Consider the following 57671-nt stretch of genomic DNA (forward strand, 5'->3'; position numbering starts at 1 on the left):
CGGCTCGGGCATGCCGGGCAATTCAGCCTCATCGAGGATTTCATAAGGTTCCACGGCCTCCGGGGCGTGAATCCGTGCCAGAACCGCGCTGTCCAGGGCCTGGTTCCACAGGCGGATATCGTCGATCCGTCCCACGAACATCAGATTCTTCTGATCCCCCACGGAAATCTTCCCCCCGGCGTCCACGGTGCCGCTGACCCCGGTTGCCGTTTCGATCAACCGGCCGTCCACGTAAAGGCTGATCGTGTTGTCCTGGGCGTTTCTCACCCCGGTGACCTGATGCCAGGCGCCGTCGGTGATGGGCGCGGCGATGGAAACGGTCTGACCCTCCTGGTTTCGCAGGCGAAAGGCCATCCGGTTCGCATCGATCAGATTGAAGGCCCAGAAGGACGGCGAGGAAGAGCGTTCGTTTGAGACCAGGCCCTTCATCCCCCCGTCCCTGTCCTGGGTTTTCACCCAGAACGACACGGTGAAGCTGCCGTTTGTAAAGGTGTTGGCCAACGTTCGGGGAATATCGATGCGATGGGAGCGCCCATAGAAAATATAGGCCGAATCGGGCCGTCCGTAACGATCTTCGGTGAGGACGGCATCGAAAACAATCGCCGTATTGCCCTCGGGCGACGTGTCGGCAGGACCGCCTGAGAACAGATATTCCCCGACAGGATCGGGAATGGCCACGAGGGGCAACCCGGGATTGACCAGGGACACGGCGGCCGGAGGGACAAACTGGACATCGCTTGATTTCCTGTCCACGGCCGTCATTTTTTCGCGGCCGCCCTTCATCTGCTCAAATTCCCGTTTCTGAGATTGTTTTTCCTTCAAAAAACCGTCCATGTCCGACTCGGCTCCGACACCAAGTGAAACCGACACCATTACCAGAACCAGCACCGCCGCCAATGTTTTCATAGTCGCTCCCTGATCAGATGGTTAAGTGGGTAAGACAAACGGACTCACGATACACCCGGACCGTTGTAAAGGCAATGAAACGGATCACACCCCGGACGCCCGCAGATCGTTAGGGTCATACGACCCACCGGACGGCCCTGTGAAAACACACTATCGAGTCCACCTCATTTCCGCAAGGGTTTCATACGGTTGGCCGACCACCGCCGGGAAAATACCTTGACGGATCCTTTGTGCGTGGCGTATCCTTATTTCGTTGTCCCATGATTCACATGTTCGATTCCTTAATCTCATGTTCACGCACATCGACGGCTTTGTTTTTTTTCCGTGGTTCCGGACGCAAGAACCTCGATGACCCTTCACGTCGGAAAAGACGAAACACAAGGATTTCGTGATGCCCCTATTCAGACGATCGGGACTGTGGGTCCTGATGGCGGTCGTCTTGCTGACCGGACCGAACACCCTTCCTGCCCGGGAAACCCGGTACCTTGAGCCCCAGGGGTTCCAGCGCGTTCTGATTCTGTATTCCTACAATCACAATCAGACCGCCCAGCAGCAGATCGCCGACGCCCTTGAATCCGCCCGCAAACTATCCCATCTTCCGTCGGACAGTTACGTCCATGAGTTTCTGGACGTCACCTTCACGAAAGATAAGGCCCAGCTCCTGATGCTGCGGGATTACCTCGCGGCCAAATACAAACACAAAACCTTTGATCTGATCATCACGGTGTTCGACGCCGCACTGAGGTTCCTGATCGACCACGGCGAGGCGATCGCACCGGACAGCCCCTGCCTAGCCCTTTACAATCAACACCGGCCCGGCCTGACCCGGGGCGGAAAAAAAGTCATCCAAAGCCCCCTTCATGTCGAAACCAAAGGCACCATGGCCCTGGCCCTGGAGCTTTTCCCGCGGGCCCAAAGGGTGGTGTTCGTCACCGGCAGCGGGAAACTGGACAGGGAGTTCGAGGCCCGGGCCCGTGAGGCCTTCGCGCCGTGGGAAAAAACCCTCACCGTCACCTATACCGGAGATTTGCCCTTAGACGACCTGTTAAACACCATCGCCCAACTCACCCCGGAGGATCTGGTGATTTACGGGCGATACACCTCAGACGTCACCGGAAAAAATTTCAACCCCCGAACCATGGCCATCCTGATTTCCCAAGTGTCCCCCCGGCCGGTATTCTGCCTGGCCACCTCCCATCTTGACACCGGGGGCATCGGGGGGGTGATGGTCGATGTCACGGCACTCGGGGTCATGCTCGGACGGGCTCTGACCGCCATGACCACAGGTGAGCCGACCGAGCTCGAACCGGTGTCCCGGTTCGTGCGTCCCATGTTCAACTGGGAACAGGTCAGGCGATGGGACATCAATCCCCGCCGACTGCCCGCAGACAGCGTGTTCATCAACCGTCCCCAGACGATCTGGAGCCAATACAGATCCACCGTGATCGGTACGCTTGCCCTCATCGTCATTCTGATCGGATTTATCATCAGCCTTATCATCCAGGGCCACCGGCGCAAGCTGGCGGAACAGGCGGCCCGGGAAAGCGAAGAACGCTATCGCCTGCTGTTTGACAACATGCTCGACGGATTCGCCGTGGGGGAACTCATGTTTGAAGACGACAAGGCGGTGGACTTTAAGTACATCGACGCCAATCCCGCCCACGACACCCTGACCGGCATCCGCCATAAAAAAGGCCGGACCATCCGTGAGCTTGTTCCGGGCATCTTTGAGAAAAATCCTGAATTACCGGGCCTCTTCGAACGGGTGTCGCAAACCGGTTCTCCCGAACGGTTCGAAACCTTTGTCCACGCCATCAACGCCTGGCTGGCCCTGTCGGTCTACAGCGTCAAACCGGGGTACATCGCCGTTCTTTTCGATAACATCACCTCACGCAAGAAAGCCGAAGAAAGCCTTCGCCTGTTCAAGGCCCTGGTCGACCGATCCACCGACGCCATCGGCATCTCAAATCCCGAAGGCCGTCATTACTATCAGAACAGGGCCTTTGACGATCTGTTCGGAGATATCGGCCCCAACCCGGTGAGCACGCTTTATACCGACGAAACGGTGGGCGATACCGTGTTCAATGCCATCATGAAAGGCGGCAGCTGGCAGGGTGAAATCGAGGCCTATGCCGGGGACGGCCGGATTCTGAATATATTTCTGCGGGCCTATGCCATCAAGGACCATGACGGACGCATCCTCGGCCTGGCGGGCCTTCACAACGACATCACGGCCCAAAAACAGTCCGACCAGGACAAAGCGCGTCTCCAGCAGCAGCTTTACCAGTCCCAAAAAATGGAATATGTGGGTCGTCTGGCCGGGGGCGTGGCCCACGATTTCAACAATATGCTGGGCGTCATCCTCGGCCACCTGGACCTGATCATGGACGGTATGGATCAGGCCGCCCCCCTGTTCGCCGAGCTCATGGAAATCAAAAAAGCCGGCGAACGGTCCGCCGACCTGACCCGGCAGCTCCTGGCCTTTGCCCGCAAGCAGACCGCCTTGCCGAAAGTGATCGATCTGAACGAAACGGTGGAAGGCCTTCTGAAAATGATCCGGAGACTGATTGGCGAGGACATCGACCTGATCTGGTCGCCGGGTAAACACTTAAGTCCGGTGAAGATCGACCCCGGCCAGATCGACCAGATGATGGTGAATCTCTGCCTGAACGCCCGGGACGCCATTGGGGGCGTGGGCACCGTCACCATCGAAAGCGGCACAGCGAGCCTCGGCCCTGATGACGTGGCCCGGTTCACCGAAGGCGTTCCCGGAGATTATGTCACCCTTGAAATCCGCGACAACGGCTGCGGCATGGATGCCGAAACCCGGGACCGGATTTTCGAGCCGTTCTTCACCACCAAAGTATTGGGAAAAGGCACCGGTCTCGGCCTTTCGACGGTGTACGGCATGGTCAGGCAGAACAAGGGATTTATCGATGTGGTCAGTGAACCGGATCAGGGGACGACCTTTCGGATCTTTCTGCCCCCTCACCAGGGAGGCGAGGTCGAAAAAACCGTGCCTGTTCCGGCAGACGACCCCGTGGGAGGACATGAAACCATTCTTGTGGTCGAAGACGAGGAGGCGATACTGGATATGATCACGTTGATGCTGACGCCGCTGGGGTACACGGTGCTTTCGGCGTCACGGCCGGAAGACGCCGTCACCCTGGCCCGGTCCCACCCCGGGGCCATTGACCTTCTGATCACCGACGTGATCATGCCCGGCATGAACGGCCGGGATCTGGCCGGACATATCGAAAAAGCGGCCCCCGGCCTCAAATGCCTGTTCATGTCGGGTTATACCGCCGATGTGATCGGCCGGCACGGGGTTCTGGACCGAAGGGTTCATTTCATCCAGAAGCCTTTTTCAAAAAAAACGCTGAGCGTCAAGGTCCGGCGAATCCTCGACGGCCCCCGATCCGATCGGAAGCCTCAGCCCATGTAATCGCTTCGGGGGGCCGCGAACGACAGATGGTCCGCCCGGTCCTCATGAATGTCCGACAATTCCGCCAGTGCCTCCCGGATATCCTTGACCCCCTCGGTGGCCACACGATGAACCTGCTCGTACTCCCGGTTCACGCGGCCGATGGAATACCGCCATTTCTGCCTGTCCAGGTAGTCCCTGCAAAGACTCCGGACGGCGGCCCAGTTGTCACGTCTTCGCTGGTTGTCCAGAGGGGTCAGATCGTCAAACCGGGCCATCAGTTTTTTATGGAACCTGTTTTTGAAAAAACGCCGGAAGGCCGTCGCCGTCAGGGCGAACAGAATACCCGCCAGTGATGCCGAGGCGATAAGCAGCATTTCCAGCGGCATGCCCCCCAGAACACCGGCCAGCATCAGAACAAACACCGTCGACGAACCGAGAATCAGGCTGATGCCCAGACCGGAGAGGTTGAATTTGATATCAAACCCCAGCATCTTTTTCTTGTAACTGAGCAGGGCTTCCAGAAAATGGTCCAGATGGTCCGAATGGTTTTCCACAAAGGTGGCCAAATGATCCAGACGGTAATCCGGCGCCCGAAGAATCGTCCGTCTCAACTCCTCCCGCTGGTTCTGAAGGTATTTCAGGTAGTCGAGTTTCTCGGAGAGCTGGGCCGCCCCCGAGGAATAGGTCAGATGGATCTGGGGGATATCCTTGCGACCGGTCATCTGGGACAGGTTCCAGCACAGGGTGCCGTAGACCTGGAGCAGGTCGGTCATGGATTCGCACTCGTCGATGCGGTTCAAAACAAACAGGATGCGTTCTTCAAAGGTGCTGGCCGGAAGGGTTTCCCGGAGGGCCACATAGGTTTCCTGGACCGTGCCGGCCTTGTGGGGGTCGAACAGTACCAGAATCAGATCGGCAATTTTGGCCAGATCCCCGATAACCTCTTGATAATTATAACCCCGGTCCCTCTCGGTCACGCTGTCGAGCATACCCGGGGTATCGATGATGGCCAGTTCCTTGAGAAAGGGGGCGTTGACTTTTTTCAGACGGAAATGGGAGGCGAACCTTCGTCCGTATTTTTTCATTTTTTCGAACGGATAGGCCGGGTCATTGAGCAGGTAGCGACCGTCATGCTCCTCGGTAACACGGATCTCCTTTTCCCCTTCGGCCCGCTCGTCGTAGGTAATCACGGTAAAGGAGTCATCGGTGGGGGCCTGCCCCGTGTCCTGGACATCGGCGCCGATGTATTCGTTGATCAGGGTGGATTTACCCGACGAATAATTGCCCAGAATCAGCACCACCGGCCGCCATTTGATGCTTGCTTCAAGCGGAACCTCGACGTACTTGTACTTGATGGCAACAGGGCTCAGCTTCTGCTCGACCATCTCGATCAGTTCGGTCTGGAGCGAGTGAATATAATTATCACGATACATGTCATTCTCCGAAAAAAAGTTTACGCCGAGGGTCAAACGTTTTCATGGCTATCAGAAGCCCTGTTTCACGTCAACATCTATATAAGTCCTCGCAGGTCCCAAGGGCATGCAACCTCTTCCGCGACGGCTGTCCTACGGCTTGGGTATCGGTAGCGATTCAACGGGCAGCGAACGTTCGATTGACCCGGCTCCGCCCGTCCGTTATATCGGACAGGGAGGCCCCCGTCCTGGAATCCGGACCGGTCACGGCATGGGCGGTCGGCTATCGTTCAATCACAATCATCTGGATTCATATCATATTTACACAAAGCAATCCATACGGCATATTCTTTGCTGTGTATCATGTCAAAAAAGATGCCCGGACGGATCCCCATGGACGGCAAACACGGGCATCCGCTTAAAAAGACAGTCCTTTTTTATTGCGCCCCGGGAATGAATGTGGCAAAGTCCGCTTCGGCATCAGACACGCCCCCAGGGAATCGAGGACACCATGAGCAAGGACATTTACAAAAAAACCGCCCCCGTCTGGATCATCTCCGACGGCCGTCATGCGACCGGCCTTCCGCCATGGAATGAAACCGATGAAACAGACGTATCCACCGGACCGTTCCGGGAATACGCCGTGTCCGAACTGGGACGGTATCTCCTCAATCCCGACCCCATCTCCATCCATGACCGCCTGGTGGGATGCCATATCCGTTTCAAACCGACCAAGGCCCATCGGATCAAACGAGTGCTGCTCCGGGCCCTGCCCGTTTCCCGGTCAAAAAACACGCAGGACGACCTGAGCCGGGAATATCTGTCGTCCATGAACCTTAAAACCCGGCCGTTCAAAGACAGCCGTCTCGAGCAGCATTTCCGCCTCATCAACCGGTCGCTCAGGCCCTATGACAGCCTCCTCCGGATGCTCGAATCCATCAACGTCGGAGCCGTTCTGGATCTGACCGGCGTCTGCGAAGACATCGCCGGGAATCGATATCGTCTGGATCTTCAGGGATCGGTTCAGGAAAAGCTGGACTACATCGTCGGTCACCTTCTGACCCGGGTCAGAATCACCATGCGGCGGGCTTACCTGTCCAACGGCCTGTTCGAACTCCGGGGCTTTTCCTTTGAGCACTTCGATCCGGGCCTGTCCTACCGCCTGATCCGTTTTTTCCGAAACGGGGAGCCTGTTTTCCGTTTGATGGATACGGACGACGGCAGACCCGGATTTGAGGTCGAGGACCCCCGGCTTGTCCACGCCCTCCAGCTGTTCGAGCAGTCCCTTCGCACCAACGTACCGCTCAGGGAATCCATTGCCATGTGTATCAGGGGTGAGGCCCAGCCGTTCAAGCTGTTCTTCACCAAGCAGCTTGAATTTTCATACTCCCAAAATCACCTGCCGGGCCTGTTCCTGAAAAACCATGATATCGCCCGACTGAACCCCGAACACAAAGGGGCCATCGCAGACATCCTCAACAACCGGCAGAGGGTCATTTCCTTCAATTACATTCCCAGGTCCTCATCCGGCGAGGAAAAGATGCACACCCATATCTCGGTGATGCATGACGTCCAGGCGCTGGAACCCCTCAAAGAGCAGTTCCCCAACCTCTTCAGCGAACTGGCCGAGCAGGCCCCCGCCTCCGATGCGGGTCGGTTCTATCTGCTCGACGCCATCAGGGGGGCCCAGGATGACTGATACCTTTACGGAAACCGATTACAGCGAAATCGATGCGCTCCTCGACTATCCCGCCTTTCTTGACCGGCACCTCGAGCACCTGGAGGATACATCCGCCGTCCGGGTGCCGGACGATCCCATCGACAGGGTGATTTTCCAGAACGAGGCAAAAAACGCCATCCGCAGAATCGCCCGGAACAAAGGCCACATCCTGATGGTGGGCCGTCCGGGAACGGGAAAATCCCTGCTGGCGTCCATGTTCAATAAGGTGATCGACGCCTCGCTGGGCGAGTACATCCGGCCCAGGGAAGCCATCGCCGCCTATCCGGGCAAAGACGACAATCATGTCCGCTTTGCCTATGCAAAGCCCGAAATCCTCGAAAAACAGATCGAGGACGTGTTCGACGACATCGAGTTCGCCCGGAACAGCGTGGAGCCCTTCTCCCTCCGGGAGCCGATCCGACGGGCAAACCGGGTCAAGAGACTGCTTCTCCTTCTGGCCCTGTTCAGTGCGGCTGCGGGATTGTTTTTTCCTCCGGCCTTCATCGCCACGGGCATCGCCGGCATCGGCGTTATCTTCATGTTCATGCAGGCAAACAACCACAAGGTCCAGGAAAAAATCCAGCAGGACAATCAGATGGGTCGTCGCAACGACATGAAGCATCTTCAGGACCTGGTCCCGGAAATTTTGTACGACCCCCGGAAAGACACGGATCTGATGATCTGCGTATCCGAACCGGACCCGCGAAACATGAAGGGGGGCTTTCGCCACGACCCCTATCAGTCGGGTAATCTTCAGACGCCGATCCATAAACGGGCCTACCTCGGAGCCCATGCCAAGGCTCCCATCATTTATATAGATGAGCTCAAAACCCTGGTTCGATCCGGCTACATGTCCAGCCTGCTTGAAATCATGCAGAACAAGGAATACATCCTCGAAGGCGGGAAAAGCACGGGCAGCGGGGCGGCGGACCGGGCGGAAAATCCTCTCCGGGCCGATAACATCATCATCGCCTGCTGCAACCACGACACCCTCGCCTTTCTCCAAAACGAAGGCGACGGCGCCTTCTTAAGCCGCATCGAAGACCGGGGCGAGATCATCCAGATGGAGTCCGGCGTTCCGGAAACCCCGGAAACCATCGCCCAGGTGGCCCAGTTCATCAAGCAGGAAATCAATCATTTCGGACAGGAGCTCGAAAATACCTGGGGCAGCGTCATCGATAAAGAGGGGTATGACGGGGTCCGGCGCCGCAATGAAACGATTCTGGGGCGCCCCCTTCCCGCCGATTACATGCTCAAGGAGAGGGAATTTTCGCGGGACGCGATCAAGGAAATCATCAAGGAGCTTCGGTGCCGGGCCTCGGACGGAAAACTCTGCGCCCTGCTCCGCCCCGTCAACGGGCTGATCAAAAGTGCCGAGTATGCGGCCATTCTCGAAAATGCACCGCTGGTGTCGAGCCGCCATGTGAAACAGGCCCTTTCCGAGCACATCAGCCTGGAAGGGTCGCTGTCCCGCGAGGTGACCCGGCACAAAAAGGAACTGAAAAACTACATCAGCTCCATGACCGACGCCATCGGATACGTGGTGGGCCTTTCCGTCATCACATCAAAGGCCGGGGGCCAGATGTACGGCCAGCCTTTGCCCATCCACTGCCAGATCAACCCCGGCGCGGCCGACACCGTGGCCGCCGCAGGCAAAACCGGCGACATCGCCAAAGCCGCGGCCCAGAACGTACGGGCCTCGATCAAGAAAACCTTCCGGAAAATCGGCGCGCCCTATGTGGGCTATGAAATGCACATCGAATATATCCAGGCCCACGGGGGCGTCGAAGGGGACAGCGCCTCCATCGCCATGGACGTGGCCCTGATCAGCGACTACATCAAGACGCCCGTCAACCAAAAGTTCGGCATCACCGGTTCTCTGACCGGCGACATCGTCCTGGCGGTGGGCGGGGTGACGGAAAAAGTCCGGTCGATCATGGATCCCATGCTGAACATGATGGGAGCCATAGTGCCCTGGCAGAACCGCGAAGACATCGAGCCCCTTCTGGTCAACGTCGAGGCGGAACCCATCCGAAACGGAGAGATTCCGGGGATCCGTATCTTTCGGAGCGAGGATCGTCAGGATCCCTTTGACATCTATTTCATCAAGACCAAATACAATGCCTACCGGATTCTGATGGACATTGACCGTGACGAATTCGAAAAGAAAATGGCCCGTCGGTGCCGGATGGATTTCGATGTCATGCAATCCATGAAAACCGGAGGCGGCATCAAAACGACGGAAAAGGATCCGAACGATGACTCAGATACCGGGCCCCTCGCACGATAAGGTCCCGGCCCGTGTTTTTTTTCTTGTCAACGTTCCGGAAGCGACGTATAATCGCCGAAAATTCAGTTCTTTACTTCAAACGACACACTTCTCATGAATTTATAACAATAACGTATTGACATTCTAACACCATACCTGTATTTTACCGGACTTGTTGATTTCAGTTGGCCGCCATGTAATTTCCGCACCATCAGTTGAAGCCCGGAATTCCATGAAACCTGAACGATTCTGTCACCGGTGGGTGTTACCAGCAGGGTGAAAACGGCTTTTGTCATTTTGTATCAATTATTGCACGAAGGATGCATTGCATGAAAAACGATCTATCAAAGGTAAGAAACATCGGAATCAGTGCCCACATCGACTCGGGGAAAACCACCTTGACCGAACGGATTCTTTTCTACACCAAACGAATTCACGCCATCCACGACGTCAAGGGCAAGGACGGCGTCGGTGCCGTCATGGATTCCATGGAGCTTGAAAAGGAGCGGGGCATCACCATCGCCTCCGCCGCGACCTTCTGTGAATGGGGTGATCATGAAATCAATATCATCGACACCCCCGGCCACGTGGATTTCACCATCGAGGTCGAACGGTCCTTAAGGGTTCTCGACGGCGCCATCCTCGTTCTCTGCTCGGTGTCCGGCGTCCAGTCCCAGTCGATCACCGTCGATGCCCAGATGAAACGGTACAAGGTCCCCTGCATCGCCTTTGTCAACAAATGCGACCGGAGCGGAGCGTCACCCTTCCGCGTCCTCAGTCAACTCAAAGATAAACTCGGGCACAACCCGGTGGCCCTCCAGATCCCCATCGGTCTTGAAGACAAGCACCAGGGCGTGGTGGATCTTCTTTCCATGAAAGCCCTTTACTTCGACGGCCCCAACGGGGAAACCATCCGGGTCGAAGACATTCCCGCAGAGCTTGTCGATGAAGCGACCGAGCGCCGGGAAGAACTGATCGACAAGGCCTCCCTCTATTCGGATGAACTGACCGAAGCCATCCTCGAAGAAGGCGAGATTTCTGCCGACCTGATCATCGATGCGGTCCGCAAAGGCACCATCGCCCGTCAGCTGACCCCCGTCCTCATGGGTTCGGCCTACAAAAACAAAGCCATCCAGCCCCTGCTCGACGCGGTGACCCGGTACCTCCCGGCCCCCTACGACATCACCAACGAAGCCCTTGACATGGACAACAACGAGGCCCCGGTGATCCTCGACAGTGATCCCAAGAAAAAAACCGTGGCGCTTGCGTTCAAACTCGAAGACGGCCTCTACGGTCAGCTGACCTACATCCGCGTGTACCAGGGAACCCTGAGAAAAGGCGATACGGTCATCAACGCCAGAAACGGCCGGAAAATCAAAATCGGCCGCCTGGTCCGCATGCATGCCGCAGAAATGGAAGACATCGACATGATTTCATCCGGTTACATTGGTGCCCTGTTCGGCGTGGAATGCTCGTCCGGCGACACCTTTACCGATCCGTCCCTCAACATGTCCATGCTGTCCATGTTCGTGCCCAAGCCGGTTATCTCCCTGGCCATCAAACCCAAGGACAACAAGGCCCAGATCAACATGTCCAAAGCCCTGTCCCGGTTCACCAAGGAAGACCCCACCTTCAAGACCTACGTGGACCCGGAGACCAATGAAACCATCATCGAAGGCATGGGCGAGCTTCACCTTGAAGTTTACGTGGAGCGCATGTTCCGAGAGTACAAGGCCGAAGTGGAAACCGGCAAGCCCCGGGTGGCCTACCGGGAAACCATCACCCAGCGCGGGGATTTCGATTACGTTCACAAAAAACAGACCGGCGGCTCCGGCCAGTATGCCAAGGTCATGGGCTTTATCGAACCGGTGGAAGACGAGGAATTTGTCTTTGAAAACAAGGTGACCGGCGGACGTATCCCCACCAACTACATCCCGGCCTGTGAGAAGGGATTCCATCTGTGCATGGCCAAGGGGCCCAAAATGGAGTTCCCGGTCACCGGCATCAAGGTCACCCTGGTCGACGGCGCCTACCATGCCGTGGACTCCTCGGACATGGCGTTCCAGGCGGCGGCCCGCGGGGCCTTCAACGAAGCCTACCACAAAGCCAAGCCGGTTATCCATGAACCGATCATGAAGGTGGAAATCGAAACGCCCACCGAGTTCCAGGGTAACTGCATGGGCCTGATCAACCAGAGACGGGGCATGATTCTCGGCTCCCAGGACGAGGGAACCATGTGCCGGATCGAAGCCCACGTCCCCCTGTCCGAAATGTTCGGTTTCTCGACGGTGCTCCGTTCCAACACCCAGGGCAAGGCCCAGTACACCATGGAGTTCTGTATGTACAAGCAGGTACCCCAGCAGGTGGCGGAAGAGCTGATCAAAGCGGCCCAGACGGACAAGAAAAAATAATCGCCCTTTGGCACACCCATAAACACGAGGATACGCATTATGTCTGAAAACAGAATTGATCTCGACAACCCCTTGACCCAACTTGGATTCGGGTCGGAAGACATCGTCCCAAAGGGCCAGATGGGCGCCATCTGCGCACGGGCCGGCATCGGCAAAACCTCCTTTCTGGTTCAGGTGGCCATCTACGCCATGGCCCGGGGGGAAAAAGTCCTGCACATCAGCCTCGATGAGCCCGTGACCAAAATCAACCTCTGGTACTCGGAAGTGTTCGCTCCCCTGGCCCTGCGCAACCGCATCGCCATGCCCAATCAGGCCTGGGAAACGATCCTGCCCAACCGACTGATCATGACCCTTCAGCTCGACGGTTTTTCCGTCCCCCGCCTGGAAGAACGCCTGGGCGACCTGATCGAACAGAACATCTTCCGCCCCGACACCCTGGTGATCGACGGATTTCCGTTTAAAACCGAACGGCCCATCCTTGAAGACCTCAAGGCCCTGGCTGAAAAAACGGGCATGAACGTCTGGTTCACCGTGACCACGCATCGTCACGAAGCGCCCCTTTCCGACGGGATGCCCGTTCAACTCGACGGAGTCCAGGACCTGTTCGGCACCGTCATCCAGATGCTGCCCGAACAGAAAGTCGTGACGCTCAACATTCTCAAAGGAGACGCCGAATCCTCATCGTCCGTCTTCGTCGACCCGGTCACCATGCTGATCTCCAAGGCCTGATCTCACGAGCTTCAGCCCGACTCTGAAAAGCCCGCCCCCTTCCGGGCGGGCTTTTTTTATTGCCAAATCCACCACGCATTGCATCCGGACGGTTTTCCTTTGACGTCCTTTGATGACTTTTTTACGAGTTCATCATTATTGGTCACGTTATGACATAAACCCAAACATCGTTAACACCGGTGTTCAGAATGAATTACATAACAATTGACACCTGATCTCGATCGGTGTAAATTTATTCCTAAATTTCATTCGACAATATCTTACCCAATTCACAAGCGCCGACACAGTGCGACGCAAAAGGCCTTCGATCTCCTGATCGCCGGTCAATGTGACAGACACGAACCGAAATGCTTTCATGCAACCCCGAGCCGCCCCGCAAGGTCATTGGGACGGCTTCACTTACAAACCTGGTTTCAGCCTTTACGCCGAAGGAGGACTTCCCATGGCCAAGCGTCTCTCATTTCAGACCGTTCTTTTCGCATCTCTTTTCTTCTTCCTTTCCATCGCCGCCGCCCATGCGGGGGGGACGGCCGAAGAGGCCGAAGCCATCGTTAACAAAGCCCTGGCCTACGTGAAGGCCAACGGCGTGGACAAGGCGGTTGAAACATTCAACCAAAAGGAAAGCGAGTACGTCAGCGGCGACCTTTACGTCTTCATGTTCAGAGTCAGCGAAACACCGGGCGCCCGGGTGGTCACACTGGCCCACCCCGTCAACCCGGGCCTTATCGGCAAGGATCTTTATGATCTCAAAGACCCCAACGGGTATCAGTTCATGGCGGCCATGGCCAAGAAAGCCATGGAAGACAAGGGCGGATGGGTTCATTACAAATGGAGCAACCCCCTGACGCGAAAAATCGGCGAAAAAAGTTCATTCGTCATGCCGGCCGGTCCGGACGTGTTTGTCGGTTGCGGTATTTACAAATAAAACCGTGGGCCACGGCGCCCCAAAAACGGCCTTGACGTTCTTAAACCGGCGACGATCATCGGAACAACGCCTGTCAATCCAGCCCGGGAACTGCCCATGAATCTCGTGAAACGCATGAGCCTGAAAGCGAAGATCGCCTCTCTCCCTTTTCTGGCCATCCTGGTCCTGATCTTTCTGGTGGAAAATTCAAGTTTTGGCTTTTCAAGGATACGGCAACGCGTGGACGACGTGATCCAGTCGTTCACCGTCCGTCAGGATATTTTTTCCCTGCGCCACGCACTGGCATCCGTCAATGGAGAAACCCACCAGTACATCGTCTGGACCAGCGCCGGATACCCGGAGGACAAGAAAAAGGCCCTTGAAGCTTCGATCACGGGCGGCCTCGACAGCATGGGACAGACCATCGAGTCGGCCGAACGGTTCCGGCCCCTGGTCGAACCGTTCGCCCAGTACAGGCAGTGGATCAGCCAGACCCTTGACATGGCCCTGATCGACGCATCGGCAGCCTCCATGTTCGCCGGATCGGTGGATGACGCCTTTCAGTTGATCAATACGGAAATGATCCGGATGGATCAGGATGCAAAGGCTGAAAGCGACGTCAATTATCAGGCGGCCCTGGCAAATCACGGCATCGTGGTCAAACGTTCCCGGCTGATCGGGCTGGGTGCCGCAGCGCTTTTTGTCATTGTCGCCGTCGTCCTGATCCGCAGCATCATCGGCGCCGTCAGCTTCGTCGCGGACGGACTGGGCATAGGGGCCTCGAACGTCAACACGGCCTCCGGCGACGTGTCGGTCCAGAGCCAGGAGCTGGCCCGGGTGGCGACGGAGCAGGCCTCGGCCATTGAACGGACCGCATCCCGCCTGGACGCCGTCTTGTCCGTGATCGCGAAAAGCGCCGAACATGTCGCCAAAGCCGATGCGGTGATGAAAGAAACCGGCGGCGTGGTCAAAAAGGCCTTTGCGTCCATGGACACCCTGACCCAGACCATGGGCCAGATGACCAGCGCCAGTGAGGAAACCCAGAAAATCGTCAAAACCATCGATGAAATCGCCTTCCAGACCAACCTCCTGGCCCTGAACGCCGCCGTGGAGGCGGCCCGGGCGGGGGAATCCGGGGCCGGGTTCGCCGTGGTGGCCGGGGAAGTTCGGAGTCTGGCCTTACGGGCCGCCGAAGCGGCACGCAACACGGCCGGACTCATTGAAGACACCGTTGTAAGAATCAGGGAGGGTGCGGAACTGGTCCACCGGACCAACGGTGCCTTTCGGGATATGACTTCCCGTGTGGATCGTGCCGTTACGCTCGTCGACGACATCGCTCGAAACACGAAAGAGCAGGACCAGGGCATCGAAAGCGTCAAACAGGCCTTGAGCGGCCTGGACAAGGCCACCCGGCAGAACGCGGCCCATGCCGAACAAACCGCCTCGGCCGCAGAAGAACTGAGCCTTGAAGCCCGGAACATGGATACCTTCGCGGGCAAACTTCGCCGACTCGTCGGAGGGCGGAGCAACCGACAGGGCAAACCGGCCGCATTGGCCAAATCATAGCACACCCGTTTCCAATCCCGACGGAGATATTCCCATGATGACCTTCTGGCGAAACCTGAGTCTGAAACACAAGATATCCCTTCTTCCCATCCTTTCGATTGTTGTCCTTCTGTTTATCGAGGTGAGTGTGGGCCTGGGATTTCTGAAACTGAAAACCGGCGTGGACGGCGTGGTGGCCTCGTACACCAAACGGCAGGAAATTGCCGGCCTTCTGGAAAAACTTGCCGCCGTCAACGGAGAAACCCACCAACTGATCGTCTGGACCAGCTCCCTTTATCCCGAAGAGCAACTCAAAGCGCTGGAAACGACCATCCGTGACACCCTCACAACCATGAAGGATACCATCTCCTCGGCGAACGAATACCAGGCTCTGGTTGAACCCTATACGCTTTACGAAGACTGGATCCATCGGACCATCGAGATGGCCGTGATTGACGCTGCGGCGGCATCCATGTTCGTAGGGTCGGTGGAAGAAGCGTTTCAATCCCTCCGTGCCGAGATGCGTCGCATGAACGATGTGGCCGGAAAAGCCAGCGCCCGGCGATACGAGGAGGCCCTTTCCCACCAGCGGAAAATCATGTTGAACAGCCAGATCGTGGGTCTGGCGGCCACCGTTTTGTTCATCGCACTGGCTTACTTTGTGATCAAAAACATCGTCAAGGGACTGTTCAAGGCCAGTCAGGTGGCCCTGGATCTGGCCGAAGGCGAAGGCAACCTGACCCGGCGTATGAACATCGACTCCGGCGATGAAATCGGCATTCTGGGGCAAAACATCGACAAACTGCTGGGCAGCCTGGGTTATATGATCCGTGATATCAAGTCCAACGGCGACGACCTCGGCCAGTCCGGTAAAAGCCTGTCGGACCTTTCGGGCCAGATGTCCGACGCCGTGTCGCGGATCAAGGACAAGGCCGGGGTGGTGGCTGCCGCAGCCGAAGAAATGAGCATCAACATGACCACAGTGGCGTCAACCATTGAACAGGCCGCCGTCAGCATCAGCACGGTGGCCCAGTCCACAACGGCCATCGCCGCCGAAGGGAAAGCCGTTTCGGACAGTACACAAACCGCCAGAAGCATGACCGGAGAAGCGGTCAGCCGCTCTCAGATCTCCTACGACCTGGTCAATGCCCTGGCCGAGGCCGCCGGTGAAATCGGCCAGGTGACCGCAACGATCACGGAAATTTCCGAGCAGACAAACCTTTTGGCCTTAAACGCCACCATCGAAGCCGCCCGGGCCGGAGAATCCGGCAAGGGCTTTGCCGTCGTCGCCAATGAAATCAAGGAACTGGCCCGGCAGACCGCCGGAGCCACCGTGGAAATCAACGACAGGGTCCGGGGGATTCAGGACGCCACCCACAAATCCGTCACGGAAATCAAGGAAATCCTCCGGCTGATCAACGACGTGGACCGGATCGTCGATCGCATCGCCTCGTCGGTGGAAAATCAGAGCACCACCACCGACGAGATCGCCGCCAACATCGGCCAGGCCTCCTCGGGCGTTCAGGATGTGGCCACCAGCGTGGCCCAGATCTCCGGTGTCTCCGGTGAGGTGGCCAAAGACATCGCCGAACTGAACGACGAAGCGGAGGGCCTGACGGCGGACAGCCTGCTTGTCCGCAAAAACGCCGATGACATGAACCGGATGACGGAAGGGTTAAGGGCCGTCACGGACCGTTTTAAAGTCTGACGGCTTCGTAACATTCATCCGGTCTGACTCTGCGGCGGTTCAGGGGTCCAGGGTCTCCAGAAAATCCGCGATGGTTTTGTAGACCCGCCCTGCCCCCTCTCCCAAAAGGATGCCGTGACGGTCGATATGAAAAAGGTGATATTCCTTGACGGCAGACCCCAGAAGATCGTAAATCAGCCGTGACCCCTTGACATTGACCACCGGATCGATGCCGGACTGAAGCACAAAGGCGGGAATGGTGATTCCGGAAAGCCGGTCTTCGAGATCACTCATCAGGCGTTCCAGTTCCCGGACCCCGGCAATGGGATTCCGGGTGTAATTGATATGGGGGTTTTCGGGATGATTCTCGATGAATTCCTTTTTGGCCGATTCGATGTGAAAGGTATCCATCAGCATATTCCACACGGTGACCGCCGGAATGAAACGGGCGGAAAAGTCTTTGAGCTTCATCGGCGCCGAGACGGCAAACACCCCTTTGAGCCCGTTGAGGCGGCTGCTGATATCAAGTGCCAGCCCCGCTCCGGTTGAAAATCCGCCGACCACCACCCCGTCATAACGACAGGCCATCATCACCGTCCCCTCTTCCACCGATTCGATCCACTCCATAAACGAGCGTTCACACAGATCGTCCGGCGAGGTGCCGTGTCCCCGGAGGCGCGGCGCGTAGACCGGGTATCCCAGATTGTTCAGATAATCGGCAAGGCCCCGGACCTCCTGGGGTGCGGCCATGTAACCGTGAACGAGAACGATACCGTTCTTTTCAACCGAACCCTCCAGAAGATAGGGGCGTCCGATGGTCCGGTCCTTGGATTCTCCCTCTCGGTAGTAATCCGAATAATCGCATTCAAAATCCCGAAGCGCTTTTCGATGAAGCTGTTCGTAAACCATCTGTCGAATGGTCTCGGGCCGTTCGCCGGCCAGAAGCTTGATATTGTATTGTAGCAGGGTCAAGGGCTCCACTTCGTTGGCCATGACGATCAGCGGGTTTTCAGCGCGGGCGGTATGGAACTCTTTTTCCTCGTCGAGCAGATCCCTGTTCTTGACGATCGTCGTGCCGTTTTCAACGCTCAAAAGCCCCTTGTCCACGGCAAAGGTGATGAAATTATCGAACTTTTTGTAGCGGTCATCGGTCAGAAGATGAATCTGGTTTTCCAGCACGCTCTGGTGCTTGAAGCATTTCTCGTCGCACAGATCGAGGGTGGCCGCCAGAAAGACCCGGCGTTTCAGATCGTCGATGGCGACCTTCTCCTCGCCCATGCGGTAAAGCATCGAGGCGAACAGATGGTCGTGGTTGACCGTGGTCATGTTGTAAATCGAGGTCATGTACCCGTGCATGATATTCCGGGCCAGATTGCGCAGAAGATCCCGCGAGGCAATGGGATCATCGAAGCCGATGGGGGCGCTGGAATTGATATCCCACTGAACCACCGGGTCCTTCATGTAGGGCCTGATCTTGATGGCTTCACCGAACCTTATGTCCACATCCACCCCGGACAGGATCATGGTCCCCTCGGTCATGATTTCTTCGATCATCCGCTCCGAGGGGTTTTCGATCAGGCTGCCCGCCAGGCGGCTGAGAATGTTCTCCCGGGACCGTATCGGATAATAGGTGATATTGACCGGAACGATGAAGGTACTGCGCTCGAGTACCGGTTCCACCGTCTCAATTTCGAATAGATCGAGCAGCCGCTTCATCTCATCGGGGTCGATTTGAACCAGCCGGCGCAGCCTCTCCCGGTAAAATTCCGTCCGGAGAGCCAGGGTGCCCGCCCCGGTATGTGGTTTTTTGCCGCCGGCGTCGGTCCCCACCATGAACTGCCCCTTGTGAATCAGCTTTTTGTTTTTGACCATCAGGCCTTCGGGGAAAATGATCCAGTTGGCCTCCCCGGTCAGAAGGGAACGGACGATCAGCTTGTCGCGGTCGGGATCCTTTGTGGAAATGGCCCCGGCCCTGCTGATAAATTCTCCGACAAAACCTTTGAACAGACCGGCGTCGGCCAGGGACCAGACGGGCTTGCGGGTGGCTTTCTGGATATGAACGGGAAGAAAAATCGTCTCGATCCGCGTGAAATGATTGACCACGAAGATAATGGACCCCTCGGGAATCTGTTCCACATCATGGAGGTTGATTCGGGTTTTGGCATAATCGTGAATTTTTCTGATCGCAAATTCCGTGGTCAGAAACGCAACCTTGTTCATCCTTTTCCCCCCCGGATCAAAAACGTCTCCAATGCAGGACCTGGGACGGTTTCTTCTCATCAGGCCCTGAAACGGCTAAACATAACGGCTATGTCATTGAATGGTGCATTGCAAAACACACGTTGACTATGAAAACTATAGTCAATGACGGAGATGAAATCAATAGCGGACATGACTGCAAGCCGTCGTTTGACGCGTCGCCTTGCCGGCAGGATGATCGGGCATTTCAAAAAACGGTCCGTCCCCGTGGAGGGGGAATACGAAGACGGACCGTTCATGACGCCGCCTGACACCCGATTGAGGAGGGGTGGGCAATCAGGCGGCCTGCTGTTCATCCGAGGACGCTTCCGCCGTGTTCGTCACGGAGCGACGCCCGTAGGCCACCATGGTGTTTGCTTCATCGAAAACCTCGAACACCGAGTCGTTATAGCGGATTTCGATACGCTGGGGAAACGGCAGCTGGTTGGTGAAATAGACCCGGAAATCACCGAGAGTTTCCCCGAGTTCGTCACACAGAATTTTAATGACGATATTGGCCGTGCACATGCCCTGGAGAAAAACCTTTCCTTTTCTGAAAATGGTCGCCGTGAACACCGATGCATGGGTCACGCTCAACGCGCCGGCCACGGAGCCAAAGCGTCCGGCCAGATCGCCCATGCAGTAATAGGCTTTAAACGGCGCATGCTCATCATCCCGGAAAAGGGATTCCTTGTTGCGAAAACTCTCATGCCGGAACGGAATCTCTTCGTGATCCCAGTTCCCGGCCCGTTGAAGCATTTCCATCTCCTCCGGTTTCATGTTCAGTACCACCGTATAATCCCTGGCCTGATAAAGAATCTGATCGTTTTCATCCGTAATGGTGGTTTCGGTGACCAGAACGATCTTGTTTTTACTGAGGGCGCACAGATCCACCAGACGATTTTTCAAGCGGTTGCGTTTTTCTCGGATCGAAGCAAAATCCGGCATGATCCGGGCTTCATGGCCGAGATGAAGCACGTTCTTCAGACAGATCCCCAGTTCCGGCAGAAGATCTTTCATGGTAAAATCCATCATCCAGGGCCAGTAGTAGGAATATGGCGGTACGCCCTTGATATCGGGTGTTTCCATCATTTCCTTCCATTCCTCGAGATAGCTGTCCGACAGGGTGAATTGATGGTCGGTGGGGATATACACCCCGTTTCGCGGCTCGGGGAGTCTAAAACGCTGTTTTCCGAAAATACAGCTCATAACCTTCCGGTTGAAAATCATCGATGTAAAAAATCTGAATTTATGATCCATGGCGTAGTCTTACTCCTTTTTATCTGATGTGGTTAAAATCGTGATCACGCCGCGTGTGGCGTCAAGACGGATAAGGTCCCCGGTCCGGATAACCGAAAGGGGATCTTTCTCCAGCCGGTCCATCATGGGTATCCCGTTGCTGAGGGCGTTTAAGGCGATGACCGGCTCGGCTTCCCGACAGATCATGCCCACGGGGGCCGTGTTGAACAGCCGGGCGTAATACCCGACCAGTGCTCCGGTGGTGGAGCCCCGTCCCGTAGGAAAAACCAGTATTTTCCCTGCAATGTTCCGGCCCGCCAGCGCATGCCGTTCGTCAACCTGTCCGGTCACGATGTCGAAATCCCCCAGAAAGGAAAACGCCATGTCCGTAACCAGGGCTTCCCCTTCCACCACACCGTCTTGAATGGTATGTCCCTTGATGTTCATCGCTCCTCCCATGTTCCGGTTATCGCGGCACGGATGCACGTCGCCGCATCGCCGTAATACGTTTCCATCACCTTCCCCCCCATGACCTCGCCGGCTCCGCCCCGAAGCATGTAATGGGCGCACCGGGCCGAATTGGTGGCCACCCGCCGCACCGTCTCTTTCATCCGCGCAAAGGGAAAGACCGCCATGCAGGAATCGGTCACCACCCGGGCTCCGGCCCGGTCAAGGATGTTTAGATACCCCATGCGACGGGCCAGATGGTACACCCCTTCGTTGGTGGACAGGACCAGTCGTGTATGGGACGATACCCGTTTCCCTTCAAGCATAAGGGCCGCATCACGGATTTCCCCGATGGTCAGATGGGGGCAGCCCATCAGCACCATATCGACCTCAGGGTCGTGGTAGTCGGCAAGAAGCCGGGCGGCCTCCCGGATGTCCGAGGGACGAATGGTCAGAATGTGCTCGGGCTTCCTGTTCCTGAACGCCGAATCCACATCGGGCGCCTCCGGCGTCACCCCAACGATATGGCAGAGGCTGACGGCGCCGGACACCGGCATGGGCGACAGGAAGTATTTGAGCTTTTCAAAGGGAAGATCGGGCGGCAATCCGTCCACCACAACGTTTTTCGTCTGAGCAAGGGCTCCGATATGGTAGCCGACGGCACCGAGTTCCGCTTCGGAAAGCCGGTCCACGGCCACTTTCTGGAACCGGAAGAGGATCTCGCCGACCCGTCCGTCGTCACGAATTCTTCCGATCTCGGGTGTCCGTCCCGTGATGGCGGACGCGGTCATGGCCAGCCCCGAATCCCTGTTGCCCCGTGCTCCGAAGAGGCTGTTGTTGATAATGATTCCCGAAGATCCGGCCCATGAAAAAACCTGATCCTTCCTGAGAACATTACCCATCAGATACGGGGCGCAGGTCATCGTCATCAGACAGCCCTTGTCCTTATAAATATCCATGGCCCTTACACTGCTCTCGACCACCGGGCCGGTGTCCTCATCGGACAGGCCCAGGGCCTCGGACCAGGGGCCGCCCAGGGGGGACACCGAATGGAGCGAGGTCCGCGTCCGCAAGCCGCTCACCCCGTCCATCAGCTCTTCAAGCATTTCAAGCGGGTCCTGGAGGATATGGGCGCTGTGGACAGGCACCAGCCGGGCGGCATCGAAGGCCTCCCCGTAATCGATCATGAACCCGATAGCCTTCCGGGCTCCCGGTCCATAATGACCGTCACGCATTTTCTTATCGTCGTCGCTGAGTATCATCGTTTAAATTCCCGTTTTTAGTTAACCGGCTTTGCGGAAAGAGTATTCTTCCCGGGGGGATTCATGGGGGACGGGCGTCATGTCGGCGTATCGCACCACATCCTCGTAACGGAGACCCTGACTCGCGGCAAGAGCCCGGACACTGATCGATTTCCCGCCAAAGAAATGGGGGTAATAGGTCTCCACCGACGCGACAAGATCAAGAATCGGCAGATCCGGGTAACTGCCGTAAAAACTGACATACTCCATATGCCGCTCCCCCTTGCGGTTCACCGCCGGGTAAACCGTATCGCGGATCCCGTCGAATTCCGGCGTGATATAGCCCATTTTTTCGCAAAGATCGGAATCCAGAGACGGGGTGGCCTTGACCCAGCGGCCCTCGATGAACAACTCCGCGAATCCGTGGTAAGCGAAAATATTGGTTCGCATCAGTTCATGGAGTTTCCCCGGATTCTGATGATTGATCACGTCGGCGAAGCCCAGGCGCGAGGGAATGCCCACAACCCGCGAAGCTGCAGCCAGAACAAGGGCTTTGGATACGCAGTACCCGCTTTGTTTTTTCAGGATGTAACCGGCTTTCATGTAGTTGAGATTCACTTCAAAGCCGAAAAGATCGTAGCGGATATCATCCCGGATCGCGTAAAAAAGCGCGATCGCCTTTTGCCTGTCGTCCATGAGACCCGTGCAGACCGCCGTTGCATAGTCAATGATGTCGGGGCTGTCACTGTCTACAAAAAAAGTCGGCATCAGGTATCTGTCGTATAGAAACTCTTCCGGTTCACGCATGTCGTCCTCCCCAATTCTTAGGATTGATGGTTGATGAAAATGAAAATCGCTGATCTGATTTAAGCGGCAGTGAGGAAAGATGATGTGTGATCAATCACCGTCACTGCTGTTTTATTTTTATAACGATAATGAAATTGTTTGCTCCCCCGCCCCGATTGCATGAAGAGCCTTGACGTGTGTCATTTTTCAGAAAATGGAGTTGCACATGACGTGCCAGTATGCTGTTTTTATTATAACAGACCCGAATAATTGGCCTTATACCAGCTCAAACGATCAAACCAATACATACGGCATATGGGGAACATCCCCCCTCAAATGTGATGACAAATATTTTAAGATTTTGAAATAACTCAATGAAAATACATATGGGTAAACATTCCTCACATCGAGGAAACATTCCCCATATCATGGGCACGGAATTTTTTCGTTGTTCCAGACCCCTGAGCCTCCGATGGGCAACGTTCAGGATGCCCGTCAACTGAACAACGAGATTATTTTACGTTCAGGACATTGTGTTTAAAAAGGGGGGCACGGCATCCGGAAAAAAACGCGGGAGTCAGGAAGGAATCTGTTCCAGGTCGAGTTTTCTGATTTTGGTTGAAAGGGTCTTTCGATCGATACCGAGGCGTTTGGCGACCCGGCTTTTGTTCCAGTTGCATTCGGAAAGGCAGGCGCCGATAATTTTCTTCTCGTAATCGTTGACCAGGGACGCCAGGGAATCCGATCGTTCATCCGCAGACAGTTCCCGTGTTTCCGTCCTGACGTCAGAAGATCCGAACGGCGCGGGAACGATCCGCCTGAGGGCGATATACTGATTGACGATATTCTGGAGTTCACGCACATTACCGGGAAAATGATACCCGTCGAGATAGGACATCACATCATCCGGAAGACGCGTGACATCGACATTATTGGGGCTTTTCCGCAAAAAATGATCGACAAGGCCGGGAATATCCTCTTTTCGTTCGCGCAGGGGAGGAAGATCGATCCGGATGATGTTGATCCTGTAGAAGAAATCCGCCCGCATCTTTCCCTGCTTCACCAGATCGGCCAGATCCTTGTTCGTCGCAGCGACAATCCGGATATCCGTTTTTTTCAGCTGATTGCTTCCGACCGGCGTGTATCCTCCCCCCTCAATGGCCCGGAGCAGCTTGACCTGCATGTTCAGGCCGATTTCTCCGATTTCGTCGAGAAACAGGGTACCGCCGTCGGCCAGGTCGAGAAACCCTCCGCGATCCTGGACCGCTCCGGTGAAGGCCCCTTTTTTGTAACCGAAAAACTCGCTTTCAATGATGTTCTCGGTAATGGCCCCGCAGTTGACGGGCACAAACCGACCTGCATTCCGATTGCTGAGGGTGTGGACGGCGCGTGCAATCAACTCCTTGCCCGTTCCCGACTCACCGTAGATGATGGTACTCAGGTTGGTGGGGGCCGCCATCAGGAGAAGATCGTACACATCCATCATGGCTTTGCATTTTCCGATGATGCCGCAGAACTGTCCGCACTGATGAATGGATTTTCTCAGATTCAGGTTTTCGAGACTGAGGCTCTTCTCACGTTTTTTCAGTTTTTCCTCTTCTTTCTTCCGGTCGGTGATGTCCCGGCCCACACACTGAATCATCACCACCTCATGGTCCCTGACCACGGGCTTGGCCGTCACCTCCACATAAAAGGGGTCGCCGTCCTTGGATTTGAACAAAAACTCATGATTGGTCGTGGGCTTTCTGCTTCTCAGGATCTCTCCGAAAAGAAACAGGGCCCGCCCATACTCCCGAGGATCGACAAAATAATCTTTCATCGGTTTTCCGATCATTTCTGCGGGATCATAGCCCCCCAGTTCACGGATCACCGGGCTGATGTAGTCGATGGTGGAATCCGGAAGCACCACCAGAACCACATCCCTGATTTCTTCGGTCAGCTGGCGGTACTTGGCTTCACTGGCCTTGAGGGCATCCTCCGCCTGTTTTTTCCGGGTGATGTCCCGGGAGGCGCCGGTGATGCACACGGGCCGCCCTTCCTCATCAAGAATGAACTGGACCAGAGTCTCCACCCATTTCATGGACCCGTTCTTGTGGATGATCTGATACTCGGCCAGAAACGGCTGTCGCACATCGTAGCGGCCCTCCAGCCCCATGCGCACCTTGCGCTTGGCTTTTTCGTAAGAAGCCGGGGCAAAATATTCCCGGGGGGTCAGCAGCTTGAATTCTTCCTGGGTGTATCCGGACATATTGCGCACCGAGGGACTCACATAGGTGATCTGAACATCGAGATTGGCGATAAACACCTGGTCCGTCGTATTCTCGGCCATCAGCCTGAACATCTGGGCCTCGGTGGTTTTTCCGGGCTCGGTCACAGGACGGACCAGTGAATCCCGAAAGGACACCATGGTCCTGCCCGTATGGGGGATCAGAGAGACATCCAGCATGTATTCCCCGATCCTGCCGTCCTTGTGAATCAGCCGGCAGGCATACGTCGCGGGAACGTCTTTGCCGCACGTCCGCCTCTTTGCGTGATAACGGACCATTCGGGGCAAATCCTCGGGGTGGACATAATCGGTAAAGCGCAGGCGTCCTTCCATCTCGAATTTTCGAAATCCGGAGATGCGTTCGAGATTTTCGTTGATCCGAAGAATGGTCATATCCTCATCGATGACCATCACCGCCGCGTCTTCCGTTTCAAAAAACGTTTGATACCCATGGTTTTGATCGTTCACAACCGGCTTCATATCATTCCTGCAAGGCGTTTTTCCATCGTGGCGGTTTATCGGCGTTCATCCGGAAAAGGCGGCGTCGTCCCTGTTTCCGCCACGGGGGCGGTCACGGGTGACTTAACACACACCGGCGTTTTTTTCACCAAAGAAAACAACAAAAAAATGAGCTTAAAAAAAGATTGACATCAGCGAAATATTAGTTAGAATACCTAACTATTAGTTTGGCTATATATTTCATTTTCAATGACGGATCAACCCTTTTTTCAAGGTGACGCGATTTTGAATACCATCCCGCAGGAAACACGGCTCCTCGCCCAGCATATTCTTGAAACGGGCAAACTGATGAGAGACAGGATTTTCAAAGCCCAGTCCCGCTGCATGCGTGAACGGAACATGACCAAACGATACGGCGAACTGACCCAGTCTCAGCTTGAAGCCATCCGAATGGTCAGAAAGAACGGACCATTGGGGATCAACGACCTTGCCGGTCTTCTGGCCATTTCCTCTCCCTCGGCCTCGGTCATGGTCGAACGCCTGGTTGAAAAGGGCATCCTGACGCGCGCATACAACCCCAAGGACCGTCGTAAAGTCATGATCGCGATCTCAGACAAGGCCCAGGAAGACATCAGGGCCATCGAAAACGCCATTCTTACCATGGTCCTGGACCTGATGGAACGGCTCGGCCCCGAAACCTCCCGGGAATGGTTCGACATCCTTGGAAAAGTCCGCCAGGCGCTTTCCGATGACGACCGTGATCCCGAATCCGCCCCGACGGCGTGAATGTCAACCTGCACAGACAATCATGAGGCAATCACGATGAGAAAAGGAAAAGGAATCATTCTCTGCGCACTGGTTCTTCTGTCCGGTTTTATCGGCATGGCGGCCCTGTCTTCAATGAAAAAACCGCCTGACCGGATGACGGCCGACGAGAAACCCCTTGTGGTCGAAACCCTTCCGGTCGAATTGATCGATGCCCCCGTTTTCATCACCGGCTACGGCCAGGCCCGTGCCGTTCGAACCGTCCCCATGGCCTGCGAGGTTCCGGGCAAGGTATCAAGGACCCATCCCAGCCTCCACGACGGGGGTCTTGTGGCCAAAGACGAACTGCTGTTTGAAATCGATTCAACGGATTACGACATCGTTCTCAAAACAGGCCGCGAAAGGTTTGAGATCCAGAGCCGGATCATGTCCATCGCCGAGGAAGAGTACCTGAGGAAAAAGCGTCTGTTCGAACAGGACCAACTGTCCACAAGGTCGGGCATGGACGCCGCTGAAAAAAACTGGCTCATGGCCGCCGAAGAGCTTGGACGACTGGTCCAGGTGATCGACACCGCCGAAATGAACCTTACACGGTGCACCGTCAGGGCCCCCTTCAATGCCAGGGTATCCGAATCACGGGTCGAAGCGGGCCAGTATGTGGTTCCCGGGCAGCCTCTTTTCACCCTGGTGGACGATTCCAGGCTGGAAGTGACGGTATCCCTCGACAGTCGCGATGCGCGCCGGTTTCTGCAGTTCGATCCCGAAAAAAATCCGGTAAAGCCCTGGTTTTCCACGCTCAAAAACGTTCCCTGCGCCGTATCCTGGACGGAAAACCCCGACGGTGGGACATTTATGGGTACGCTGGACCGTGTCATTCGTTTTGACGACACGACCCGGACACTGACCCTCTCAGTCTCGGTCAGTCCCCAGGCGCAAAAAAAAGACCGGGGGGGATTCCCTCTGGTTGACGGCATGTTCTGCAAGGTCATCATACCCGGAAAAACACTTGAGCATGTGGCCCGGGTTCCCCAGTGGACGGTCAGCCCGGAAAACACCGTCTATCTTGCGGTCAACAACCGGCTGAAAACCCAGCCCGTGACTCTGGTTCGCAGCGAGGGAGAGATCTGTTTCATTTCCGGTGATCTTAAAACCGGTGACCGTCTGATTTCGACGCGACTGTTCAGCCCCCTTGAAAACACACGTCTCACCCTCATGCCGCCCGACAAGGACGGAGAAAAGCCATGAAACAGGCTCTCAAAGCGTTTGCGAAAAACACGGTATTTGCCAACATCGTTCTTTTGCTGATCTTTCTCGGAGGGTGGCTGGCCGTAAGGGGCATGATCAAGGAGACCTACCCCGAATTCTCCCTGGACATGATCACCGTTTCCATCGCCTATCCGGGTGCCGACCCGGAAGAGATCGAAGAAGGCATCTGCCGGAAAATCGAGGAGGCTCTGGAAGGTTTGGACGGGGTCGGCCAGTACACCACCACCGCCTCGGAAAACGCGGGGTCGGCCCTGATCGAAGTCCGGGAAAACTACCCGGTCGAAGAGGTGCTCGACAGGGTCCGGACACGGATCGACGCCGTCACCACCTTCCCGGCCGATGCCGAACGTCCGGTCGTCACGGAATTCATCTACAAAGAGCCCGTGCTCACCTTGTATGTGGCCGGTCGCATGTCCGATCTCAGGCTCAAACAGTGGGCCGACGACCTGACGGACGACCTCAGGACTCTGCCCTCGGTGTCCCAGATCGAACTGTTCGACCGCAAGGACTATGAAATCAGCATCGAAGTGTCCGAAGAACGTCTCAAACAGTACAACCTGAGCGTCAGTCAGGTATCCGAAGCCATCCGGCAAAGCAGCCTCAACCTGTCAGGCGGCACCATCCGGACAGGCCGGGAAGACATCCGGGTGAGGACCGTGGGCAGAAAATACACGGGACGGGAGCTGGGCTCCATCGTGGTGCTGGCAAAACCCGAGGGGGGCATGATCACCCTTGACCGCATCGCCGACATCAAGGACGGATTTTCCGAAGACCCCATGGAGGCCACCATCAACGGCGATCCGGCCATGATGATCCAGGTCGGCAAAACGCGCGAAGAAGATGCCCTGGCCATCTCGCAGGAGGTAAGGGATTTTGTCGCCCGGCACCGGCAGCGCCTGCCCGAGGGCGCTCATTTTGATATTCTTTACGACAACACCGACATCCTCCGGGCCCGCATCGACCTTCTGACCCGGAACGGCATCATGGGAATCATCATTGTTTTCGCCCTGCTCTGGGCCTTTCTCGATGTGAGGCTGTCGTTCTGGGCCGGAATGGGCATCCCCGTTTCCGTGGCCGGCGGTCTTCTGGTGCTTTGGGCCATGGGCGGCACCATCAACATGATATCTCTGTTCGGCCTCATCATGGTTCTGGGCATCGTGGTCGACGACGCCATCGTGGTCGGCGAGGCCATTTATGTTCACCGTAAAAACGGAAAACCGGCGCTTGACGCAGCCGTCGACGGCCTTTCCGAGGTGGGCTTCCCCGTTGCGGCGGCGGTGGCCACCACGGTGACGGCCTTTGTTCCCCTTTTATACGTGGGAGGCATTCTCGGAAAATTCATCGCCATTCTTCCGGTGGTGGTCATCGCCTGCCTGGTCGTTTCCCTGGTCGAATGCCTGATCCTGCTGCCGGCCCACCTCGGTCACCTGCCCGGCCCGGAGGAAAGCCGTCTTAAAAAACGTTTTCCTGCCAATGTGAGTGAATGGACCAACCGATCCCTGGAATGGTTCGTGGACAGGATCTACAAACCCTTTCTGGCCAAAACCCTCCGTTACCGTTACCTGTCCCTGTGCGCGGCCCTGTCCCTTCTGCTGCTGACCATGGGCGTGGTCCGGGGCGGCTTTATCAAATTTCGCGTGTTTCCTGAAATCGACGGATTTGTCATCACATCCACGGTAAAATTCCCCGACGGCACACCGGCGGCCATCACCCGGAACGCCACGACAAAAATCGAAGCGGCCCTGCTTCGGATGGCCGAAAAAACACCGACCCGCTCCGGAGCCCCCCTGATCGTCGATCGTCTGGCCCTGGTCGGACGGACCCTTTCCGACATTCCCGATGAGGGCCCCCACGTGGGGGCGGTCCAGGCAGTGCTTACGGATTCGAAACAACGGGGTATTCATGCCAAGGATCTTCTGGTCGCGTGGGAAAAGGAAGTGGGGCCCATCGCCGGGGCTTCGGCCCTGACCTTCGAAGGATTCTCCGCCGGACCGCCGGGCGACCCCATCGAAATCTGGATCCAGGGGCATAATCAGGAGGACATCCTGGCGGCAGGCGAACGCCTGATCAAACGGCTCAAGGAGTACGACGGCGTCTATCAGGTGCGGTCCGACCATGCCGTCGGCAAAAAAGAGGTCCGCCTGTCACTCAAACCCGAGGCCCGAAATCTGGGCGTCAGCCTGGAGGATCTGGCGAGCCAGGTATACGCCGGCTATTTCGGCCACGAGGCGCTTCGGGTCCAGCGAGGCAAAGACGACATCAAGGTCAAGGTTCGATATACCGCAGAAGAACGAAGCCGCCTGTCGGATCTTGAAAACATGATCATCCGGACCCGGAACGGTCGGGAGATTCCTCTGATGTCGGTGGCCGACATCACATCCAGTCCGGGATATTCCACCATCACCCGGACAAACGGCATGCGTCGTATCACGGTCAGCGCCGGTGTCGACATCAAAAAGAACAACCCCTCCGAAATTTTGAGGGATCTGTCCGCGCATCTGATTCCCGAGACGGGTCAAATCTGGCCCAAGCTGCACATCGCCGTTCAGGGTGAACAGAAAAAAGCCCGGGAATCCCTGGGCAGCCTCACCATCAGCTTTCCCCTTTCGGTTATCGGCATTTTTGTGATCATCGCCTCAATGTTCCGCTCGTACCTCCAGCCCCTGATCATTCTTTTCGCCATTCCCTTCGGGTTCATCGGCGCCGTGGCGGGGCATCTTCTCATGGGCTATGACCTGTCGATCATGAGCGTGTTCGGCATGGTGGCCCTCGCCGGCGTGGTGGTGAACGACGCCATCGTACTCATTGAACGGGTCAACGAAAACCTGGCCGGCGGCCTGCCGTTTTTCGAGTCCATTGTCGAGGCGGGCGCACGGCGTTTCCGGGCGATTTTTCTGACCTCGATCAGCACGGTGGGCGGCCTGCTGCCCCTGATTCTCGAAACGGATCTCCAGGCCAAGTTTCTGATTCCCATGGCATTGTCCATGGCCGCCGGGCTGATGTTCGCCACGGTGATCACCCTGATTCTGATTCCCGGTCTTCTGGTCATCCTCAACGACCTGCGTCTGCTGGCCCATGCCTTTATCCACGGGGAACGGCCCGCGCGTGAAACGGTGGAGCCGGCCGGCCATCGGGCGGCGGAACCCGTGTCACACGGCCGGGACAGGCTCAGAATTCAAGGGGGGTTATGGCCGAACCCGGCAGGCCCTCGCTCTGTTTCATCAGGGCCAGAAACGCCTTCCGGGCTTCAGGCGTATCAAAAAGCAGCGGAATGATTCTTGCGGAAAGGTTGGCAAGGTCGGTGAGATGGGCCTGGGCGCGCCGGCCGGCGTTCCACCTTTTGACGGCAAGACGGTGGCGGGCGGCCATATCCCGGGCCTGATCACGCAGGGCTTTATCCTCGATCAACTCCGGATCGGCCCCCGAGGGCAGTAAAACACCCTCCGGAAGATCGGGATTCATGTGAATGAACGGCGGGCTTTTCAACGCCGTGACCGCCAGCGCATTCCACGCCCTGAGAAAAAGAAGCATCAGGGTCATCCGGTTCTCGGGGTCAAAGGCTTTTGATGCCAGATCGAGAAACGTTTCTGCAATACGGGAAAGCCCTTCACTTGAAAGAGCCTCCCCCCGCCCCAGGGCCGAGAGGGCCAGAGCCGACAGTATGACGGCCTGTTCATCGGCACGGGGCAGCATGCGGACCTCCTCGATCATCGAGCCGATCGCCAGGTCGTAATCCGCTGTCTCCCGCTCACGGTAGGCCGTCTCCTCCCGATGCTCGAAATGAACGATCAGATCCTTGACGGCATCACGCATCAGGGTGTCCTCGTCCGACTTGCGCCTTCCTTGGATGTGGTTTCCTCACCGGTCGCCCCGGCCATCACCTGGCGGTGGGTGCCGGTACTGAACGTCCGCGGGGTCCCGGTGGCTCCGGCCCGATATTCCTGGGGAATGGCCCAGACGAAGGTGCCGGCGGCAAAGGTTCCTCCCGAGCCGGGAGGAGTGGTGCCCACCGTATCGATGATCCCGCTGTTGGCGCTGTTCACGGCCAACCAGGACCCCAGAGGATGAGCGATATTGTTCCAGCCGAGAACCGTATTGTAATACCCGGTGGCCGTCGCATTGACGGTCTGTTCCCGGACCTCGATCCGTGAGAAGGACACCGTGGTGGGCATGATCACCACATCGGCCACAAAACCCGACCCCGCCTTCCCTGCGGTGTATGCCCGATCACTGCTCTTGGTCAGCTGACGCGAGGCGGGCCGGATCACCGTCATGGGAACCGATGCGGCCGCGCCCGTGGCCGGGGTGCCTGTGATGGTGCAGGCGGTGGCCGTATCCGGAGCGGTCCAGGTGGCGGTGAGACCGTTTGCGGGGGTAATGGTGCCGGCGGTGGCGGTCCAGGTCACGGCCGCAGAGGCAGTCACGGCGACCTGCTCGTTCACGCCCACGGTGGTCCGGGTGTTGGCCGCCCCGTTGGGAGCCGCAAGAAGGGTCCGGGTGGTCATGGTCACCGGCGGAGCCGGAGGCGCCGGAGCCGTCGGAGCCACAGGCGGCGCAGGGGCCGGAACGGGGGTTTCGCCCTCGGAGACCGGGCCCGGACAATCCTGGGCTTCATAGGATGTGAATGATCCGGCGGCGGCTGTCTCCCGGGCCATCATGGCCCGATTACCGATCATACGGTGCTGACGCAAAAGGTCCGATTCAATGCCCGCATGGGATGCTGCGGCACGGGGGTCTGACGCGCCCGGCCGAACGGCCTGTTTTTTTTCAGTCGCTTGGGCAAACATGATCCGCTCCTTGACGTTCATGGTTTATGAAGACCGGCCTATCTCTTTGAAAAAGCCCGGAAACCCGGCCCGTTTGAAACGCATATGACGAAAACGCATTGATGGAATGACAGAAGAATGGTCATTATGTATCAACATCATGACACCGTGTAAAGAACCTTTTTCAAACCATGTCGTTTCTTATCAGGGAATCACGCAGACACGGTTTCACCCGGGTCGGGATATTGACGCAAGGCCGCCCGGATGATAAAGTGCGACCCTGATTCATTCACCACGTTATCACTGACAATAAGGGAGCTGCCATGGCGTATCTGGCCATCGATCCGGGGTCAACCTCCACCAAACTTGCCGTTTACCGGGACGGCTGCATCCGTAAAGGCGCGGTCGATCACCCCAGGGCCCTCATCGACACCTTCGAGCACATGACGGATCAAAAAGCGATGCGCCGCGATGTCGTCAATCAGTGGCTCCGCGATCAGGGTTTTTCAGACCTCCCCTTCCGGGCCGTCATCGGACGCGGGGGCCTGATCCGACCGGTCCCGGGCGGGGTCTTTGCCGTCAACGGGGCCATGCTCGACGATCTGGCCACGGGCGTCAACGGGCAACACGCCTCCAACCTGGGCGGGCTCCTTGCCCATGACTTCGCCCGCCGTTTTCACTGCCCGGCCCTGATCGCCGATCCCGTGGTCGTCGACGAACTCGCCCCCGTCGCCCGGCTGTCCGGATTGTCCGGCATCGAGCGAAAAAGCATCTTCCACGCCCTCAACCAGAAAGCCGTGGCCCGGATCGTCGCCCAGAAGCTGGGCCGCGCCTACGGGGATCTCAATCTGATTGTGGCCCATCTCGGCGGGGGTATCAGCGTCGGCGCCCACGTCCGGGGACGGGTGACGGATGTCAACGACGCCCTTTCCGGCGACGGCCCCTTTTCTCCCGAACGGACCGGGGGCCTGCCCGTCAGCGGTGTGGCGGCCCTGATCCGATCGGGCGCCATGACGCCCGACGGACTGGAGCGCACCGCCGCCGGCAAAGGCGGCGTTTTCTCCTATCTGGGCATCACCGATGTCCGCGAACTGGTGTCCCGGTCCGAGAGAAACGATGAGCGCGCCTCCCTGGTGCTTTCGGGCATGATCTACCAGATCGCCAAGGAAATCGGCGGACTCGCCGCGGCCATGGACGGCAGGGTCGATGCCGTGGTTCTGACCGGAGGGCTTGCCCACAGCACGCATATCGTTGCGACGCTCACCGCAAAGATCCGATTCATCGCCCCGGTGTTCGTCGAACCGGGAGAACACGAACTCGAAGCGCTGATCGACGCCGCCCGCCGGGTGATCGAACACGGCGAACCGGCCCTGACCTATCCCCCCGATGATTGAACGGCTCACGAGGCTCTTGATTCCCCCCGTCCGTTCTGATACAAACCCCGATTCGATATCGGGGAGGGGGAAAACGCCAATGGGTCAACCGAATAATACAAGCATCACAGGAACGGTCGACATCGACAAGCCATGGACATGGCCCCGGTATAAGAAAGGCATGTGCGACACATGCATGGCGGGATGCTGCACCCTGATTGTGGAAGTGCGGGCCCCGGATCTGATCCGGCTTGGCCTGACCGATGAATGGGAGGTTGCACACTGCCTGAACGATCTGGTCAAGCGCCTGAAAAAACAACACGTCATCCAGCGCTACTGCCCGAAAACCGGCGTCTTCGTGCTCGGCCGGAAACGGGGCAGCGACTGCATCTTCCTTGACAGAAACCGCCGCTGCACCGTCTACGAAAGACGCCCTGCCGTCTGCCGCAGCCACCCGGAGACGGTTGGTCCGAGAATCGGTCACTGCCCGTACATGCCGATCTGAGACGCAATCCGATCGACCGTTGATTTTTATCGGGGATTGGTTTACAGGATTAAGACCACGATGGATATCACAATGAAAGGTCAGCCATGACACTTACCCCCCTGCTCAATGCCGAATCCGTCGCCGTCATCGGAGCGTCCCGGGACAAGACCAAACGGGGCTTCCAGGCGATCAAAACCCTTCTTGACGAAAAGTTCGAGGGCTCCATCTTTCCCGTAAACCCGAAAGAGACCTCGATCCTTGGCCTGAAATGCTATCCCGATATCGCCGCCATTCCCGAACCTGTGGACACGGCCCTGATCGTCACTCCGGCGTCGACCATTCCCGGCATTCTGACAGCCTGCGGTGCAAAGGGCATCCGGGGCGCGGTGATCATCGCCGGGGGATTCCGGGAAACCGGTCAGACGGGCCGGCAGCTGGAAGACTCCCTGGCGGCGGCGGCCAGAGAAGCGGGCGTCCGATTCATCGGCCCCAACACCTCGGGCATGATCAATTTCAAAAACAACCTGAATCTGGTGGGCCTGAAAAACGCCCCCAAAGGGGACATCGCCCTGATCAGCCAGAGCGGCAACATGGCACTGGCTTTGATCACCGAAGCCAGGGTGAAAAGCCTCAAAGGCTTTTCCTACTACATCGGCGTGGGGAACGAAGCCGACGTCCGGTTCCATGAATACCTGGAATTTTTGAGAAACGATCCGGACACCCGGGCCATTCTCATGTACGTCGAAGGCATGCGCGACGGCCGTAAATTTCTCCAGCAGGCCCATCTGACCACCCTGATCAAACCCATCATCTTACTGAAAAGCGGACGCACCGACACCGGCCGGAAGGCCGCCGGATCGCACACCGGCGCCCTGGCGGGTATTTCCGAAGTATCCCGCACCGCCTTCGGCCGGGCGGGCATCGTGGTGATCGAGGATTCGGACAAATTATTCCCTGCGGCGGAAACCCTGTCCAGCCTGCCGCCGATCAAGAACAACGCCGTGGCCATTCTGGCGGACGGAGGCGGCCACGCCACCATCGCGGCGGATCTTCTGACCGATCTGGGCATGTCGATTCCCGAACTGGACCCCAAGACCCAGGCCCGGCTCCGGGCCCTTCTCCCCCCGGCCGCCGCCGTGCACAATCCGGTGGACGTGGCCGGAGGAACCGATGCCGACCCAACCATCTTCGCGGACTGCGTCGATGTGATCCTCAAGGACCCGGCCGTGGGCGGCCTTCTGATTGTCGGCCTGTTCGGGGGCTACGGCATCCGGTTCGAGGAAAGTCTGTCCCTCAAGGAGGAAGACGCCGCCCATCGCATGGGCAAGCTGATCAAAAAACGCAACAAACCAATCATCGTCCACAGCCTGTTCGCCTCGGCCCGGCCCCATTCCCACCATCTTTTAAGGTATTACGCGATTCCGGTTTACGATTCACTGGAAGTGGCCACCAAGTGCATGGGGGTTCTGGCCGAATACGGAGGCTATCTTCAGTCCCACCACGCCAAAACCAATTTCGTCCTCAACTGGAACGCCAAATCCAGGCCCGAGGCACGGAAAATCATCGACGGCGCACGGCGTGAAGGTCGCCGTCTGCTTTTCGAGCACGAAGTCAAACGGATCATCAACCTCCACGCCCGGACCCACAACATCCCCCTGACCGAAGACCGGCTGGTCACCACCGAAGACGACGCTGCGGCGCTGCATCGGACCCTTTCCGTGCCCATGGCAATGAAAATCGTATCGCCAGACATCATGCACAAAAGCGACGCCGGGGGCGTCCGGCTGAACCTGAACAGCGAGGCCGCCGTCCGAGAGGCCTTTCGGGAGATCATGGACAACGCCCGGAAACACCATCCCGACGCCGACATCCGCGGGGTGATCATGGCACCCATGGCGGACGAGGGCGTGGAGGTGATCATCGGCACAAAAATCGACGATCAGTTCGGCCCGGTGATCATGTTCGGCATGGGGGGAATCTTTGTCGAACTCGTCAAGGATGTGGTGTTCCGGGTTCTGCCCATTTCCCATTTTTCAGCGAAAAAGATGGTCGGAGAAATCAAGTCACCGCTGCTCAACGGCCTCCGGGGACGGCCCCCCGGAGACAAACGGGCCGTTCACCGGCTTTTGCTTCTGGTTTCTGAAATGATCGAGGCCTACCCCCGGATTCTCGAAATGGATCTCAACCCGGTGATCGTCCATGAAAAGGGCCTCTCCATCGTGGATGCCCGAATCATCCTGACCCCGGAGGACGCCGCTTTTACGGAATCGGAACAGCGCGCCTCCGACGCCTGACGGGGCACGCACACCCCGTCTTCCCGACACCAAGGAGGGATCCATGCGTTCTTTCGACGAAACCGACGCGTCCGAACAAAAACGGTTATGGTCCCTTTTTCAGGTTGAAAGCGCCTATACCTGCAACCTGTCCTGCATCATGTGCCCCTGGATCTCGGACCGGGCCGGTCTGGGCAAAAAGGGCCTGATGTCCCAGGCGGTCTGGGATGCCGTCGTCCCCCACCTCGCCAACGTTACTACCGTCGATCTTTCCGGCGGCGGCGAACCCCTGCTTCACCCCCGTCTGGCCGAGCGGATCAGGCAGTCCCATGAGGCCGGATGCGTCACCGGACTGTTGACCAACGGCACCCTGCTCGATGAACGGATGACGGACGCCCTCATCGACGCCGGCGTGAACTGGCTCGGGGTCTCCATCGACGGAGCGGATCAGGCGGTTTACGAACGCATCCGGGTGGGCGCCCGTTTCGAAACGGTTTGTGCCAACCTCTCCCGTTTCTGCCGGACACGTGATCCGGATAAGGTGATCACCCTGATCAATGTGGTCATTCTGCCGATGAATCGCCGGCAGCTGACGGCCATGGTCGACCTGGCCGCGGATCTCGGCGTCGATCAGGTCAATTTCAAGCATTGTGACGTGATCCGGGGAGAGCACGGCAAAGGGCTTGGACAGTTTGATCGGCAAAAGACCCGGGCGGTTCGCGATCTTGAACATGATCTTTCCCGGGCCGTCAGACAGGGGAAAAAGCGCGGAGTCCGCGTGACCCATTTTTCTCTGGTCCCGGAGGAGCTGCCGGTCTGCGCCCAGGATCCCAGGCGTTCCCTGTTCATCCGCTACAACGGCCAGGTATCGCCCTGCATCGGATTGGCCGTCGGCGGCCCCACGACCTTCATGGGCCGGGACGTCATCATGCCCACGGTGCATTTCGGCACGCTGCCCGATCAGTCTCTGGACCAGATTTGGCATTCACCGGATTGCACGTTTTACCGCACCCGGTTTGAAGAGCGGGTTTCGGCAAGCGAAGCGGGTTTTCTGAGCGTGGATCTGTCCGAGCCATCCCTTCCGAAACTCAAGGCCGCCCGGCAGGCGTCCATCGACGCCATGCCCCCCGCGCCTGAAGGCTGCCGGATCTGTCATTATCTCTATGGGATTTAAGCGTCTCCGTCCAGGGCGTCCCTGACCCTGGCGGCCAGCTCATGGGCGGAAAAAGGTTTCTGGATGAAATGAACACCCTCGTCGAGAACACCCTGATGGGCAATGACATTGGCAGTGTAGCCGGACATGAACAGGCGTTTAATCCCGGGATACACGCTCATGAGATTCCGAGCAAGATCCCTTCCGTTCATTTCGGGCATTACCACGTCCGTCAGAACAAGTTCGATATCGCCCTGATGCTCCCGGGCGATCCGGATCGCCTCGCCTGGGGTGGCGGCGGCAAGAACCGTGTAGCCCTGGGACTCCAGAAGAAGGGCCGTCACCTCAAGGATCGACGGTTCGTCTTCCACCAGAAGGATGGTCTCCTTGCCGTGGGCCATGGACGGAGCCCCGGTTCGCTTGGCCGCCGTCTCGTTTTTTCCTTTGTGACGGGGAAGGTAGATGGTGATGGTCGTGCCCTGGCCCGGTTCACTGTAGGCGTTGATAAAACCATGGTTCTGCTTGACCGCGCCGTACACCGTGGCGAGACCCAGTCCGGTTCCCTGATGAATTTCCTTGGTCGTGAAAAAAGGTTCGAAAATCAGCGGGAGATGGTCTTTTTCGATGCCGCACCCGTCGTCGCTGACCGCGATCCGGACAAAATCACCGGTGATGAATCCCGCGTGTGCCGCGGCATAATCCTCACCGATGGTGACATTTTCAGCTTCGATGGTCATTTTCCCCACGCCGGAAATGGCATCCCTGGCGTTGATGCACAAATTGGCGAGAATCTGATCGATCTGGGAGGGATCCATCCGGACGGCCCATAAATCCGTGCCGGGATTCCAGACCAGATCGATATCTTCACCGATCAGGCGCTCGAGCATGCTGAGCATGCCGGCCACCGTCTCGTTCAGATCCAGAATTTGGGGGGAGACGGTCTGTTTCCGGGCAAAGGCCAGAAGCTGGCGCGTCAGGTCGGCGGAACGTTCGGCGGCCCTGCCGATTTCCCTCAGGTGACGGTCAACCGGATCGGCGGGCTTAATTTTGCCAAGGCCCAACTCCACATGGCCCAGGATCACGCTGAGCATGTTGTTGAAGTCATGGGCCACGCCCCCGGCCAGTCGCCCCACCGATTCCATCTTCTGGGCCTGTTGAAGCTGACCTTCGAGCTTTTGCCTTTCGGCCTCATGATTCTTTCGTTCGGTGATATCGATCACCGCGACCAGGGCCGTGGGCTTTTCCTCGTACTCGATCCGCTTGCCGGTCAGGCTGACCCACTTCTGTTCTCCGGTTTTGGTCAGAACCCTGAATTCGTAATCATCCGGCACGGTTTCTCCGCGCTGGCGTTTTTTCCCGGTCTGCCGGATCAGCTCCTGATCGACCGGATGGACGATGTCCCAATAGCGCAGGGAAAGAAGTTCGTTTTCGCTATACCCGGTAACCTCACAAGCGGCCCGGTTGGCATAGATCCAGTTGTCTCCCTGATGCATCAGAATGGCAAAGGGGCTGGATTCGGCCAGGATGCGGAATTTCTCTTCGCTGGTCCGGAGCCGCCGCTCCGCTTCCTTACGGGCCGTGATATCCATGATCGACGCCACGCTCTTGGATGTCCCCGGCACCATCATGATGTTGATCATGGCATACCCGGGTGTTCCGTCCTTCGACACATACTGGAATTCGTAACTTTTGAGCGCGTCCGCTTCGTTCTTCCGACGCAGGTGATGCAGGGCGACCATGCGTTCACGTTCGGCGGGAGGAATCAGATCCGTCCATTTCAGACGGCTTATGGTGTCGGGCGTCAGCCCCATAATACGGAGAAACCGGTCATTGGCCATGCTGATGGTCATGTCGTCTTCGATCAAAAGGATGGACGTCCCCGTGTTGTTGAGCATGATGCGGTAGAGGTCCAGATTCTTTGTCAAATAACGTTTTTCTTCTTCAAGCCGCCTGCAGTACGAACGCAGCTCATCCGCGCTCATCCCGGATAGATCTCCGGGCTCGTCGGATGTTTTGTTCATGTCTCTCACGAATGCCAATCCCCCTGTCTCTGAAACACACCGGATGACGCCCCTTACGTCAGCCTTGAACCCATGAACTGGTGCCTATCCATACCCCTCGGGAGGCAGGAATGTCAACATCGGTTTTCTACAGGGCAATCCTATGGCCCAACGATTCACCCCCAAAAAAAAGGGGAAACGGACAAGAGCCGTTCCCCCTGAATACACAGACACTCAGTCATTCAATCAGTCAAAGGCCATACTCGTTTTCCATTCTTTCCAGACATTGCCCACCAGACCGGGGCCCGGTGTCAGGGTTTTCTTGCCCGGCGTCCAGCCCGACGGCGTCGCCTGGGAACCCTTGGTTTCGCGGACCAGCTGGAAGGCCTGGATTTGACGCATGGTCTCTTTGATGTTCCGGCCCACCGGCGGGGTCAGCACTTCGTAACCCTGGATGATGCCGTCGGGATCGATGATAAACCGTCCGCGCGTTTCCACGCCCGAATCTTCATCGTAGACATTATAGATTTTGCCCACCCGGCCTCCGCCGTCGGACAGCATGGGAAAGGGCACGCCGCCCTCGACCATTTTGGACAGCTCGTGGTCGTTCCACATCTTGTGGACAAACATGCTGTCGATACTCATGGACAGAACTTCAACGCCCAGTTTGACATACTCGGGGTATTCTTCAGCAACTGCTGAAATTTCCGTCGCTCAGACGAAGGTGAAATCACCGGGGTAAAAGCAGAGGACGACCCATTTGCCAATGTAATCGGACAGGGTGACATTGATGAATTTTCCGTTCTGATAGCCTGGAGCGCTGAAATTGGGCGCTTTCTTTCCTACCTGAATCATCTGCCGTGCCTCCTTTTTTTCGACCGTGGGTTCGGATGCCTGTTCAACCTGCTCTTCTTCGCCGACCGGACCGCCCGTGGGGCGGGCACAGCCGGGATTCAATTCTTCCGTCATAGGCCCTCCTGGTTAAAAGTGTCATGATTTTCTGAAAAACCGAACAGAAACGACGCTGTTGAAAACGATCATAGCGGGACAGGCTATGGGAAATGACAATGATTCTACACCAGCGGATTCAAAATTGAAATACGTAAAAACAGGTATTTTAACATTCACAAAACCGGGCCGATGCTTTATGGTTAACGGCATGACCGATCACACCAACCCACACTCATAAAGGAAATATCCATGATCACCTATGCCTACTGGTTTGCCGTCATCATCGTCACCGCTCTGGTTCTTTTCGGCGCAGGGTTCAAGGCCGGTTACTGGAAAACGGCCCTTTCCATCGCTTTGATCATCCTTGTGGCGGGCTGGAGCGCATATGCCTTTCATTTCCAGCAGATCTTCGTCAAACGATACGGCGGAGCCATGACCATCAAAACCCCCGAGGGCCAGTATCATCTGGGCGTGACATGGAAAGAGGACAACATGTGGATCGAAACCTACGATCCGAAAACCAACACCTGCATTTTCAGCGAATACTCCAAAGGCAACCTCCTCCAGGGGCGGGTATACATCAAGGACTGCAACCCTCTGCTGCCCCAGGCGACAGGATACCGGGATTACTCGTCATCCTCGTCCGGAAATTGAAAACACATCGTATTTGATCGGCAAGAACCCCCAGACATCCTCAAGGAGCCGTTTTACCATGTATGCCAACCGAGTGACCACAGGCTGGGACAGCCTGGACGCCATTATCGACGACCTGAGGCGCGGCGACAACGTGGTCTGGCAGGTCGACTGCATCGACGATTACCAGCGTGTGGTGCTGCCCTTCGTGAACAGCGCACTTTCTCGAAATGAACGGGTCATCTATCTCCGCTTCGGCAGGCACATGCCCCTGCTCGAAGAGAGGGCCGGTCTCACCATCCACACCCTGAAATCCGAAAACAGCTTTGAATCTTTTTCAAGCGCGGTCCACCGGATCATCACCGAGGAGGGAAGGGACACCCTCTACGTGTTCGATTCGCTGTCCGACCTGCTCCACATCTGGGCCACGGACCTGATGATCGGCGATTTCTTCCGGATCACCTGCCCCTACCTCTTTCAGCTGAACACCATCGCCTATTTTGCCATCTTCCGGAACAACCATTCCTTCAAGTCCATTGCAAGGATCCGGGAGACCACCCAGGTGCTGATCGACATCCACAGCGCCAAGGGCACCATGTGCATCCATCCGATCAAGGCGCTGCACCGGTACTCGACCACCATGTTTTTCCCCCACGTCAAAGAGAAAGACCAGCTGATCCCGGTCATCAACAGCGTGGACGCCACCCGGCTGTTTTCCCACCTTTCGCGCCATGACGCCACCGGCGCCCAGCGTCATCTGGATTACTGGGACCGGCTGTTCATGGAAGCCCGTAACCTCATGGAATCCCGGGCTCCCGAGGAGGAACAGAAAGACATGGTCCAGCAGCTCAGCCGTCTGATGCTGACCCGGGACAAGCGGCTGCTGGCGATGATCCGCAGACATTTCACCCTGGGCGATCTGCTTGCAATCAAAGACCGGCTGATCGGAACGGGGTTCATCGGCGGGAAGTCCCTGGGCATGCTGCTGGCCCGAAAAATTCTTGAAAAGGATCGCGCCCGGGATTGGCCGGGAATCCTCGAGCATCACGATTCGTTCTACATCGGATCAGACGTCTTTTATTCCTACATGGTCCGCAACGGCTGGTGGCAGACCTTCATGGAGCACAAAACACAGCAGGGGTATTTCCCCAAGGCCTTAGAACTCAAGGAAAAAATGGAAAACGGCGTCTTTCCCGAAGAGATTGTCGAGCGATTCAAGCTGATGCTCGAATACTTCGGCCAGTCACCGATCATCGTCCGATCGAGCAGCCTCCTCGAAGACGCCTTCGGCAGCGCCTTTGCCGGAAAATACGACAGCTATTTCTGCGTCAACCAGGACGACCCCAAAAAACGCTATGAGTTCTTCGAAAAAGCCGTACTCCGGATCTTTGCCTGCACCATGGGGGAAGACGCCCTTTCCTATCGGCGGCAGCGGGGCCTCGACCAGACGGACGAACAGATGGCCCTTCTGGTCATGCGGGTCTCCGGCGCCTACCGTGAGTCGAACTTTTATCCGGACCTGGCCGGGGTGGCCCTGTCCCGAAACCCCTTCATGTGGAAACAGACCATGAACCCCAAGGAAGGCATGGTCCGTCTGGTCCACGGCCTGGGCACCCGGGCCGTCAACCGGGTCGCCAACGATTATCCCCGAATCGTTGCCCTGGACGCGCCCCTGGCCAAGCCCCTTCTCGGCGTGAAAGACATCCGCAAATACTCCCAGCATCACGTGGACCTTCTGAACCTGGAGCAGAACCGGCTCGAAACCGTTCCGCTGTCGTCCCTGCTTGAACGGCACGTCCCGAGCTGCATGGACCGGCTGAGCATCCGGGATCACGAGGCCATCGAGGCCATGCGGGACATGGGCCGTCCCGCCGGGGACTACCGCATCCTGACCTTCGATCCCTTCCTGACCGAAACCCCCTTTGTGGACATCATGAAATCCATGCTGACCTCCCTCGAGCAGGCCTACGACAATCCTGTTGAAATCGAGTTCACGCTGAATTTCGACACCTCAAACGACGCCTTCCACATCAACCTGCTTCAATGCCGTCCCCTCAAAACCATGGGGCCCGCCGAGGGCGGCCCGTCCGTTACGCCGACAAACATCGCCCGGGTTATTCTGAGCATTGAAGGCAACGCCATGGGCGGCACCCTCGCCAAAGACATTGCCCGAATCATCCTGGTGAACCCCGACACCTACCTGGACCTGTCCGTCCAGGACAAATACGCCGTGGCCCGTCTGGTCGGCAAGCTCAACAGGGCCATCGACGACGCCGAGAAAACACCCACCCTGTTGATGGGTCCGGGACGATGGGGCACCCACACGCCCGCCATGGGCATTCCGGTCACCTTCTCCGAAATCAACCGGGTGGCGGCCATCGCTGAAATAAGCCATCACACCGGCAGCCTGGTTCCCGATTTGTCCTTCGGCACCCATTTTTTTCACGACCTCGTGGAAACCGGCATCGTGTATCTTGCCGTCTATCCCGAATCCTCCGGCGTGATCTGCGATCTGGACTGGATACGGTCCCTGCCCAATCTTCTTACGACCCTTGCGCCGGAAAGCGGCTCCCTCGAGCATGTGATCCATGCCGCCGACACACGCCGCGAGGGCCTGAAAATCCACTCGGACGTGGAAAACCAGACCGTGATCTGCTACCTGGCCGAAAAAAACAACGGGGATCAGAACGGAAAATCTCCGGCGTGATCCGGGGGGGCGACGGGGTCGGTCCGAGGCCTTTCAGCGGGTTTGTGGACGGGATGGCCGTCCACATAGATGGATTTGTGAGGCATGGAGGGGCAGGCATATTCACAGGCGCCGCAGCCGATGCAGACAGACGGGTTGATCGTCGGAACGCCGAGGCCGTTTTCAATGACCATGAACACCGCCTTGGTGGGGCAATGTTCTGAGCAGGCGCCGCATTCGGTTTTCTGGGTAATGACGATGCAGTTATCCAGAATCAGATGAACCACGCCGATCTGAATCGACTGTTTGCTCTCAAGCGTCAGCGGCAATATCGCGCCGGTGGGACACACCTCGCCGCAGGTTTTGCAGGTGGCGTTGCAAAAGCCCTTTGCGTTGTCCATGTGAGGCATCAACAGCCCCTGGGTGCCGTAAGGGGCCAGGCCCGGCTGAAGCACCTTGCCCGGGCAACGGCTGACGCACAGATAACAAGCCGTGCAGGCCGAGGTGAAATCGCCGATGCTCCGCGAGCCCGGCGGCGTGATCGGGTGGCGGCGCCTGACCGGTATGGTGTTTTTCACATAGACCGGCGGACGGACGACCTGGGCGAAAAGTTTTCCGGGAAAACCCAAAACGGCGAGCCCCATCAGGGCCATCAGGGCACGCCGCTGAGGGTTGACGGGCCGGAAAGCCCTGGGTTTCGCCGACACGGCGATGCAGTTTTCCGGGCAGACCGCCAGACAGGAATAACAGGCCACACAGCGACTCACATCCACATGACCACGTCCCACATCGATGCAGGACGCCTTGCAGACCCGTTCGCAACGGCCGCAGGACACGCAATCGTCTGCGTCGATGCGGACCCTGAACAGCGAAACCCGTGACACCAGCCCCAGAACGGCGCCCACCGGACAAATCGTATTGCAGTAGAGACGCCCCCGTTTCAGAGCCAAAGCGACCACCAGACCCAGACAGGCCAGGGTCACGCCCAGCACCGTCACCCCAACCGGCGGCAGATCCACCGTCACCAGGGCATAGGAATCGAACCGTTCAAACACCCGTGCAAGAAGGTTGTTCACGGCGGCTGCCGGGGGACGTGCGATCGTGGCCATCGTGCGACCGAAAAAGCTGAACGGGTCGAGCAGATTGACCAAAACAAGGCTTCCCGACACCGACACCAAAACCGTCAGCGCGAGCAGGCCGTATCGCAGAAACGGAAGCCCCGGAGCCCATGCGAACCGCTTTTTTCCCGGTGCGAAACGGATCACAAGATCCATGAAGGCGCCTAAGGGGCAGAGAAAAGAGCAATAGACGCGGCCGGCCAGAAAAGTCAGGGCCAGGACCGAAAGGAGGGAAAGAAACGCCGCGCCGCCCTGGGCCAGACATTTCATCAAAGCGGGCAGGCATTGAAAAAACACAATGGCCTTAATCACATCGGCCGGAATGACGCCGTAAAAATCCAGAAAAAGAACGGCGGTCAGAACCAAAACCACCAGAGACAGTACCACGCGAAGCTTTTTCAGATGGGGCCGGCCCATGTTATACTTTGATCCGCCGGATGGCGGCAGTCGAAAGGTCCATGCTGCCCACCCCCATGGCGGCGGCAAGAGGAATATAGGCCACGTCCGAGGGTTCCATGCCGAACATCATGGCGGCGGCGGCATCGGCCAGAACCGGATCTCGGGAAACGAGAAGGGCCTTCATGTTGACCACGTCCTTCTCCGACACGCCCCGGGGGCCGTGTTTCATCAGAACATTGTAGGCGTCGACCACGGTGAGATCCGCCTTCTTGAACGTGGAAAAGTCGGCAATGCACTGATTGAGGTCGTTTCGATGCCAATAGCCCCTGTCCCAGATGATGCCCATGTGGTTTTTCATGCCGATGGTCAGCCGTGTGCTGGAATGGTGTTTGAGAACCGGCACGTTGATGAACACGTCGGCGTCCATGATCTGTTCATGGACCTTGGTCCGAACAAGGCGTTTGCCCCGGTCCACGGCGACCTCATGAAAATAGCGTTCGGCGTTGGCAGGCACCATGATCCCTCCGGCATCCTTGACCGCCTGTTCGATGCCGCTGTTTTTGTAGGTCCGGGTCCAGATATCGCAGGTATTGTCAAACACGTGAACCGTTTTGGCCCCGGCGGAAAGGCAGTGCCGGATGATCTGACGAACCAGAGCGGGGTGGGTGTTGGCGGCCCGCTTTGGTTCCGCGTCCCAGCCGATGTTGGGTTTGACCACCACGGTGCTGTTTTTCGGAACAAACGCCCCCATGCCTCCCAGCTCGGCCATGGCCCGGTCAAACATGACGGACGGCTCTCCGCCTTTGACGGCGATCAGGTCCGCCGGAACGGTCTTTTTCTCTTCGGCGAACAACAACGATGTCGGGGCCATCAGGGCCGACCCGGTCACAAGGCCTGCGGCCACGCTTTTCTTGATAAATTCACGTCGATTCACGGCGATCTCCTTTTCGAGGTTAGGCGCCCATACCCTCGATGAGGGCGCGGGCGTTCCTGCCGATGACCTTATGGTTGTAGCCGCCTTCAAGCAAAGCAAAGTAATGTCCGCCACACCGTCCGGCCGCTTTTTTCACCATCTCCCCCATGTCGAAATAGTCTTCGGTGCTGAGCACGCCGCCCCAATCCTCGGCATGGTTGTCGAACCCGGCCGAAATCCCGATCATGTCCACGGACACGCGGTCCAGCCTTTCCCGGACCTCCTTCATGTACCGTTCCCGAAACCGGCTGTCCGGATTGTAGACGCAGACAAAGGGATGTTTTTCAAGGATGTTGACCGTACCGTCCCCGTAGTGCATGTCGAAATCGAGCACAAAGGCGCTTCGGATTTTCTTCCGATGATGAAGCGACAGCAGGGCAACGGCCATGTTGTTGAAATAGCAGAAACCCCAGCATGAATCGGCCGAGGCGTGATGACCGGGCGGACGGATCAGGCCGAAGCAGGGCTCCGAAAGGGCGATCTCAGCCGTCCGGACCGCCGCACCGGCGGCCAGGGCGGCGATGGGATAAAGGCCGTATTTTCGCACCTCCTCCACATGAGCTTCGCCATGGGCCCTCAGGATATCGGATAGTTCGGCCGTGTCGGGGGTGACAAAATCGGCTTTGTCCCCGATGGCGGACACGATGGCTTCCATCCGCCCGGCCTCGGCGGCGGGGTCGGACACGTAGACATCGTAGAAATCTTCATGGAACACAACCTTCATGGAACCTCCTCTCGCAGATGGACCATATGAAACGTTGCGACACACTCGACCGGGAATCAGAATCCCAGATCCTCGTTGATCAGCACCAGGGTGATCCGGCCCTTGGGAAAGCATTTTTCCGTGATCGCCCAGGTGTTGCAGATCCTGTCCGGACTTTTGCAGTCCTGACAAAACGAGGTCTGGGCGCAGGGGGTCTTCTTGTCGAGCCGCATGGCGTTGACCGGTGCGGCGTAATTTTTGACGCGAAACATGGCGTCTTCCCGGTCCGTGACGATTTTATTGCGACCCACCAGAAGAATCACATGCCGGGGACCGAAAGTGATGGCCGCGACCCGGTTGCCGATCATATCCAGATTGACCAGTTCCCCCTCTTCGGTGACGGCATTGGTTCCGGTGAAATACACATCGGTCAGAAGGGACCGGCGACGCCGTTCCAGGGCCTCTTCCGGGGGGAAGCTTTTATCGTAGGTATCGATGACCTCCACGTCCCAGGCCGCTTTCAGGGCGTCGTAGAGGCCGGTCTGGACAAAGGTGGCCGACCCGCCCCAGGACATGCTTCTCGCCCCGAGTTTGGGCAAAATCGTTTCAAGCACAAGGGTCCGGGCCTGATGGCGGTCATCGGCGATATGCACGTCAAAATTATTCCGCTCAAACTGCTCCTTGACATGCTCCAGGCGTTTTTTCCAGTAGTGTTCCATGGGGTTGTCCATAAATAAGCTCCTTGATGTCGTTTACGGCATCTTGCCTGTCCGGTTCGCCTTCGGTGGTTGACAAGAAAGAAATCACAGTGATCTCACGGTGGATGTCTTCAAACCTATACGCTGTTGAATCAATATTTTCAAGCACGATCCGTTTCCGAACCGCGATAATGAACGCCGTTTTAAAAATTCGCTGCCGCCCGAATGATTTTGCTTGAAAAATTTACCGGAAAGACTATATTTCCCGCCGCATTAATGGCAACAGGTCATGTGTGTTTCGCGCAATCAACTTTTTCATAAGGGTGTCATCGTGAGCCGCCTTAATCCGTGTCTGAGTTGTGGTGCCTGCTGTGCGTTTTACAGAGCCTCCTTTTACTGGTCCGAAGCCGACGACGCGCCTTTCGGAACCGTTCCCGCCGACAAAACCGAGCCCCTGGGTCCCTTCCGCCGGGTGATGATCGGAACCACCCGGAAGATGTCACGCTGCATCTGCCTTCAGGGCGACATCGGGATCCATGTCTATTGCGACATTTACGACCGGCGATCTTCCGTCTGCCGTGATTTCGACGCATCCTGGATCAACGGCATGTGGAACGAACGGTGTGACAAGGCCCGTATCGCCTGGGGCCTCGAACCCCTGACGCCCGACTCGTTCAATGATCCGGGCAACGACCCCGGACATCTTCCCCGGGCCGCCTGATCAGTCGGTCGGATATCAGGCCCTCGGAACCATCTGAAGACTCTCCCCCGCCACAAACGGACGGGGTATTGGGACCAGACCAACCGCATGTCGCATTCGTTCACGTGCATGTTCACGGTAACGAGCACGGGCACGGCAGGCCGAGACCGACTCGACCGTCTCGTCCCACGCCGGTTGAACCTCTGACGGTTGCGTTCACCTGTTGCCTTCCGGCATCGTGAACATGCTCGTGCTCGCGGCCGTAAAGGCGAGCGGCATGCTCCGTCCCGCATGAAGAGGCCCATGCGTTTTAAAGACCATACATGCGATTGCCCTGGACTATAAATCCCTTGACCTGCACGTCAAATCAAATGTATTAGAAGGATTCCCTTTTCCCCGGACAGATGGTCGAAAGCGGTGTGATCGTACAGGGGGGGCGCATGTGTACGCGGGGACGGTGCGGGCGTTGTTTCCCAATCCGGTTGACACGGAACATGTCATGTCAGGACAAACGAGCATGGACAATGAAAAACCTTTGAAAATATGTATGATCAGCTACCGGAGCAATCCCCACTGCGGCGGCCAGGGCGTATATGTCCGCAACCTGAGCCGGGCGCTCACCGATCTGGGGCACCAGGTGGAGGTGGTGGCCGGTCCGCCGGACCCGCTCTTGGACCCGGATGTCAGACTGTCCATGCTCAACTGCCTTAACCTCTACGATCCGGAAAACATGTTCCGGGTTCCGACCCTCGATGAATTCAAGAATCCCATCAACCTTCTCGAATGGCTGAGCGTCAGCACCATGGGCTATCCCGAGCCCTTCACCTTCGGACTTCGGGCCTTCAACTTCCTGAAAAACCGCCTGGACGATTTCGACATCATCCATGACAACCAGAGCCTGTCCTACGGCGTCTGGGCCCTGAGCCGGAAAAAACCCACGGTGGCCACCATTCACCACCCCATCACCGTGGACCGGAGAATCGCCGTGAAAAGCGTTCGCTCCTTTGTCAAGAAAGCCAAGCACCTGCGCTGGTACTCGTTTATCGGCATGCAGGTCCGGGTGGCCCGACGGCTGCCCCGGATCATCACCGTGTCGGATTTTTCCAAAGCCGACATCGTCCGCGAGTTCAAAATACCCGAAGACCGGTTCAGCGTGGTACCCAACGGCATCAACACGGGCATCTTCTACCCCATGCCCGAAATCCGCCGTGAAAAGGACCGGATCATCGTCACCAACAGCGCCGACATGCCGCTCAAGGGGCTGTACTATCTGCTTCAGGCCGTCCATGAAATCGCGAAAAAACGGCCGATCCGTCTGACGGTCATCGGAACCCCGAAAAAAGACGGCGGCGTGGTGAAACTGATCGACAAACTGGGCATCGGCCACCTGATCGATTTCACCGGACGGATCAGCGACGAAGATTTTGTCCGTCAGTATGCCCGGGCCTCCATCGCCATCGTTCCGTCGGTCTATGAAGGGTTCGGCCTCCCCGTGGGCGAGGCCATGGCCAGCGGCATTCCCGTCATCAGCACCACCGGCGGCGCCCTGCCCGAGGTGGCCGGCGACGCGGCGGTGCTGGTTCCCCCCAAAGACCCCGGCGCTCTGGCCGGGGCCATCATGGACCTTCTCAACGACCCCAAACGCGCCGAAGCACTGGGCAAGGCCGGATACCGGCGGGTCATGGAACAATTCACATGGAAAAACGCGGCCGAAAAAACCGTGGAAGCATACAGGGAGACCATTCGTGATTACCGTCAACTTTAACAAGATCACCATCGAACCCGGGTTCACCATCCTCGATATCGGCTGCGGTCCCGGCCGCCATGTCAGCGCCCTGTATTCCTACAAAAAGGTCAACGCCGTCGGCGCGGACCTGAACCTCGACGATCTCCGCCAGGGCGTCAAGCGCCTCGAGTACCACGACAGCCTGGGCGCCCACTGCGGCGGCACCTGGTCGTTCACCACGGCCGACATCACCACCCTCCCCTTCGCGGACAGCACCTTCGATCTGGTGATCTGCTCCGAAGTGATGGAGCACATTCCCGACCAGGAAAAAGCCGCCGAAGAACTCCTCCGGGTCCTGAAGCCCGGTTGCAATCTGGTGGTCAGCGTCCCCCGGTTCTGGCCCGAGAAGATCTGCTGGATGCTGTCCGACGAATACTTCAACGCCAACCAGGGCCACATCCGCATCTACAAAAAAAAGGAACTGGTCCGGCTGATCGAAAACAAAGGGGCCGTCTATCTGACGGGCCACCACGCCCACAGCCTCCACTCCCCCTACTGGTGGCTGAAATGCTTTGTGGGGCCCACCCGTGAAGACTCACCGGCCGTAAACCTGTACAAGCGGTTCCTCACCTGGGACATCCTGCAAAAACCCTTTATCACCCGGTTCCTGGACAAACTGCTCAACCCGGTCCTGGGCAAAAGCCTGGTGCTCTACTTCAAAAAATGACGGCGTTGTAAAACGTTGATGATCTCGTAAAAAGTAAGTTTTTGGACGGCTTCGTAAAATGTTCGAGATCAAGGCTTGCGAAGCCCAAGGAATGAGGCGTACTTAGGGTACGCCGCAGTGACGAGGGCTGACGCGTAACGCAGATATCGGACTTTTTACGAAGCCGTCAACGTTCGAGATCACGGCCTGCGAGTCCCGAGGACTTTTTTCGAAGCCGTCAAAAATGAATCGACAGCATTGAACCCTGTATGCTATAGTTGACGCATCTTTTTAACCAGACAGAATTTTTTGTGTGAGGCGTCGGTCGTCCCGCCTCCGAACATCGTCAATCCGATCGCCGTCGCGATTTTTACGACATTCTTGTGGTCTGCGACCTCATGGTCCGGGCTGCGGTGAGATTCCTTGAGCCGTTGATCGCAACCGGGACACGCGTCAATGCCGTTCACGTCACAGTCATGATGGGCACGCTGCGCTTTGCCCATCCTACGGGGCGGAACACGGTAGACGATATGGGCATGCTGTTCTTTGCCCATCACCTGGACAACGAGATTATTTTTCAGGATTCATGGCCACCCACATACAGAAAAAAAAACGACTCCACGCCCTGATCATGGCGGCCGCCCTCAGTCTCCTGGCCGTTCTCGCCGATCTTTCCGGTCTGTTTGATACCCTTGAAAGAAAAACCCTCGATGTGCGCACCCGGCTCTGCCGCATGGACACGACCCTTCCCGAAGACATCGTTCTGATTTTAATTGACGATTCGTCGCTCCAGGCCATGAACGAGATCGCCGGTCGCTGGCCCTGGCCCCGTTATATCCACGCGGAGCTGATCAGCCACCTGGCCCGCTGCGGCGCCGAAACCGTCGTCATGGATATCATGTTTTTCGAAAACCAGATCGATGACCGGACCCGGGACGGTGAGTTGGACCCCAACGACCAGGCCCTGGCCCAGGCCACGCTGGCGGCGGGCAACGTGATCCACGCCATGGAAATCACCCATGATTATCCCGACGAAATCAACAAGGACCTCCTTGACATCCCCCTTCCCGACTCGGTGATCGACCGGTTTGCCCTGAAGGCAACGACCATGACGCCGATGCAGGAAAACAACGTGGTCTACCTTCCTTTCGAGGAACTTCTCACGGCGTCGGCCGGTCTCGGGGTGGTGACCTTCGCCTCGGATCCCGACGGCATTCATCGCAGCGAACAGCTTCTGTTCGATTACCAGGGGCACCTCTTCCCCACCCATGCCCTTTCCCCCATTCTCCGGAAAAAAGGGTTCGAATCCGTTGTCATCGACGAAACCCAGGCCCTGATTCTCTGGTCCGACCGGGAGCCCGACCGGATTCCCCTGACCGACGAGCTGGAATACGTGGTCAACATGTACGGCCGTTACAACAGCTTTTCCTACAGCGGGGTCATCGAAAGCATGATGAAACTCGACCAGGGCATCACGGACGGGCTGATGGTCTCCCCGGAAGAATTCGCAGGAAAAATCGTCTACGTTGGCGCCAGCGCCGCCGCCACCCACGACCTGAAAAACACGCCCATCGGCAGCGAGATCCCCGGCGTATTCCTTCATGCCTCCATCTGCGGAAACATCCTCGCACGGGATTTCCTGATCTTCACCGGGACCCTTTCAAACGCCCTTTTTCTCGTTCCCCTTCTGTTTGTCTGCGTGTTCCTTGTTTTGTTCATGCGGAAAATCCATCTCCAGATTTACCTGCCCATGGGCCTTGCCCTGATCTACCTTTCTGCCGCCGTCATTCTGTATCGGTTCAATATCGTCATCCACGGAGCCGTTCCGCTTATCTTTCTTTTTCTGGCTTACTTTCTCTCGTTCACCTACATCAGTTTCACCGAAGGCAAGGAAAAGCGCAAAGTCCGTAACATTCTCGGACAGTACGTGTCGCCGGCCATGCTGACCCAGGTGCTTGAAAACAGCAAGGACGAGTATCTCCGGGCCGAGGTGGGCAGCAAAGAGTACCTGACCGTGTTTTTTTCCGACATCCGGGGTTTCACAACCATTTCCGAAAAGCATCCGGTGGAAAAGGTGGTGGAGGTTCTGAACGCCTACCTGTCGGCCATGGTCGACATCATCTTCGAGCACAGCGGCACCCTGGACAAATTCATCGGCGACGCCATCGTGGCCTTCTGGGGAGCGCCGGTCCGCTTCGACGACCACCCCTACAAAGCCGTGGCCTCGGCCATCGAGATGATCCGGGCCCTCTCGACACTCAACCGCCACAACGAGGAAAAGGGCCTGCCCGAGCTGAAAATCGGCATCGGCATCCACACGGACCATGTGATTCTGGGCAACATCGGTTCCCGGAAGAAGCTGGACTACACCGTCATCGGCGACGGGGTCAATCTGACCTCACGACTGGAGGGCCTGACCAAGACCTACTTCTCGGACATTCTGATTTCCCAGACCTGCCACGCGCATGTCAAGGACCGGATCTGCTGCCGCATCGCCGATTACGTCAAAGTCAAAGGCAAGGACGAGCCCCTGTTCATCTATCAGGTCCTGGGACGATACGAGGATATCGATCCCTGGACCCGTCAGGTGGCCGAAACGACCGACCGGGCCTTTGAGCTTTATCGGAGCCGGCGATTCGACGAGGCCCTGCAGATCTACGAATCGCTGCTCGAAACCGATCCGGAGGATCAGCTGATCCGGATGTTTTCGCAGCGCTGCATCGAGTTTCGCGAGACACCGCCCGGTCCGGACTGGTCGGGGTGTTTTGTCCATACCAGCAAATAGGAGGGTTTCTCTGATGAAAGGGTTGGTCATTCTAATGCTTGCCGCGCTGTGTTTTCCTGCGCCGGCCCGGGCCGAGACGGCTTATGTCCACAGCGCCCGTGCCGATGTTCATGAACGGCCCTCCATGGGGTCGCCCACCGTGGGACGCCTGAGCGGCGGTGACCGGGTCGAGATCCTGGGCAACAAGGGGTCATGGGCGGAGATTGACTACGGCAGCGGCCAGGGTTTCGTGTACGGTTTTCTGCTGAACACCCGTCCGGCCGGCGCCAGGGAAAAGGTTTATTCACGTCTCCGGTCGTTTTTTTCCAAAATCGAGTCCATCTCGGGCAAATCCAGACGGAGGCCCTCCTCGTACACCGCCACGGCGGCCGCCCGGGGGCTCCGGGAAAAGCGGGAGCATTTCGCCGCCCTCTACCAGTCGGATTATGACAGCCTCGCCTTCTTCGAAGCCATTGAGATCCCCGAAGAAGAAGCCCTGGCCTTCATTCGGAAAGGAGTCGCCGATGAAAGCCGCCCTTAGCCTTGCGCTTCTGATGGTTCTGATCTCAGCCCCGGGATCTCTCCAGGCGTCGGAGTCCGCCCGGACCCGCATTTCAAGTCTTGAGGAAACCTCGCCCGACATCGCCGATCTCGAGGCGGAAATCCTGTTCGGACGGGATCTGGCGGCCCGGATTCTGGGCAACTACAAAGCCGTCGATGACCCTGCCCTGATCCGCTACGTGAACCTGATCGGCACGGGCCTTGTCGTCCATTCCGGTCGCTCGGATCTGGAGTTCAGGTTCATCATCCTTGACAGCGATGAAATCAACGCCTTCGCCACGCCGGGAGGGTACATTTTCGTCACCCTGGGAGCCGTGAAACGCATGGACAACGAGGCCCAGCTGGCCTGTGTGCTGGGCCACGAAATCGCCCACGTGACCCAGCGTCATGTGGTGCGGCGCCTGAACATCAAGGGTGATGAAACGTCGGCGTTCTCGGCCCTTTCCGGCGCCATCGGCAGCAGCACGGCGGCGGTCCGGACCCTGCTTGAAAAAACCCTCGATGAAGCCTCGGCCGTTCTGTTCGAAACGGGATACACTATCAAGGAAGAAATGGAGGCCGACCGCGTGGGCATGCAGATCGCGTCCCTTGCCGGGTACGACGCCCGCCAGCTCGGGGTATTCCTCAAATCCTGCAAGGGATTCGAAAAGCCGGACGCCTCGTACACCGGCAAGCACCCCCAACTCAATGTCCGTCTGTCATCCATGGCCCGGACCCTCAAGGAAAACGGTCTGGATAAACTGAGCCAAGCCAAAGTCAGGAGGCGCTTTCATGACTATGTTCACCCCTAAATCGATCCTCGCGTTCATGTTCATCCTGATCGTCGCCGCCGATGCCCGTGCCGACGAAAGCCATTACATCAACAGCAATGTGGGGGACCGGGCCTCGGGTATGGCCGGGGCCTACACCGCCGTCTCCGATGATTCATCGGGCTGCTATTACAACCCGGCCGGCATCGCCTTCGCTCCGGCCAACAAATTTTCCGCCAGCGTAAACGCCGTCAACACCGCCAAAAGGGTGTACAAGAACGTGCTGACCACCCTTTCCGGGGCCGGCTTGGACTGGGAGCAGGAATCCTTCAGCCTTCTGCCCAACTATTTCGGCATCGTCCAGGAGTTCGGTCCCGGCATGCTCGGATTTTCCTACGCCGTGCCCGATTCGGCCCAGATGCGTCAGAAGCAGACCTTTTCCAATATCGCGGGGGTCCAGACCATCAACACCCTGACCATCAACATCAACAAACACGACAAGGCCTACCTGTTCGGTCCGACTTATTCGTACCGGATAAACGATGCCCTGTCCGTAGGGGCGACCCTGTATTACTATTACCGGGACAGCGAGCTGATCTACAACCAGTTCGCCATGTTCGCAGACGGATCCGAGGCCATCACCAATCTGCACACCACCCGCACCGACCAGGGGGTAAAACCCATGCTCGGCCTGATCTGGGATCCCGTCGACAACGTATCGGTGGGCCTTTCCGTGTCCAAGCTCTGGGTGTTTGACAGCGACCGGGATGTCCAGGAAATCCAGAACGATTATCCCGATGATCCTGCCGATATCCTGCTCGCCAAAGCGAGCTATTCAGACGAAACCAAATTTCCCCTGAGCACGGCCCTGGGACTGGCCTGGTTTTATTCGCCCAGCCTCCTTTTTTCGATGGATCTCAAGTATTATCCCGATATCGAAGAAAAAAAATACGTGCTCAACGCGGCCCTGGCCACGGAATACTATCCAACGGACTTTTTCGCTGTCCGGGCGGGCGTCTACACGGATCTGTCCAACGCACCGGACCTCTCCACCGCGGCCGTCAGCCAGGTGGATCAGGTCGATCTCTACGGCGTCACCCTCTCCGGGACCCTGTTTTCCGGAAAAACGAGTGTCTCCCTGGGATTGGACTGGAGTTTCGGCAGCGGAGACGCCCAGGTCAACGCCGCAAGCACCCAGATTTACGATGTGGACTATTCTCAACTGACGGTTCACATTTCCACCTCGTTCAGCTACTGATCCGCTGTGCGGACATCTCGTGTTGTTCATCCCGCCTGAATTCGCTCCGGGATGGACAACGCGAAGCGTCACGGCAAGACCCTTCCAGGGCCCAGCCCCGCCTTTCCCTCTCAGGTAACCCGATCCTCCCAAAAAAAAACTTAAATATTCGGTTCAAGGTGCCGATTAATTGAACACGTGTCCATAAGTCAACACACCCTTAGCGGCTCCGTCAGGAGTTGCAGGCAGCACCATCAAAGGAGTTTTCATGCAACGACGTTTCAGACGTAACCATGATCTCGGAGGGGTGACCCTCGTATCCGTTTTACCGACCCGAAACCACACTATCCGCCGGTTTCTTCTCATGACCCTGGGAAGCCTGGTGCTGGTGTTCATCCTCACCCTTCTTGGCGGCTGCAGCGGCGGCGGCGAATCGCCTGGAACCCTCGTACCGTCGTCCACACCGACGCCGGGCGGCAATGCCCCGACCCCGCCGGACGATGACGACGGATTTTCCGGAGCAGCACGGGTCTCGGGCACCATCAAGCTGTCTTACCTTTCAAGCTCGGACTCAAACCTGATTGCATCGTCGGACGACCCGGCCGCAGGGCGTGTTCCCGGCCTCCGGGCACGAACCTCCAAGGCCGTCGATCCCCAGACCGAGGCGGTCAGGCTCTATGTGGTCGGCGATAACGGCGAACTGACGGACACCGGTATTTCTTGCGGCCTGACCGACGGCGAAAACGGCGATCGGGTCTATGAATGCGACGGCGTCCGCGACGGCGTGAACTACATCGTCCGATACGTGAAGCTCAACGCCGATACCGGCAAGGCCCTGGAACTGAAATCCACGGCCTACATTCCCGAAGGCGACACGACGCCCGACGGAGACGTCCTCGTGACGCCCCAGAGCTCGGTGGTCGTCAAGGCGCTGGTCGACGCGATTTTGAGCGCCACGGCGGGAACCAATATCGACACACAGGTGGTCAACACCATCATCAACCGGGTGAAAGCCGCCATCGAGACCCTGGTCTCGTCCGGCGCCGTCCAGATTCCCTCCATGGTGGTGGATGTGGACGAAGGAACCGGCCTGGATGATCTGGTCGGCACCGATCCTGAAAACGAAAACCTCGACAACACGGCGGGAATCATCCTCGCCGACGACACCGTGGGCGGTGAACTGGATTATATCGCCGCCAACACCCAGGCCGCCCTGTTCAACCTGGCCGAGGTGGACACGGAGCAGGAAAAGACCGACCTGATCCTCCGTGTCTTCCGGGAAATGATGAGCGACAAGG

At 57.5% G+C, this 57671-nt stretch carries 41 protein-coding genes (2 of these 41 only partly in view); 25 read left to right on the forward strand and 16 right to left on the reverse strand.

Annotated elements, in window-relative coordinates; all coding sequences use genetic code 11:
• Nucleotides 1-906, reverse strand: the 5' end (the start) of a protein-coding gene (locus ACYQ11_RS02940; protein WP_459922243.1) for a LamG domain-containing protein. Its footprint begins 1347 nt before the window's first position; 906 of the gene's 2253 nt are visible here — the first part of the coding sequence; it begins with the start codon at nucleotides 904-906; its stop codon lies beyond the left edge, outside the window.
• A 391-nt stretch (nucleotides 907-1297) separates the two neighbouring features.
• On the opposite strand from ACYQ11_RS02940, the gene ACYQ11_RS02945 reads away from it, so the two are divergent.
• Nucleotides 1298-4351, forward strand: a complete 3054-nt coding sequence (locus ACYQ11_RS02945; protein ID WP_459922244.1) for an ATP-binding protein — start codon at nucleotides 1298-1300, stop codon at nucleotides 4349-4351.
• Here ACYQ11_RS02945 and ACYQ11_RS02950 read toward each other — a convergent pair.
• Nucleotides 4339-5766, reverse strand: a complete 1428-nt coding sequence (locus ACYQ11_RS02950) for a dynamin family protein (RefSeq protein WP_459922245.1) — start codon at nucleotides 5764-5766, stop codon at nucleotides 4339-4341. The genes ACYQ11_RS02945 and ACYQ11_RS02950 overlap by 13 nt on opposite strands.
• Nucleotides 5767-6256: 490 nt before the next feature.
• Here ACYQ11_RS02950 and ACYQ11_RS02955 point away from each other — a divergent pair, with 490 nt between their 5' ends.
• The 7 genes from ACYQ11_RS02955 to ACYQ11_RS02985 all read left to right on the forward strand — a co-directional run bounded on the left by ACYQ11_RS02955 (nucleotide 6257) and on the right by ACYQ11_RS02985 (nucleotide 17031).
• Nucleotides 6257-7444, forward strand: coding sequence for a hypothetical protein (locus ACYQ11_RS02955; RefSeq protein ID WP_459922246.1), 1188 nt, complete (start codon nucleotides 6257-6259; stop codon nucleotides 7442-7444).
• Complete coding sequence (locus tag ACYQ11_RS02960; RefSeq protein WP_459922247.1) at nucleotides 7437-9755, forward strand: S16 family serine protease; 2319 nt, start codon at nucleotides 7437-7439, stop codon at nucleotides 9753-9755. Before ACYQ11_RS02955 ends, ACYQ11_RS02960 begins: the two co-directional genes overlap by 8 nt.
• A 308-nt stretch (nucleotides 9756-10063) precedes the next feature.
• On the forward strand, nucleotides 10064-12145 hold the full coding sequence (gene fusA, locus ACYQ11_RS02965) for an elongation factor G (RefSeq protein ID WP_459922248.1): 2082 nt from the start codon (nucleotides 10064-10066) through the stop codon (nucleotides 12143-12145).
• A 39-nt stretch (nucleotides 12146-12184) separates the two neighbouring features.
• A complete protein-coding gene (locus ACYQ11_RS02970) occupies nucleotides 12185-12874 on the forward strand; it encodes a cytoplasmic protein (RefSeq protein ID WP_459922249.1) in 690 nt (229 codons plus the stop codon).
• Between the two features lie 442 nt (nucleotides 12875-13316).
• On the forward strand, nucleotides 13317-13799 hold the full coding sequence (locus ACYQ11_RS02975) for a cache domain-containing protein (RefSeq protein ID WP_459922250.1): 483 nt from the start codon (nucleotides 13317-13319) through the stop codon (nucleotides 13797-13799).
• A 96-nt stretch (nucleotides 13800-13895) separates the two neighbouring features.
• Nucleotides 13896-15344, forward strand: coding sequence for a methyl-accepting chemotaxis protein (locus tag ACYQ11_RS02980; RefSeq protein ID WP_459922251.1), 1449 nt, complete (start codon nucleotides 13896-13898; stop codon nucleotides 15342-15344).
• A gap of 34 nt (nucleotides 15345-15378) precedes the next feature.
• A complete protein-coding gene (locus ACYQ11_RS02985) occupies nucleotides 15379-17031 on the forward strand; it encodes a methyl-accepting chemotaxis protein (RefSeq protein WP_459922252.1) in 1653 nt (550 codons plus the stop codon).
• A 39-nt stretch (nucleotides 17032-17070) separates the two neighbouring features.
• Here the strand turns inward: ACYQ11_RS02985 and ACYQ11_RS02990 are convergent, their stop codons facing one another.
• From ACYQ11_RS02990 to ACYQ11_RS03015, 6 genes are all read right to left on the reverse strand, one after another.
• A complete protein-coding gene (locus ACYQ11_RS02990; protein WP_459922253.1) occupies nucleotides 17071-19230 on the reverse strand; it encodes an alpha/beta fold hydrolase in 2160 nt (719 codons plus the stop codon).
• 315 nt (nucleotides 19231-19545) lie between these two features.
• Nucleotides 19546-20457 (reverse strand): hypothetical protein, encoded by a 912-nt coding sequence (locus ACYQ11_RS02995; protein WP_459922254.1) that lies wholly within the window; start codon nucleotides 20455-20457, stop codon nucleotides 19546-19548.
• Between the two features lie 60 nt (nucleotides 20458-20517).
• Nucleotides 20518-20934, reverse strand: coding sequence for an aconitase X swivel domain-containing protein (locus ACYQ11_RS03000; protein ID WP_459922255.1), 417 nt, complete (start codon nucleotides 20932-20934; stop codon nucleotides 20518-20520).
• Entirely contained in the window at nucleotides 20931-22196 is a 1266-nt protein-coding gene (locus ACYQ11_RS03005; RefSeq protein WP_459922256.1) for an aconitase X, read from the reverse strand. The genes ACYQ11_RS03000 and ACYQ11_RS03005 overlap by 4 nt, the downstream gene beginning before the upstream one ends.
• 21 nt (nucleotides 22197-22217) lie before the next feature.
• Nucleotides 22218-22982: a transglutaminase-like domain-containing protein gene (locus tag ACYQ11_RS03010; protein ID WP_459922257.1), complete on the reverse strand. Its 765-nt coding sequence runs from the start codon at nucleotides 22980-22982 to the stop codon at nucleotides 22218-22220.
• 556 nt (nucleotides 22983-23538) lie between these two features.
• A complete protein-coding gene (locus ACYQ11_RS03015) occupies nucleotides 23539-25695 on the reverse strand; it encodes a sigma 54-interacting transcriptional regulator (RefSeq protein ID WP_459922258.1) in 2157 nt (718 codons plus the stop codon).
• A 276-nt stretch (nucleotides 25696-25971) separates the two neighbouring features.
• Here ACYQ11_RS03015 and ACYQ11_RS03020 point away from each other — a divergent pair, with 276 nt between their 5' ends.
• From ACYQ11_RS03020 to ACYQ11_RS03030, 3 genes are read left to right on the forward strand one after another with little or no spacing between them, the layout of a single operon-like run.
• Nucleotides 25972-26472: a MarR family winged helix-turn-helix transcriptional regulator gene (locus ACYQ11_RS03020; RefSeq protein WP_459922259.1), complete on the forward strand. Its 501-nt coding sequence runs from the start codon at nucleotides 25972-25974 to the stop codon at nucleotides 26470-26472.
• 36 nt (nucleotides 26473-26508) lie between these two features.
• Nucleotides 26509-27696, forward strand: coding sequence for an efflux RND transporter periplasmic adaptor subunit (locus tag ACYQ11_RS03025; protein ID WP_459922260.1), 1188 nt, complete (start codon nucleotides 26509-26511; stop codon nucleotides 27694-27696).
• Entirely contained in the window at nucleotides 27693-30992 is a 3300-nt protein-coding gene (locus ACYQ11_RS03030) for an efflux RND transporter permease subunit (RefSeq protein ID WP_459922261.1), read from the forward strand. Before ACYQ11_RS03025 ends, ACYQ11_RS03030 begins: the two co-directional genes overlap by 4 nt.
• On the opposite strand, the gene ACYQ11_RS03035 is transcribed toward ACYQ11_RS03030, so the two are convergent.
• Together ACYQ11_RS03035 and ACYQ11_RS03040 are read right to left on the reverse strand one after the other, a co-directional pair.
• Complete coding sequence (locus ACYQ11_RS03035) at nucleotides 30886-31530, reverse strand: hypothetical protein (protein ID WP_459922262.1); 645 nt, start codon at nucleotides 31528-31530, stop codon at nucleotides 30886-30888. The two genes, ACYQ11_RS03030 and ACYQ11_RS03035, sit on opposite strands and share 107 nt — an antisense overlap.
• Complete coding sequence (locus tag ACYQ11_RS03040; protein ID WP_459922263.1) at nucleotides 31530-32504, reverse strand: hypothetical protein; 975 nt, start codon at nucleotides 32502-32504, stop codon at nucleotides 31530-31532. The genes ACYQ11_RS03035 and ACYQ11_RS03040 overlap by 1 nt, the downstream gene beginning before the upstream one ends.
• 302 nt (nucleotides 32505-32806) lie before the next feature.
• Between ACYQ11_RS03040 and buk the strand changes: the two genes are divergently transcribed.
• The 4 genes from buk to ACYQ11_RS03060 all read left to right on the forward strand — a co-directional run bounded on the left by buk (nucleotide 32807) and on the right by ACYQ11_RS03060 (nucleotide 37790).
• Nucleotides 32807-33877 carry a butyrate kinase gene (gene buk, locus ACYQ11_RS03045; RefSeq protein WP_459922264.1) on the forward strand — a complete coding sequence of 357 codons (1071 nt, stop codon included), beginning with the start codon at nucleotides 32807-32809 and terminating at the stop codon, nucleotides 33875-33877.
• Nucleotides 33878-34037: 160 nt separating this feature from the next.
• Nucleotides 34038-34361 carry a YkgJ family cysteine cluster protein gene (locus ACYQ11_RS03050; RefSeq protein ID WP_459922265.1) on the forward strand — a complete coding sequence of 108 codons (324 nt, stop codon included), beginning with the start codon at nucleotides 34038-34040 and terminating at the stop codon, nucleotides 34359-34361.
• Between the two features lie 86 nt (nucleotides 34362-34447).
• Nucleotides 34448-36637: an acetate--CoA ligase family protein gene (locus tag ACYQ11_RS03055; RefSeq protein WP_459922266.1), complete on the forward strand. Its 2190-nt coding sequence runs from the start codon at nucleotides 34448-34450 to the stop codon at nucleotides 36635-36637.
• A 43-nt stretch (nucleotides 36638-36680) separates the two neighbouring features.
• Complete coding sequence (locus ACYQ11_RS03060) at nucleotides 36681-37790, forward strand: radical SAM/SPASM domain-containing protein (RefSeq protein ID WP_459922267.1); 1110 nt, start codon at nucleotides 36681-36683, stop codon at nucleotides 37788-37790.
• Here the strand turns inward: ACYQ11_RS03060 and ACYQ11_RS03065 are convergent.
• A complete protein-coding gene (locus ACYQ11_RS03065; RefSeq protein WP_459922268.1) occupies nucleotides 37787-39790 on the reverse strand; it encodes a hybrid sensor histidine kinase/response regulator in 2004 nt (667 codons plus the stop codon). The genes ACYQ11_RS03060 and ACYQ11_RS03065 overlap by 4 nt on opposite strands.
• Before the next feature lie 225 nt (nucleotides 39791-40015).
• Nucleotides 40016-40738: a thioredoxin-dependent peroxiredoxin gene (gene prxU, locus ACYQ11_RS03070; protein WP_459922269.1), complete on the reverse strand. Its 723-nt coding sequence runs from the start codon at nucleotides 40736-40738 to the stop codon at nucleotides 40016-40018.
• Nucleotides 40739-40969: 231 nt separating this feature from the next.
• Between prxU and ACYQ11_RS03075 the strand changes: the two genes are divergently transcribed.
• Together ACYQ11_RS03075 and ACYQ11_RS03080 are read left to right on the forward strand one after the other, a co-directional pair.
• A complete protein-coding gene (locus ACYQ11_RS03075) occupies nucleotides 40970-41374 on the forward strand; it encodes a hypothetical protein (RefSeq protein WP_459922270.1) in 405 nt (134 codons plus the stop codon).
• Nucleotides 41375-41432: 58 nt separating this feature from the next.
• On the forward strand, nucleotides 41433-44060 hold the full coding sequence (locus tag ACYQ11_RS03080; RefSeq protein ID WP_459922271.1) for a PEP/pyruvate-binding domain-containing protein: 2628 nt from the start codon (nucleotides 41433-41435) through the stop codon (nucleotides 44058-44060).
• Here ACYQ11_RS03080 and ACYQ11_RS03085 read toward each other — a convergent pair.
• From ACYQ11_RS03085 to ACYQ11_RS03100, 4 genes are read right to left on the reverse strand one after another with little or no spacing between them, the layout of a single operon-like run.
• Nucleotides 44036-45574, reverse strand: coding sequence for a 4Fe-4S binding protein (locus ACYQ11_RS03085; protein WP_459922272.1), 1539 nt, complete (start codon nucleotides 45572-45574; stop codon nucleotides 44036-44038). The two genes, ACYQ11_RS03080 and ACYQ11_RS03085, sit on opposite strands and share 25 nt — an antisense overlap.
• A 1-nt stretch (nucleotide 45575) precedes the next feature.
• The gene (locus ACYQ11_RS03090; RefSeq protein ID WP_459922273.1) at nucleotides 45576-46490 is read right to left on the reverse strand and encodes a DUF362 domain-containing protein; all 915 of its coding nucleotides are present in this window, start codon (nucleotides 46488-46490) and stop codon (nucleotides 45576-45578) included.
• A 19-nt stretch (nucleotides 46491-46509) separates the two neighbouring features.
• Complete coding sequence (locus tag ACYQ11_RS03095; protein ID WP_459922274.1) at nucleotides 46510-47253, reverse strand: histone deacetylase family protein; 744 nt, start codon at nucleotides 47251-47253, stop codon at nucleotides 46510-46512.
• A 56-nt stretch (nucleotides 47254-47309) separates the two neighbouring features.
• A complete protein-coding gene (locus tag ACYQ11_RS03100) occupies nucleotides 47310-47963 on the reverse strand; it encodes a lactate utilization protein (protein WP_459922275.1) in 654 nt (217 codons plus the stop codon).
• 298 nt (nucleotides 47964-48261) lie between these two features.
• On the opposite strand from ACYQ11_RS03100, the gene ACYQ11_RS03105 reads away from it, so the two are divergent.
• The 8 genes from ACYQ11_RS03105 to ACYQ11_RS03140 all read left to right on the forward strand — a co-directional run.
• Nucleotides 48262-48651 (forward strand): YkgJ family cysteine cluster protein, encoded by a 390-nt coding sequence (locus ACYQ11_RS03105; protein ID WP_459922276.1) that lies wholly within the window; start codon nucleotides 48262-48264, stop codon nucleotides 48649-48651.
• Nucleotides 48652-49147: 496 nt separating this feature from the next.
• Nucleotides 49148-50395: a glycosyltransferase family 4 protein gene (locus ACYQ11_RS03110; protein ID WP_459922277.1), complete on the forward strand. Its 1248-nt coding sequence runs from the start codon at nucleotides 49148-49150 to the stop codon at nucleotides 50393-50395.
• Nucleotides 50376-51083 carry a class I SAM-dependent methyltransferase gene (locus tag ACYQ11_RS03115; RefSeq protein ID WP_459922278.1) on the forward strand — a complete coding sequence of 236 codons (708 nt, stop codon included), beginning with the start codon at nucleotides 50376-50378 and terminating at the stop codon, nucleotides 51081-51083. The genes ACYQ11_RS03110 and ACYQ11_RS03115 overlap by 20 nt, the downstream gene beginning before the upstream one ends.
• A gap of 565 nt (nucleotides 51084-51648) precedes the next feature.
• Complete coding sequence (locus ACYQ11_RS03120; protein WP_459922279.1) at nucleotides 51649-53847, forward strand: CHASE2 domain-containing protein; 2199 nt, start codon at nucleotides 51649-51651, stop codon at nucleotides 53845-53847.
• Between the two features lie 13 nt (nucleotides 53848-53860).
• The gene (locus tag ACYQ11_RS03125; protein WP_459922280.1) at nucleotides 53861-54367 is read left to right on the forward strand and encodes an SH3 domain-containing protein; all 507 of its coding nucleotides are present in this window, start codon (nucleotides 53861-53863) and stop codon (nucleotides 54365-54367) included.
• Complete coding sequence (locus tag ACYQ11_RS03130) at nucleotides 54351-55178, forward strand: M48 family metalloprotease (protein WP_459922281.1); 828 nt, start codon at nucleotides 54351-54353, stop codon at nucleotides 55176-55178. Before ACYQ11_RS03125 ends, ACYQ11_RS03130 begins: the two co-directional genes overlap by 17 nt.
• Nucleotides 55159-56394 carry an OmpP1/FadL family transporter gene (locus ACYQ11_RS03135; RefSeq protein ID WP_459922282.1) on the forward strand — a complete coding sequence of 412 codons (1236 nt, stop codon included), beginning with the start codon at nucleotides 55159-55161 and terminating at the stop codon, nucleotides 56392-56394. Before ACYQ11_RS03130 ends, ACYQ11_RS03135 begins: the two co-directional genes overlap by 20 nt.
• 247 nt (nucleotides 56395-56641) lie before the next feature.
• Nucleotides 56642-57671: the 5' end (the start) of a hypothetical protein gene (locus ACYQ11_RS03140; RefSeq protein ID WP_459922283.1), read on the forward strand. The gene runs 2522 nt beyond the window's last position; only the first 1030 of its 3552 coding nucleotides appear in the window; its start codon is at nucleotides 56642-56644; its stop codon lies off the right edge, out of view.

The sequence above is a fragment of the Desulfatiferula olefinivorans genome (assembly GCF_054657895.1).

Excerpts from the sequence above, each read along its gene's own strand:
- ACYQ11_RS02975 (WP_459922250.1), top strand. The coding sequence starts at position 13,317 with ATGGCCAAGCGTCTCTCATTTCAGACCGTTCTTTTCGCATCTCTTTTC.
- ACYQ11_RS02955 (WP_459922246.1), top strand. The coding sequence starts at position 6,257 with ATGAGCAAGGACATTTACAAAAAAACCGCCCCCGTCTGGATCATCTCC.
- ACYQ11_RS03100 (WP_459922275.1), bottom strand. The coding sequence starts at position 47,963 with ATGGACAACCCCATGGAACACTACTGGAAAAAACGCCTGGAGCATGTC.
- fusA (WP_459922248.1), top strand. The coding sequence starts at position 10,064 with ATGAAAAACGATCTATCAAAGGTAAGAAACATCGGAATCAGTGCCCAC.
- ACYQ11_RS02960 (WP_459922247.1), top strand. The coding sequence starts at position 7,437 with ATGACTGATACCTTTACGGAAACCGATTACAGCGAAATCGATGCGCTC.
- ACYQ11_RS02985 (WP_459922252.1), top strand. The coding sequence starts at position 15,379 with ATGATGACCTTCTGGCGAAACCTGAGTCTGAAACACAAGATATCCCTT.
- ACYQ11_RS03055 (WP_459922266.1), top strand. The coding sequence starts at position 34,448 with ATGACACTTACCCCCCTGCTCAATGCCGAATCCGTCGCCGTCATCGGA.
- ACYQ11_RS02945 (WP_459922244.1), top strand. The coding sequence starts at position 1,298 with ATGCCCCTATTCAGACGATCGGGACTGTGGGTCCTGATGGCGGTCGTC.
- ACYQ11_RS03135 (WP_459922282.1), top strand. The coding sequence starts at position 55,159 with ATGACTATGTTCACCCCTAAATCGATCCTCGCGTTCATGTTCATCCTG.
- ACYQ11_RS03080 (WP_459922271.1), top strand. The coding sequence starts at position 41,433 with ATGTATGCCAACCGAGTGACCACAGGCTGGGACAGCCTGGACGCCATT.
- ACYQ11_RS03110 (WP_459922277.1), top strand. The coding sequence starts at position 49,148 with ATGGACAATGAAAAACCTTTGAAAATATGTATGATCAGCTACCGGAGC.
- ACYQ11_RS03030 (WP_459922261.1), top strand. The coding sequence starts at position 27,693 with ATGAAACAGGCTCTCAAAGCGTTTGCGAAAAACACGGTATTTGCCAAC.
- ACYQ11_RS03005 (WP_459922256.1), bottom strand. The coding sequence starts at position 22,196 with ATGATACTCAGCGACGACGATAAGAAAATGCGTGACGGTCATTATGGA.
- buk (WP_459922264.1), top strand. The coding sequence starts at position 32,807 with ATGGCGTATCTGGCCATCGATCCGGGGTCAACCTCCACCAAACTTGCC.
- ACYQ11_RS03075 (WP_459922270.1), top strand. The coding sequence starts at position 40,970 with ATGATCACCTATGCCTACTGGTTTGCCGTCATCATCGTCACCGCTCTG.
- ACYQ11_RS02970 (WP_459922249.1), top strand. The coding sequence starts at position 12,185 with ATGTCTGAAAACAGAATTGATCTCGACAACCCCTTGACCCAACTTGGA.
- ACYQ11_RS03040 (WP_459922263.1), bottom strand. The coding sequence starts at position 32,504 with ATGTTTGCCCAAGCGACTGAAAAAAAACAGGCCGTTCGGCCGGGCGCG.
- ACYQ11_RS02990 (WP_459922253.1), bottom strand. The coding sequence starts at position 19,230 with ATGAACAAGGTTGCGTTTCTGACCACGGAATTTGCGATCAGAAAAATT.
- ACYQ11_RS03085 (WP_459922272.1), bottom strand. The coding sequence starts at position 45,574 with ATGGGCCGGCCCCATCTGAAAAAGCTTCGCGTGGTACTGTCTCTGGTG.
- ACYQ11_RS03000 (WP_459922255.1), bottom strand. The coding sequence starts at position 20,934 with ATGAACATCAAGGGACATACCATTCAAGACGGTGTGGTGGAAGGGGAA.
- ACYQ11_RS03130 (WP_459922281.1), top strand. The coding sequence starts at position 54,351 with ATGAAAGCCGCCCTTAGCCTTGCGCTTCTGATGGTTCTGATCTCAGCC.
- ACYQ11_RS03120 (WP_459922279.1), top strand. The coding sequence starts at position 51,649 with ATGGCCACCCACATACAGAAAAAAAAACGACTCCACGCCCTGATCATG.
- ACYQ11_RS03010 (WP_459922257.1), bottom strand. The coding sequence starts at position 22,982 with ATGCGTGAACCGGAAGAGTTTCTATACGACAGATACCTGATGCCGACT.
- ACYQ11_RS03095 (WP_459922274.1), bottom strand. The coding sequence starts at position 47,253 with ATGAAGGTTGTGTTCCATGAAGATTTCTACGATGTCTACGTGTCCGAC.
- ACYQ11_RS02950 (WP_459922245.1), bottom strand. The coding sequence starts at position 5,766 with ATGTATCGTGATAATTATATTCACTCGCTCCAGACCGAACTGATCGAG.
- ACYQ11_RS03125 (WP_459922280.1), top strand. The coding sequence starts at position 53,861 with ATGAAAGGGTTGGTCATTCTAATGCTTGCCGCGCTGTGTTTTCCTGCG.
- ACYQ11_RS03025 (WP_459922260.1), top strand. The coding sequence starts at position 26,509 with ATGAGAAAAGGAAAAGGAATCATTCTCTGCGCACTGGTTCTTCTGTCC.
- ACYQ11_RS02980 (WP_459922251.1), top strand. The coding sequence starts at position 13,896 with ATGAATCTCGTGAAACGCATGAGCCTGAAAGCGAAGATCGCCTCTCTC.
- ACYQ11_RS03050 (WP_459922265.1), top strand. The coding sequence starts at position 34,038 with ATGTGCGACACATGCATGGCGGGATGCTGCACCCTGATTGTGGAAGTG.
- ACYQ11_RS03035 (WP_459922262.1), bottom strand. The coding sequence starts at position 31,530 with ATGCGTGATGCCGTCAAGGATCTGATCGTTCATTTCGAGCATCGGGAG.
- ACYQ11_RS03060 (WP_459922267.1), top strand. The coding sequence starts at position 36,681 with ATGCGTTCTTTCGACGAAACCGACGCGTCCGAACAAAAACGGTTATGG.
- ACYQ11_RS03065 (WP_459922268.1), bottom strand. The coding sequence starts at position 39,790 with ATGAACAAAACATCCGACGAGCCCGGAGATCTATCCGGGATGAGCGCG.
- ACYQ11_RS02995 (WP_459922254.1), bottom strand. The coding sequence starts at position 20,457 with ATGAGCTGTATTTTCGGAAAACAGCGTTTTAGACTCCCCGAGCCGCGA.